Source organism: Methylocaldum szegediense (genome assembly GCF_949769195.1).
GTDB lineage: Bacteria > Pseudomonadota > Gammaproteobacteria > Methylococcales > Methylococcaceae > Methylocaldum > Methylocaldum szegediense.
The window spans coordinates 230686-288356 of sequence record NZ_OX458333.1; the positions used below are offsets into that span (position 1 = coordinate 230686).

The 57671-nt window shown below is 58.9% G+C and carries 48 protein-coding genes and 2 pseudogenes (2 of these 50 only partly in view); 19 read left to right on the top strand and 31 right to left on the bottom strand.

Going from position 1 to position 57671, the window contains the following annotated elements:
* The 5 genes from QEN43_RS01015 to QEN43_RS01030 form a co-directional block, all read left to right on the top strand.
* Window positions 1-22: the 3' end of a trypsin-like peptidase domain-containing protein gene (locus tag QEN43_RS01015; protein ID WP_051331712.1), read on the top strand. 1103 nt of this gene lie to the left of the window's left edge; the window shows 22 of its 1125 coding nt (coding positions 1104-1125); its start codon lies beyond the left edge, outside the window; its stop codon occupies window positions 20-22.
* 75 nt (window positions 23-97) lie between these two features.
* Window positions 98-193 (top strand): hypothetical protein, encoded by a 96-nt coding sequence (locus QEN43_RS21905; protein ID WP_449814793.1) that lies wholly within the window; start codon window positions 98-100, stop codon window positions 191-193.
* Between the two features lie 41 nt (window positions 194-234).
* Window positions 235-696 carry a hypothetical protein gene (locus tag QEN43_RS01020; RefSeq protein WP_026610453.1) on the top strand — a complete coding sequence of 154 codons (462 nt, stop codon included), beginning with the start codon at window positions 235-237 and terminating at the stop codon, window positions 694-696.
* Between the two features lie 8 nt (window positions 697-704).
* Window positions 705-1946 (top strand): efflux RND transporter periplasmic adaptor subunit, encoded by a 1242-nt coding sequence (locus QEN43_RS01025; RefSeq protein WP_317963621.1) that lies wholly within the window; start codon window positions 705-707, stop codon window positions 1944-1946.
* Window positions 1947-5018: an efflux RND transporter permease subunit gene (locus QEN43_RS01030; protein ID WP_026610454.1), complete on the top strand. Its 3072-nt coding sequence runs from the start codon at window positions 1947-1949 to the stop codon at window positions 5016-5018.
* Window positions 5019-5049: 31 nt separating this feature from the next.
* Here the strand turns inward: QEN43_RS01030 and QEN43_RS01035 are convergent, their stop codons facing one another.
* The 8 genes from QEN43_RS01035 to QEN43_RS01070 all read right to left on the bottom strand — a co-directional run bounded on the left by QEN43_RS01035 (window position 5050) and on the right by QEN43_RS01070 (window position 13025).
* Window positions 5050-6612 carry an arylsulfatase gene (locus QEN43_RS01035; RefSeq protein WP_026610455.1) on the bottom strand — a complete coding sequence of 521 codons (1563 nt, stop codon included), beginning with the start codon at window positions 6610-6612 and terminating at the stop codon, window positions 5050-5052.
* Between the two features lie 135 nt (window positions 6613-6747).
* Complete coding sequence (locus QEN43_RS01040) at window positions 6748-7242, bottom strand: AIM24 family protein (RefSeq protein WP_051331714.1); 495 nt, start codon at window positions 7240-7242, stop codon at window positions 6748-6750.
* Between the two features lie 391 nt (window positions 7243-7633).
* Window positions 7634-8275, bottom strand: a complete 642-nt coding sequence (locus QEN43_RS21910; protein ID WP_202901141.1) for a formylglycine-generating enzyme family protein — start codon at window positions 8273-8275, stop codon at window positions 7634-7636.
* 399 nt (window positions 8276-8674) lie between these two features.
* Window positions 8675-9943, bottom strand: coding sequence for a sulfatase-like hydrolase/transferase (locus tag QEN43_RS21615; RefSeq protein ID WP_396662175.1), 1269 nt, complete (start codon window positions 9941-9943; stop codon window positions 8675-8677).
* Window positions 9919-10566 carry a sulfatase-like hydrolase/transferase gene (locus QEN43_RS21620; protein WP_202901142.1) on the bottom strand — a complete coding sequence of 216 codons (648 nt, stop codon included), beginning with the start codon at window positions 10564-10566 and terminating at the stop codon, window positions 9919-9921. Before QEN43_RS21620 ends, QEN43_RS21615 begins: the two co-directional genes overlap by 25 nt.
* A gap of 532 nt (window positions 10567-11098) precedes the next feature.
* Window positions 11099-12121: an HAD family hydrolase gene (locus QEN43_RS01060; RefSeq protein WP_036268880.1), complete on the bottom strand. Its 1023-nt coding sequence runs from the start codon at window positions 12119-12121 to the stop codon at window positions 11099-11101.
* Window positions 12122-12196: 75 nt separating this feature from the next.
* Entirely contained in the window at window positions 12197-12436 is a 240-nt protein-coding gene (locus QEN43_RS01065) for a hypothetical protein (RefSeq protein WP_156912768.1), read from the bottom strand.
* Window positions 12396-13025, bottom strand: coding sequence for a hypothetical protein (locus tag QEN43_RS01070; RefSeq protein ID WP_317963622.1), 630 nt, complete (start codon window positions 13023-13025; stop codon window positions 12396-12398). The genes QEN43_RS01065 and QEN43_RS01070 overlap by 41 nt, the downstream gene beginning before the upstream one ends.
* Before the next feature lie 354 nt (window positions 13026-13379).
* Here QEN43_RS01070 and QEN43_RS01075 point away from each other — a divergent pair.
* Window positions 13380-14238 (top strand): annotated as a pseudogene (locus tag QEN43_RS01075) (transposase).
* A gap of 16 nt (window positions 14239-14254) precedes the next feature.
* On the opposite strand, the gene QEN43_RS01080 reads toward QEN43_RS01075, so the two are convergent.
* The 4 genes from QEN43_RS01080 to QEN43_RS01095 form a co-directional block, all read right to left on the bottom strand.
* Window positions 14255-15412 (bottom strand): tetratricopeptide repeat protein, encoded by a 1158-nt coding sequence (locus QEN43_RS01080; RefSeq protein ID WP_026610458.1) that lies wholly within the window; start codon window positions 15410-15412, stop codon window positions 14255-14257.
* Between the two features lie 119 nt (window positions 15413-15531).
* A complete protein-coding gene (istB, locus tag QEN43_RS01085) occupies window positions 15532-16314 on the bottom strand; it encodes an IS21-like element helper ATPase IstB (protein WP_026609733.1) in 783 nt (260 codons plus the stop codon).
* Window positions 16311-17333, bottom strand: a complete 1023-nt coding sequence (gene istA / locus QEN43_RS01090) for an IS21 family transposase (RefSeq protein WP_026609734.1) — start codon at window positions 17331-17333, stop codon at window positions 16311-16313. The genes istB and istA overlap by 4 nt, the downstream gene beginning before the upstream one ends.
* Window positions 17334-17636: 303 nt before the next feature.
* Entirely contained in the window at window positions 17637-19697 is a 2061-nt protein-coding gene (locus QEN43_RS01095; RefSeq protein WP_317964089.1) for an ATP-dependent DNA helicase, read from the bottom strand.
* Between QEN43_RS01095 and QEN43_RS01100 the strand changes: the two are divergent.
* Window positions 19638-20893: pseudogene (locus tag QEN43_RS01100) on the top strand (IS256 family transposase). The gene QEN43_RS01095 and the pseudogene QEN43_RS01100 sit on opposite strands and share 60 nt — an antisense overlap.
* Here the strand turns inward: QEN43_RS01100 and QEN43_RS21625 are convergent.
* Window positions 20863-21108 carry an AAA family ATPase gene (locus QEN43_RS21625; RefSeq protein WP_396662830.1) on the bottom strand — a complete coding sequence of 82 codons (246 nt, stop codon included), beginning with the start codon at window positions 21106-21108 and terminating at the stop codon, window positions 20863-20865. The pseudogene QEN43_RS01100 and the gene QEN43_RS21625 overlap by 31 nt on opposite strands.
* Window positions 21109-21329: 221 nt before the next feature.
* Here QEN43_RS21625 and QEN43_RS01105 point away from each other — a divergent pair, with 221 nt between their 5' ends.
* Both QEN43_RS01105 and QEN43_RS01110 read left to right on the top strand, forming a co-directional pair.
* A complete protein-coding gene (locus tag QEN43_RS01105; RefSeq protein ID WP_084162068.1) occupies window positions 21330-21812 on the top strand; it encodes a hypothetical protein in 483 nt (160 codons plus the stop codon).
* Between the two features lie 7 nt (window positions 21813-21819).
* Window positions 21820-22128 carry a hypothetical protein gene (locus tag QEN43_RS01110; protein ID WP_084162069.1) on the top strand — a complete coding sequence of 103 codons (309 nt, stop codon included), beginning with the start codon at window positions 21820-21822 and terminating at the stop codon, window positions 22126-22128.
* A 225-nt stretch (window positions 22129-22353) separates the two neighbouring features.
* Here the strand turns inward: QEN43_RS01110 and QEN43_RS01115 are convergent, their stop codons facing one another.
* Window positions 22354-23100: a phosphatase PAP2 family protein gene (locus QEN43_RS01115; RefSeq protein ID WP_036268883.1), complete on the bottom strand. Its 747-nt coding sequence runs from the start codon at window positions 23098-23100 to the stop codon at window positions 22354-22356.
* A gap of 281 nt (window positions 23101-23381) precedes the next feature.
* On the opposite strand from QEN43_RS01115, the gene QEN43_RS01120 reads away from it, so the two are divergent.
* Window positions 23382-24443 carry an AI-2E family transporter gene (locus tag QEN43_RS01120; RefSeq protein WP_051331719.1) on the top strand — a complete coding sequence of 354 codons (1062 nt, stop codon included), beginning with the start codon at window positions 23382-23384 and terminating at the stop codon, window positions 24441-24443.
* A gap of 112 nt (window positions 24444-24555) precedes the next feature.
* Here the strand turns inward: QEN43_RS01120 and QEN43_RS01125 are convergent, their stop codons facing one another.
* On the bottom strand, window positions 24556-25467 hold the full coding sequence (locus QEN43_RS01125; RefSeq protein WP_317963623.1) for a PfkB family carbohydrate kinase: 912 nt from the start codon (window positions 25465-25467) through the stop codon (window positions 24556-24558).
* A 434-nt stretch (window positions 25468-25901) separates the two neighbouring features.
* Here QEN43_RS01125 and QEN43_RS01130 point away from each other — a divergent pair, with 434 nt between their 5' ends.
* The gene (locus QEN43_RS01130; protein ID WP_317963624.1) at window positions 25902-26495 is read left to right on the top strand and encodes a copper resistance protein NlpE; all 594 of its coding nucleotides are present in this window, start codon (window positions 25902-25904) and stop codon (window positions 26493-26495) included.
* Between the two features lie 63 nt (window positions 26496-26558).
* On the opposite strand, the gene QEN43_RS01135 is transcribed toward QEN43_RS01130, so the two are convergent.
* The 4 genes from QEN43_RS01135 to QEN43_RS01150 are packed head-to-tail and all read right to left on the bottom strand — an operon-like array spanning window position 26559 to window position 31864.
* Window positions 26559-27311 (bottom strand): alpha/beta fold hydrolase, encoded by a 753-nt coding sequence (locus QEN43_RS01135; protein ID WP_317963625.1) that lies wholly within the window; start codon window positions 27309-27311, stop codon window positions 26559-26561.
* Window positions 27298-28563: a glycosyltransferase gene (locus QEN43_RS01140; protein ID WP_026610465.1), complete on the bottom strand. Its 1266-nt coding sequence runs from the start codon at window positions 28561-28563 to the stop codon at window positions 27298-27300. Before QEN43_RS01140 ends, QEN43_RS01135 begins: the two co-directional genes overlap by 14 nt.
* 5 nt (window positions 28564-28568) lie before the next feature.
* Complete coding sequence (locus QEN43_RS01145) at window positions 28569-29405, bottom strand: HAD-IIB family hydrolase (RefSeq protein ID WP_026610466.1); 837 nt, start codon at window positions 29403-29405, stop codon at window positions 28569-28571.
* Window positions 29402-31864 (bottom strand): sugar phosphate nucleotidyltransferase, encoded by a 2463-nt coding sequence (locus tag QEN43_RS01150; protein WP_084162071.1) that lies wholly within the window; start codon window positions 31862-31864, stop codon window positions 29402-29404. The genes QEN43_RS01145 and QEN43_RS01150 overlap by 4 nt, the downstream gene beginning before the upstream one ends.
* A 225-nt stretch (window positions 31865-32089) precedes the next feature.
* On the opposite strand from QEN43_RS01150, the gene QEN43_RS01155 reads away from it, so the two are divergent.
* The 5 genes from QEN43_RS01155 (at window position 32090) to QEN43_RS01175 (ending at window position 40472) form a co-directional block, all read left to right on the top strand.
* Window positions 32090-34507 (top strand): sucrose synthase, encoded by a 2418-nt coding sequence (locus QEN43_RS01155; protein WP_317963626.1) that lies wholly within the window; start codon window positions 32090-32092, stop codon window positions 34505-34507.
* 14 nt (window positions 34508-34521) lie between these two features.
* Window positions 34522-35043 carry a MarR family winged helix-turn-helix transcriptional regulator gene (locus tag QEN43_RS01160; protein WP_202901143.1) on the top strand — a complete coding sequence of 174 codons (522 nt, stop codon included), beginning with the start codon at window positions 34522-34524 and terminating at the stop codon, window positions 35041-35043.
* 564 nt (window positions 35044-35607) lie between these two features.
* Window positions 35608-38130 carry a mechanosensitive ion channel domain-containing protein gene (locus tag QEN43_RS01165; RefSeq protein WP_051331721.1) on the top strand — a complete coding sequence of 841 codons (2523 nt, stop codon included), beginning with the start codon at window positions 35608-35610 and terminating at the stop codon, window positions 38128-38130.
* Window positions 38131-38384: 254 nt separating this feature from the next.
* Window positions 38385-38741, top strand: a complete 357-nt coding sequence (locus QEN43_RS01170) for a TRL domain-containing protein (RefSeq protein WP_026610468.1) — start codon at window positions 38385-38387, stop codon at window positions 38739-38741.
* A 933-nt stretch (window positions 38742-39674) separates the two neighbouring features.
* Window positions 39675-40472 (top strand): HNH endonuclease, encoded by a 798-nt coding sequence (locus tag QEN43_RS01175; RefSeq protein ID WP_026610469.1) that lies wholly within the window; start codon window positions 39675-39677, stop codon window positions 40470-40472.
* A 938-nt stretch (window positions 40473-41410) separates the two neighbouring features.
* On the opposite strand, the gene QEN43_RS01180 is transcribed toward QEN43_RS01175, so the two are convergent.
* From QEN43_RS01180 to QEN43_RS01200, 5 genes are all read right to left on the bottom strand, one after another.
* Window positions 41411-41962: a hypothetical protein gene (locus QEN43_RS01180; protein ID WP_026610470.1), complete on the bottom strand. Its 552-nt coding sequence runs from the start codon at window positions 41960-41962 to the stop codon at window positions 41411-41413.
* 93 nt (window positions 41963-42055) lie between these two features.
* The gene (locus QEN43_RS01185) at window positions 42056-43207 is read right to left on the bottom strand and encodes a patatin-like phospholipase family protein (RefSeq protein ID WP_162144305.1); all 1152 of its coding nucleotides are present in this window, start codon (window positions 43205-43207) and stop codon (window positions 42056-42058) included.
* Between the two features lie 179 nt (window positions 43208-43386).
* Complete coding sequence (locus QEN43_RS01190; protein WP_036268885.1) at window positions 43387-43560, bottom strand: YqaE/Pmp3 family membrane protein; 174 nt, start codon at window positions 43558-43560, stop codon at window positions 43387-43389.
* A gap of 222 nt (window positions 43561-43782) precedes the next feature.
* On the bottom strand, window positions 43783-44520 hold the full coding sequence (locus tag QEN43_RS01195) for a hypothetical protein (RefSeq protein ID WP_026610471.1): 738 nt from the start codon (window positions 44518-44520) through the stop codon (window positions 43783-43785).
* 84 nt (window positions 44521-44604) lie between these two features.
* Window positions 44605-45177, bottom strand: a complete 573-nt coding sequence (locus QEN43_RS01200) for a MarR family winged helix-turn-helix transcriptional regulator (protein WP_317963627.1) — start codon at window positions 45175-45177, stop codon at window positions 44605-44607.
* Window positions 45178-45672: 495 nt separating this feature from the next.
* Between QEN43_RS01200 and QEN43_RS01205 the strand changes: the two genes are divergently transcribed.
* On the top strand, window positions 45673-47037 hold the full coding sequence (locus tag QEN43_RS01205; protein ID WP_051332097.1) for a KamA family radical SAM protein: 1365 nt from the start codon (window positions 45673-45675) through the stop codon (window positions 47035-47037).
* Window positions 47038-47601: 564 nt separating this feature from the next.
* Here QEN43_RS01205 and QEN43_RS01210 read toward each other — a convergent pair.
* Complete coding sequence (locus QEN43_RS01210; RefSeq protein ID WP_026610474.1) at window positions 47602-47901, bottom strand: hypothetical protein; 300 nt, start codon at window positions 47899-47901, stop codon at window positions 47602-47604.
* Between the two features lie 945 nt (window positions 47902-48846).
* Here QEN43_RS01210 and QEN43_RS01215 point away from each other — a divergent pair.
* Window positions 48847-49812 carry an IS481 family transposase gene (locus tag QEN43_RS01215; protein ID WP_317963628.1) on the top strand — a complete coding sequence of 322 codons (966 nt, stop codon included), beginning with the start codon at window positions 48847-48849 and terminating at the stop codon, window positions 49810-49812.
* Here the strand turns inward: QEN43_RS01215 and QEN43_RS01220 are convergent.
* The 5 genes from QEN43_RS01220 to QEN43_RS01240 form a co-directional block, all read right to left on the bottom strand.
* Window positions 49785-50429: an FAD-binding oxidoreductase gene (locus QEN43_RS01220; RefSeq protein WP_051331724.1), complete on the bottom strand. Its 645-nt coding sequence runs from the start codon at window positions 50427-50429 to the stop codon at window positions 49785-49787. The genes QEN43_RS01215 and QEN43_RS01220 overlap by 28 nt on opposite strands.
* A 302-nt stretch (window positions 50430-50731) precedes the next feature.
* Window positions 50732-51544 (bottom strand): substrate-binding domain-containing protein, encoded by an 813-nt coding sequence (locus tag QEN43_RS01225; protein WP_036268894.1) that lies wholly within the window; start codon window positions 51542-51544, stop codon window positions 50732-50734.
* Window positions 51541-53331, bottom strand: a complete 1791-nt coding sequence (locus tag QEN43_RS01230) for a methanol/ethanol family PQQ-dependent dehydrogenase (RefSeq protein WP_084162438.1) — start codon at window positions 53329-53331, stop codon at window positions 51541-51543. Before QEN43_RS01230 ends, QEN43_RS01225 begins: the two co-directional genes overlap by 4 nt.
* A 146-nt stretch (window positions 53332-53477) precedes the next feature.
* Window positions 53478-53822 carry a c-type cytochrome gene (locus QEN43_RS01235; RefSeq protein ID WP_026610476.1) on the bottom strand — a complete coding sequence of 115 codons (345 nt, stop codon included), beginning with the start codon at window positions 53820-53822 and terminating at the stop codon, window positions 53478-53480.
* Between the two features lie 8 nt (window positions 53823-53830).
* A complete protein-coding gene (locus QEN43_RS01240; protein WP_317963629.1) occupies window positions 53831-54355 on the bottom strand; it encodes a c-type cytochrome in 525 nt (174 codons plus the stop codon).
* Window positions 54356-55150: 795 nt separating this feature from the next.
* Between QEN43_RS01240 and QEN43_RS01245 the strand changes: the two genes are divergently transcribed.
* Window positions 55151-56755: an FAD-binding oxidoreductase gene (locus tag QEN43_RS01245; RefSeq protein WP_051331726.1), complete on the top strand. Its 1605-nt coding sequence runs from the start codon at window positions 55151-55153 to the stop codon at window positions 56753-56755.
* A gap of 560 nt (window positions 56756-57315) precedes the next feature.
* On the opposite strand, the gene hpnR is transcribed toward QEN43_RS01245, so the two are convergent.
* Window positions 57316-57671 carry the final stretch of a hopanoid C-3 methylase HpnR gene (gene hpnR / locus QEN43_RS01250; protein ID WP_317963630.1) on the bottom strand. The gene runs 1198 nt beyond the window's last position, so 356 of the gene's 1554 nt are visible here — the last part of the coding sequence; its start codon lies off the right edge, out of view; it ends in the stop codon at window positions 57316-57318.

Sequence of the window (57671 nt, forward strand, 5' to 3'; positions counted from 1 at the left end):
CCGTATCGACCAGGCAGGCTAGTAGCCGTGCCGAAGCATCGGATCGACTGTCTTAATGCTATAGACGACATCTGATTTCAACCGCGGAGATGGGGACATGGGCAGTATCTTGCGATTCCTGGACGGTGCGATCGCCATCATTTTCTTAATTGGCTTGTTGGTAGAGATCGGGCTCTTCATGCTCTTTTTCTGACGGAAACCCGTGCAGAGTTCTGGCGCCTCGGATTCGGGGTTGTGGTGGGTCTGTCGCGCGGCGTGCCAGGCTTGACCATGATGGTCGAAGAGATGGTCCTTCCTGCGGCGCCTGATACTGGCGCCCAGCCGCCGTTGACAGAGGAACCCAGCGTTTTGCTTATGATTCCGGCCGTTTCAGTATCGTTCAGTGCCGAGTGGGTCGCCGATGGCTGTTGGGCGCCGTTCTACACGGGCGATGGTTTTATCGGAGTTCAACCGAGTGTTGCCGGCTCGGCCGAAATGCGCTCGTTGCAAGGCCCGATGGGTGTCCGCTGGACTGGCCTCGAAACCGCCTTGGTCGGACCACGTGCCGGAGTGCCGGCGCTCGGCGAGGAAGATCACAGTCATATTCGCGAACCGAGTCAACAAGCTTTGGATGCGGAGGAGCGTCGGGGAAGCCGCTGGTTTGGAATTTGCCAAGACTTCAAGTCGCTGCCGGTGACTTGTTGGCCGCGCCGTTGATCCGGCGCATGGCTCAGCGTTTGGCGCATGAAAAGGAAAGCGTGTTTGGAGGCGTGTTCCGGTGGCGGATCTTGGCCGGTTTCGCCGTTCTTGCCGTTTTGGCCTTGGTCGGTTACTGGATCTGGTCTCGGATGGCTGGGGAACGGGGTTCCGAGGAACCGCCCGAGATGCCTCCCGTCACGGTGACGGCCGCGCGCGCCGAGGTGGAGGTCTGGCGGACCGAGCTGGACGCCATCGGCCACCTCGGCGCCGTGCAGGGCGTGCAAGTGACCACCGAAGTGGCGGGCATGGTTGAAGCCATCGGCTTCGAATCGGGCGCCGAGGTGGAGCAGGGTTCAACCCTGGTGCAACTCAATACCGATATCGACCGGGCACGGTTGGCGCGCCTGGAAGCGGAGGCCGAACAGGCGCGCCGCGATCTGGCACGAATCCGCGAACTGGCGCAGCGGCGCTTCGTATCGGAGTCCGAGCGGGAGCAGGCAGCCACCCGGGTGGAGACGTTGGAAGCGCAGGTCCGCGAGCAGCGGGTGCTGATCGGCAAGAAGCGAATCGAGGCGCCTTTCTCCGGGGTACTCGGGCTCCGCTACGTCAATCTCGGGCAATATCTAGAACCAGGGCAGGCCGTGGTCGATTTGCAGTCGATCGCCCCCATCTATGCGGATTTCACCTTGCCTGCGCGTCACTACGGCGTAGTCGGACCGGGTCTGCCGATCCGGGTACAGGTTGATGCCTATCCCGATCGGCCGTTCGAGGGCGAAATCAGCGCGGTGAGTCCTGGGGTTGAACAGGAAACCCATAATTTCAATGTACGCGCGACCCTCCCCAACTCGGACCGCCTGCTCCGGCCGGGTATGTTTGCCGATGTCATCGTGACGCTTCCCGACCGGCGCCGGGTGGTGACGGTTCCCGCCACGGCAGTCAGCTACAGCCCGTATGGCGATGTCGTATTTTTGATCCGCGAGGAAGAAGATGGCGCTACACCGCCCGGCGACCATGCGGGCAGGCGTGAAAATCGCGTCGATCCGGCAACTTCTTCCGCCTCGGCTTCGGGTCAGCGTATCTATCGGGTTCAAAGAGTCTTCGTCACCGCCGGCGAACGGCGGGGCATTCGGGTGGAAATTCGAAAGGGCATCGAGCCCGGCGACAGGGTGGTTACCTCGGGCCAGCTCAAGCTCAGCGACGGAGCGCGGGTGCTTATTTCCGACGAGGACGTACTGCCGGAAGTGGACCCCATACCCAAGGGGCCTTAGATGGGCGGTTTTACCGATCTCTTTATCAAGCGGCCGGTTCTGGCCTCGGTGGTCAGCTTGGTGATTCTGATTCTGGGGTTGCGGGCGATTCAGTCCCTCAATGTCCGCGAGTATCCCGAGACCTACTCCACGGTCATCACCATCTCGACCCCGTATTTCGGCGCCGACGCAGAACTCGTCAGGGGATTCATCACCACGCCCCTGGAACAGGCCATCGCCACCGCCGAGGGCATCGACTATCTCGAATCCACCAGCGTCCAGGGGACCAGCACCATCCGTGCGCGGCTCCTGCTCAATTACGATCCCAACGCCGCGGTCGCCCAGATCATCACCAAAATCAACCAGGTGCGGAACCGATTGCCGCCGGGGAGCGAGGACCCAATCGTCACCGTCACTCCGGGCGAGCCGACCGCCGCCATGTACATCGCCTTTTACAGCGAGGTGCTGGAACGCAACCAGGTGACCGATTATCTCAATCGCGCCGTTCGGCCCCGGCTGGAAACCCTGATTGGCGTGCAGGAGGCGCCGGTTCTGGGTGGGCAGACGGTCGCCATGCGCATCTGGCTGGACCCGAAGCGCATGGCGGCGTTCCGGGTCACGTCGACCGACGTCCGCGCGGCGCTCGAAGCCAACAACTTCATCGCGGCGGTAGGATCGACCAAGGGACCGATGCTCTCCATCTCGCTGGACGCCGCGACCAACCTGCATTCGGTGGAGGAGTTCGAGCGGCTGGTGGTACGTGAGGACAACGGCGCGCTGATCCGGTTGCGGGATGTGGCGGACGTGTCCCTGGGCGCGGAATCCTACAACACCTCGGTGTATTTCGACGGCGTTCCGGGGGTGTTCATCGCCGTGGAGGCGGCGCCCACGGCCAATACGCTAGATGTCGCGGCGAGCGTGCGCGAAGTCTTTCCCGACATCCAGCGGCAACTGCCCGCGGGCATCCGGGGTGTCATCGTCTACGACAGCACCGACTTCATCCGCGACTCGATGCGCGAGGTGCTGGTTTCGCTGGCCGAGGCGCTGACCATCGTGACCGGCGTCATCTATCTATTCCTGGGGTCGGCCCGCGCCGCGCTGGTGCCCGCCGTGGCCATGCCGCTATCGCTGGTGGGCTCGCTGTTCCTAATCCTGGTCATGGGATTCACCATCAATCTCCTGACCCTCTTGGCGCTGATCCTTGCCATCGGCATGGTCGTGGACGACGGCATCGTCATCGTGGAGAACGTCCACCGCCACATGGAGGAGGGCAAGAGCCGGTTCGAGGCGGCCCTCGAAAGCGGACGCGAACTGGCAGCGCCCATCGTCGCCATGAACATCGTGGTGGTGGCGGTGTACGCGCCCATAGGCTTCATGACTGGACTTACCGGGAATCTCTTCACCGAGTTCGCCTTTACCGTGGTGGGGGCGACGCTGATCTCGGGCGTCGTCGGCCTGACCTTGTCGTTCATGCTGTGCTCCAAGCTGCTCAGGCGGGAAACCGAAAAACACGGGCTCAGCCGGCGGCTGGAGGCAGGTTTCGGATGGGTAGCCGAGCACTACGGTCGCCTCCTCCACACCGCCTTGGATCAGCGCTGGCAGGTGCTGCTGTTCGGCGGCGTGGTGCTGATCGCCTGCTTTTTTCTCTATACCGCTGCCGAGGACGAGCTGGCGCCGACCGAAGACCAAGGCTTTCTCATCGTGCAGGCCACGGCCGATCCCAACGTCTCCATCGACTACCTGGAACGCTGGACGAAGCGGGTCGGCGAGATCATCGAGGGTTTCAACGCCACTGACCATTCGTTCGTTATCAACGGCGTGATGCCGGGCGGAGGGGGCGTGGGCAGCGCTTATCAGGCTTTCGCCGGCATGTCCATGCGAGATTGGGAAAAGCGGGAGCAAACGCAATTCGACGTTATGCCCGAATTGCAGAATCGGGTGAATGGCATCGCCGGCCTGCAGAGCGCGGTGTTTCCTCCGCCTGCGCTGCCGGGCGCCGGCGGCGGCACCCCGGTGCAATGGGTCATCGGCACCACCGAAGAAACCGAGGCACTTTACGATGTGGTACAGCGGGTGCTGGAAAGGGCACGGCAAAGCGGCAAATTCGACTACATCGAAACCGATCTCCACTACGACCGGCTCCAGGTACAGGTGGAAATCGACCGTGCCAAGGCGGCCGATCTCGGTATCGACATGCAGCAATTGGGCGGCGACCTTTCCACGCTGCTGAGCGAAGGCTATGTCAATTATTTCAGCGTTCGGGACCGCAGCTACCGGGTCATTCCGCAGGTGGAGCGGGTTTATCGGCTGCACCCCAAACAGCTCGAAAACTATTATCTCCGCGCCCGGAATGGCAGCCTGATTCCCGCCTCGACCGTCATCCGTCTGACACAAACGGTGGAGCCGCGGGAACTGGCCCGGTTCAACCAGCTCAACGCGGCCACCTTATCCGGAGTTCCGGCGCCTGGGGTGACGCTCGGCGAAGCGGTGGATTTTCTGAGGACGACCGTGGCGGAAACCTTGCCCGCTGGATACGTCACCGACTGGAAAGGGCAGTCGCGGCAGTACGTGCAGGAGAGCACGGAGCTGGTCACGGCGTTTTTCCTGGCGGTGATCCTCATTTATCTGGTGTTGGCCGCACAATTCGAGAGCTTCCGCGATCCCGCCATCATGCTGGTCAGCGTGCCCATGTCGCTGGCCGGGGCTCTTTTGTTCATGGCGCTGGGAGTGGTCACCGTCAACATCTACACCCAGGTAGGCCTTCTGACCCTGATCGGCTCCATCATTCGCCACGGCATTCTGCTGGTGGAATTCGCCAACGAGGTCCAGAAGCGCGAAGGGCTAGATCGGCGCCGGGCGATGGAGACCGCGGCGGCGATACGCCTCCGCCCCATTCTGATGACCACAATCGCGACTCTGGTCGGCATGATTCCGCTCTGGTTCGCTTCCGGGCCCGGCGCCGAAAGCCGCTTCGCTATCGGCTTCGTGTTGGGCGCCGGGATGGCGATCGGCACGCTCTTCACTCTGTTCGTGGTGCCGGCCTTTTATAGCGTCATCGCCAGTGAGCGCGTTGGCTTACGAGCAGAAGGTTAGAGCGGTTCTCAGGTCTACCCTCCGCGGACGCTTAGCGCCCGGCGCCGCTGGCAACCTCGTTCATCTTCGCTAGGGCCTGGTCGATGGTGAAGCTGGCCGCCTTCTGGCGCGGCGGGAAGTCCTTGAACGTCGCTGCGAACTCGGCCGCAATCTTTTGCGCTGCAAAGACGATGTAGTCGTGGTCGAGGAACCAGTCGTAGTAAGTGTTCGAGGTGATGTCGGCGCGCTCGAACGGATCGGTCCTGAGGTTGTAGAGCTTGGGAAGCCGCAGCGGTACGAACGGCTCGGCCCAGATGCGCAGGGTCCCTTCGACGCGCTGCTCCATGAAGACCACCTTCCAGTTGTCGTAGCGCAAAGCGACCAGATCGCCGTCGTCGTTGAAATAGATGAACCCCTGCCGGGGACTCTTCTTTTCCTGCCCGGTCAGGTAGGGCAGCAGGTTGTAGCCGTCGATATGGACCCTGAAGGTCTTACCCGCTGCCTGGTAGCCCTGCTTGCACTTTTCCACGATATCGGGCTCGCCCGCCGCCGCGAGAAACGTCGGCAGCCAATCATGGTGGTGGACGATTTCGTTGGAAACGACGCCCGCCGGGATCTTGCCGGGCCAGCGTAGCAGCAGCGGGATGCGGAAGGCGCCCTCCCAGTTGGAGTTCTTCTCGTTGCGGAAGGGCGTCATAGCGCCGTCCGGCCAGGTATTCATGTGCGGACCGTTGTCGGTCGAGTACATGACGATGGTGTTGTCCGCGATGCCCAGTTCGTCCAGGAGGTTCAGCATCTCGCCCACCAGCTTGTCATGGTCGATCATGGTATCGTGGTAAGGGGATTGCCAGCGGCCAGCCTGTCCGATGCTCTCGGGCTTGGGATGGGTGCGGAGATGCATATGGGTCGTGTTGAGCCAGCAGAACCAGGGTTTGCCGGCCCTATGCTGGCGCTTGATCCAATCCTTGGCAGCGGCGCAGAACTCGCCGTCGCAGGTCTCCATGCGCTTTTTAGTTAACGGGCCGGTGTCCTCGATCTTCTGCTTGCCAACCTTGCCGAAGCGAGGGTCCACCGTCTCATCCTCCCGGTCGGTCGCCCAGCAGTGCAGAACCCCACGGGGGCCGAATCGCTCACGGAAATGCGGGAAGTCTTTCGGGTTCGGAAAATCGGGCAATTCCGGTTCCTCTTCGGCATTCAGGTGATAGAGGTTGCCGAAAAACTCGTCGAAGCCATGAACGGTGGGCAGATACTCGTTGCGGTCGCCGAGGTGGTTTTTGCCGAACTGGCCCGTGGCATAGCCTTGATTCTTAAGCAGTTCGGCGATGGTCGGGTCTTCCGCCTGGAGACCCACGGTGGCGCCCGGAACCCCGACCTTGGAGAGGCCGGTACGGAAGACGCTCTGCCCGGTGATGAAGGAGGCGCGCCCCGCCGTGCAGCTCTGCTCGCCATAGGCGTCGGTGAAGCGCATGCCTTCGTTCGCGATCCGGTCGATGTTGGGCGTGCGGTAGCCCATCAGTCCGTCGCTGTAGCAGCTGAGATTGGTGATGCCGATGTCATCCCCCCAGATGACCAGAATGTTCGGTCTGTCCTTTGCGGGTGTGCCTTGATTTGCCATTTGTACCTCCTTTAATGGCAGACGATTGTCATGGGACGCGCACGGCGCCGGATCATTCAGCCCGGGCAACCCCAACCTTGGCCGCGCGGCCTCGGATTGCACCGGTTATACCGGTTCAAGCGCAGCGCCGAGCCATTAGACCTTGAGCAGGGCTTTCAGCCACCTGTCTCCTTTCAGCCGGAACCGAGCCTGATCTTCGGCCGGATGGACAACGACGAACCCTTCGCCTTGAAAGAACATCTGAAAGGGTTCGTGCTCTCCATGCCGGAACACCGAGCGCCAACTCAGATCCATTTTCAACTCCGGTACCAGCTCGCCCGACCAGGCCAGGGTGGCGTGCGGATCGGTGCTTACCGGATTTGCTGGAGTCACCGGCAGCGTCAGCGGACTGCCGTGGACGCCGAACGCCATGGCACCGGTTCCGGAGAACATTATCCCGAATAGACCCCCCGCGGCGACGCCGATTCCCTTGCCAACCAGAAATATCTCGTGTTCGAGGGTCTCCTCGAAAGCCAGAATTTCTTCCGCCGAAACACACAGGGCTTCGCCCGCAAGATGAAGGACCCGAAGATGCCACCCATGGTGCGCGCAGTAGAGCCGCCCTCGACCAACCGCGCGCACCAAGGGCACCAGCTTCGCGCTGGATCATGTCTTTCAGGTTCCGGGCTTGGAGCGTGGGCAGCCGTTCGAAGCGAAGATCGCCGCGGTAAGCGATGGCGGCGCCCGGCTTGAGCCAGACACCGCCGTCCACTTCGATCCTGAGTATGCGCTTCGATTCCTGTTAAAATGTCCCCGTGGTCACTTCTTCCTCGCCGCTCTCGCGCAGGAGCTCGGCCAGCGAGTAGACCGGCAATGGGCGCCGTGAGGGAATGCGGTCATGCGTGTACTCCTGCGTGTCCGGACCGGGCGAACGGTTCGATGGGCTCGAAGAGTTCGAAACTGCGAGTTCCTTCGAGAGGGAACCGCTTCGGCATAGCTCACAACTCCTTGTCCTCCTTCATCTTGCTGCATTTCGCCCGGTTCACGGCGTGGGCCCGGCGCCGCGGATGACGCAACGGAATCCGACGTGGCTCGTTGAAGTATCGACTGGTTGCGGATGGCGTGCGGCGGGCCGATAGCGACGGCAATAGTTTGGCGCACAGAGGTGAGAGCCGCCCTTCAGCACCTTGCGCGGAATGCGAACATCCGGTTGGCAAGCATCGTAGCTCGCTTCCTCGCTGCCGCCACGGGGATCATGCACGGCACAGCAGGGGCGCGACGCGTCGAACTCGTGCCCGGGCGAATACCAGTCAGCGGTCCATTCCCAGACGTTGCCGATCATGTCGTGCAGACCATAGCCGTTGGGCGGAAACGCCGTGACCGGCGAGGTGCGCTCGTAACCGTCGGTCTTCAGGTTCTCATGCGGAAACGCGCCCTGCCAGGTGTTCGCCATCTGACGGTTGCCCGGCGTGAATTCAAGGTGATGTAGCCGGTGGCGTTCACGAACTCTCGGAACTTGCGGTTTGTGACCGGTGTGCGGTCGATCCAAAACCCGTCCACCGTCACGCGGTGTCCCGGTGCCTCCTCCGGGTAGTGCCGGTCCGAACCCATGAGGAAGGTGCCGCCGGGTATCCAGACCATGCCCGGCCGGTGCTGCGGCCGGAACATCAGGGAAACCACTCATGTCTTGTACCTCCTAAAGTGTGTCGACGAACGGCTTGTCCAACGAGTTGGCCTTGACCGCCGACGCTCGCCCCAGCCAATGCAGTGACTGCCTGTCGCGCGCTTCTACTGGCGGGCGAGGTACATCCGCATCTTCGCCTCCATGTCCTCGATCGGCTCGCCCGAGATGTCCACCAGGACTTTCTTCACCGTGCCGGTGAACGCGAACGGAGGCTGGTAGTCGGTCATGACCGGCGAGCCCGCGTCGACGCCGACGGAAAAGCCCGCCGCCAGCCCCAGCGACAGCGGAATGGTCACCGGCAGATCGCCGCTGCCGACCGGCTTGCCATCGACAAACAGCTTGACGTTCGCCAGGACACCCTTGCCCGTGGGGATGTCGGGCTCCCCCGTCGGCGCGAACTCAAAGCTGAAGATTTGGTCGCCTTCGGGAATTACGGTGTCCGACCGCACCTTGAAGCGCTGGTCGGCGAGGTAGTTGTAGCCGTAGGTGAGCTTGCCGTTCTGAACATAGAACGCGAAGCCGCCGTCGTTGCCGCCCATGGAAAACAGCACGCCCTCCGCGCCGCCCTTGGGCACGTTCGCGTGTACCGACACGGAATGCGGCACATTGACCAGGTGTGGCGCAGCGTTGGTCGGCACCATTTGTGTGCCCCGGGTAATACACGTACTTTTCGCGATCGACGGCGATCTGCGGCCGCTCATCCGCTAACCGCGCGACACCGCGGCTGTCGATCGGCAGCACGTTGTACTTTCCGGCCTCGACGTACCACATGCCGATCATGGCGATCAGCCGATCGCGCTCTTTCTCGGCTAGGTTGTCGGTCTCGGCGAAATCCTCCCTGACGTTGTAGAGCTCCCACCCCTTGACATCGAGCTCGATGAGCTTGGCGTAATCGACGGGGGCACCGAAGGACAGGCCGGACTCGGTAAACGAGGTGCCCGGCCACGGGCACGCCGCCCGCCAGCCGTCATGGTAGAGCGAGCGGTGGCAGAACATTTTGAAATATTGAGTGACGTGCAAGGCGGGCGCCTTGGCATCATCGAAGGACGACTTGAGGCTGAATCCCTGGATCGGCGACTGGGTGACGCCGCGAATGTGCGTGGGCGGCTCGATATCCAGTGCATCCAACACCGTCGGCACCAGGTCGATCACGTGACAATACTGCTCGCGGATCTCGCCCTTGGCCTTGATGCCCTTGGGCCAGCAGACGATGAACGGATCCGAGGCGCCGCCGCGGTAGGTCTTGCGCTTCCAGCGGCGGAACGGTGTGTTGCCGACGCGGGTCCAGCCCCAGGGATAGTGGTTGAAGTATTTCGGTCCGCCGATGTCGTCGATCGCCGCCAGATTCTTCTGGAGGTCGTCGGGCACGTTGTTGAAGAACTTGCCTTCGTTGACCGAGCCGTTCGGCCCGCCCTCGGCGCTGGCGCCGTTATCCGAGATTACCATGATCAGGGTGTTCTCGTATTCGCCCAGATCCTTGAGAAACGCGATCAGCTCGCCGATATAGTGGTCGGTGTGCTCCAGGAAACCGGCGAAGACCTCCATCATGCGCGCATACAGGCGCCGCTCGTCGCCCGAGAGCGTGTTCCAGTCCTGCACGTCGGGATCGTGCGGCGACAGCTTCGTGTTCGCGGGCACGAGACCTAGTGCCTTCTGCTTTTCGAACACCTGCTGGCGGTACGCGTCCCAGCCGGCGTCGAACTTGCCCTTGTACTTGTCGGCCCAGAATTATCGCGCACGAGTTCGGGATAGTACTGGTGCGTGTCGCCGCCGAGAAAGCCGTAGTAGCGCTCGAAGCCGCGACCCAAAGGCCAGCGGTCGAAGGGGCCGGCCGCCGACGTGGCTTCCGCAGGCGTCAGATGCCATTTGCCGATGGCGTAGGTGTTGTACCCATGCTGCAGCAGGATTTCCGACAGCATCCCGTTCTCAAACGGAATGTAGCCATTGCCGCCGGGATAGCCTGTCGAACCTTCGGTGATGCAGGCCATTCCATTGGAATGATGATTGCGCCCGGTCAGTATGCACGAGCGCGACGGCGAACACAGCGCGGTGGTGTGCATGTTGTTATAGCGCAGTCCGTCGGCGGCCAGCGCATCCAGGTGGGGCGTGTTGATCGGACTGCCGTAGCAACCGAGCTGGCCGAAGCCGGTGTCGTCCAGCACGATGAACAACACGTTCGGCGCGCCTTCTCGCGCCCGGTCGGGTGCGGGCCATGCCGGCTGGGAGACGTCGAAGGTGCGGCCTATCACGTCGGAAAAGGCCTGGCCGGATTTGTATTCCTTGAGTGCCATTAGGCTCTCCTTGTGAATTGCGGTTGGTCGTGATTGATCTCTTCCCGATCAATAGACCTGTTCGAAATCGCCGGGCCTTCGGTCCAGAGGACTTCTTACCGATCCCATTCCGGCTTTGGCCATCCCTGTACCCCTTAATTCTTTGTTTTGCATCCCTCTTGAGTGCCACGGCTAAGCCCGGCATCCGCCTCTACCGGACTTTGGTGCTGTAAGGCAAGCCGTACCCAACTCGATACGCCCGAACACGGCTTTTTGACCTCGGTTCAGGCCTTGAATGCGTGCGCATCGAACGCTTGTTCAAAAGCGCATTCAACCTTTCAACGGGGAATCAACTTTGTAGTGTGGGTTAGGCTGCGAGGCCGTAACTCACCGAGCGGCCTTCAATCGGTGGGTTAGGTGGAGCCTGTCCTGAGTCCGTCGAAGGGCCTGTCCTGAGCGGAACCGAGGGGCTAATCCACCATCGATGGGTTTCGCTTCGCTCTACCCATCCTACGATTAATGTCCACTCGAATGCCGAATGGAATTACTCGGATCACTCGGAAAATGGAAACACCCGCTTCCAGTCCCGCTTCATGTCTACCACTACCCAGCCGCGACTCTTTGCTTCGTCGAGCGCTTGGTCAAGCCGGCCGACGGACGACTCGCGGTCATAGGCCCATTCGCGCTCGGCGTCGGTGTGGTGGACTAGCGCCATGAGACGCGGCCCGTCACCGTCCGCCGTCCATTGCAGCATCTGAAGGTCGCCGTCCGAATTGCCGAAAGCGGCGATGGGCCTTCGTCCGATGAACTTGTGGATGCCCACCGGTTTGCCCGCCCGGTCGTCGATGAAATCCACCTCCGGCAGCCGCTCCAGCACCGGTTTGCCGTCGCGCAGTTCGAACTTGGTCTTGATACTGCTCCCCACCACCAGTTCAGGCGGAATACCGTAGACCTTTTCCACCCAAGGCCGCATGAAATCGACCCCGCCGCCGGAGACGATGTAGGTCTTGAAACCGTTGGCGCGGAGGTGGGCCAGCAGCTCCCGCATGGGCTGGTAGACCAGCTCGGTGTAAGGCCGCCGGAATCTGGGATGCCGGGCCGTCGCCAGCCAGTCCTTGACGATGGCCTCGAACTCGGTAGTGGTCATGCCGGCATGGGTGGCCATGACCAATTCCACCAGTCCCTTGTCGCCGCCCGCCGCGAGTGCCGTCAGATCGTTTTCCAGCACGGCCTTGAACGGCTGCCGCTCCTTCCATTCGGGATGTTGTGGGGCCAGCACCTTCACCCGGTCGAGCGCGAACAGTCCCTGGAAATACAGCGGTTGCTCGGCCCACAGGGTGCCGTCGTTGTCGAACACGGCGATGCGTTTGGCGGGCGGAACGTAATCGCTGCTCTTCCTGTCGGCCACCTTCTTTATGAACGCCAGGATGGCTTGCTTCGTTTGGCCGCTGTTCCAAGAAGGCAGCGGGTCGGCGGCCTTCCTCTCGGCAAGGGCGGCTCCATTCATCAACAGGATCAAACTCAGGAAAAAAACCAACGGTCGAAGCCTGAGCGAGATGGAAGGAATGATGCGCATCGGTGAGGTCTCCAATGTGTTTTCAGCCCATCCGTGTTGGACACAAGTGCATGCCCAAACTACACATCTCGATGTCTACCAATAACCCGTCAGTCCGAGGAACGAACCGCTCAGGGTCACATCGGTGTCAATGATGCGCCTGCTCGAATCCAGGCGTAGGGCTCTGTACCCGGCTTCCAGCGAGGCGGGCATGCCGAACAGGGTGGTGCGGTAGCCAACCAGTCCCAGAATGGACCTGGCGAAGTCGATGTCGTCCACACCAAAGCCGCCACGGTTACCGTCCACCAGGACGAACCATTCCGGGCTGAATTCCACCGTGAACCGCACCAATGACCGGACTGGTGAGGCTCTTACTGGCCGAGGCGCTGCCGATGCCCCTGAACTCGACCTGATTGTCCAGCCAGAGGGTGCGTCCGCCGGCATAGAGCTCGAGCGCGTTGGAGCGTGGTTTCTCGCCCCAGCGGGCGATGCGTTCCGACGCGGCCGAGCCGAACACGCGGTACATGGCACTATACTCCAGGACACCCAACTGGCTTGACAAGCCTCTGCTGATGCCGCGCGCGAACCGGGGCTCGAAATCCAGATCCACGTAATTGCCGTCCAGATAGAACCCCAGCCGCTCGTAATGCGCTTCGAGCCGTCCCATAAAGGCCCGCGGGAAGTTCCTGAGTTCTTCAGAGATGTCGATGAAGGTGGCTTCGACCGACTTGCTGAACTGCCCCGGGGAAAATCGGCCGTCCACGCCGGGCAGCCAAGCGTAGAGTGTGAGGTTGACCGCCCAGGGATTTCGGCTAGCATCGCTGTCCGCCGCCGCCGCCGCGTTGTCGAAGCCAGGGGCCGCTGCCAAGGCTGCTACAAGCAGGAGGGGTTTGAAAGACGAGAAAAAGCCCGGGTTGACGGTCATGCAGGATCTCCCTATCCGGTTGTGTCGAGTAGTTCGACGGTTAAATCAGTTCCCTCGGAGAGCAATACACAAAAAACAGCACGATCAGTCGAATCCGAGGGAACCGAAATCAGGGTGTGTCCACTGCCCCTTAGGGTTATATCGCATCAGTCCGAATATCCTTGTCGACAGTGCAGTCAAGGTATATCCAATTGCGCTGGATATTGGTTTCGCTCTTGTGCCCTAACCGCTTTAAGTTGACAATCGAACGGAGTTCGTGTGAGGTCATGGTTTTACCTTATGTACCGGAGATCACGCCATGCCCCGTTATGTGGGTTCGCCTGACCGAAGCCGAACCGCCAACGCTTAGAAGAATTGTTGTCCAAAGGCCGCCATGCGTCGACCACGGCCACCCGAGCCCGCATTCTCTTGAAAGCGGACGAAAGCGAAGCGGGGCCGGGCTGGAAGGATGGAGCGATCATACAGACTTTGGACACGAGTCTGTCAACCGTGCACCGGTGTGGCAAGAGTTTGTGGAATCCGGCTTGGAGGCGGCCTTGTACCGCCGCAAGCCCACCCGACCGGCGTCCCGCAAGCTGGATGGTGCCCAGGAAGCCCGACTGATCGCGCTGGCCTGTGGTCCTGCGCCGGAGGGTCGCACACGGTGAACACTGAAACTGTTGGCGCAACGCATGGTGGAACTGGACGTGGTGCCGCCCCTGAGTGCCGAGTGCGTACGAACCACGCTCGAAAAAACGAACTCAAGCCTTGGCTAAGGAAGCAATGGGTCATTCCGCCCGAGGCCAACGTGGAATTCGTCTGCGCGATGGAGGGACCCCCTGGAAGTCTATGCCCGCCCCTACGATCCTTTGCGGCCCCAGGTCTGCCTGGACGAGTGCAGATCGTCTTGGTCATGGACAACCTCAATACGCACAAACTGGCCTCGCTCTACCAAGCCTTTCCACCGGACGAGCCGCGTCGGCTGATCGCGCGCCTGGAAATCCATCACACGCCCAAACACGGCAGTTGGCTGAACATGGCGGAAATCGAATTGAGCGCCCTGGCGAGCCAATGCCTCGACCGCTGCATCGCCGACCTGGATACCCGGACCCGGGAGGTCGCGGCCTGGCAGAACTCACGCAACGCAGCGAGCGACACGGTGAACTGGCGCTTTACAACCGGCGATGCGCGGATCAAGCTCCAACGACTCTATCCGTCAATTCAGCGCGGTTAGGGTACTCGTTATACAGTTAACTTGACACCCCCATTGTCAATGCCTGCCATCCAGTTGTCCCTTTCTTATCCTTGCTCATCTTTGCCCGACATACGACCCGGGTTCCCGGCACGATGGCGGCTTGCCTGATCAAATTCGGGTGGACAAAGATCCGGTATTTGTCGTCGGTAACGATAAATCCGAACAATTGTCCTTGGCGCTGGGTTAGCTCACCAGAAAACTGCTGACAGAAGCCGGGAATCCCATTCGCCGTGGACTTCCGCCATCTAACGGCGCGCTGCCCATCGTCCTCCAACGCCACCTCAACTAGATCTCCTACTTTCATCTCCGAGATCCCTTTAAACCGCGTGTATTGCAGGATAATGCCTTCGTCCACGGAAAACGCCACGTGCGCTAAAGACCTCTGGACATTCTGGTTGTCTATTACTCCTAACCTGTAGGAAAGTCTTCTCAACTGATCGCCAAAAGCGATGGCGTCGGCAGCGTCACTTACGTCGGGCTCACTTGGCAAATCAGTTCGACTCGCCCGCGAGCGAAACCAACTGGCTCTAGCCATCTGCAAAAGCGGTTGAGGGATCGAGAAATTGTTCTGAGAGCGATACTCCAACGCCTTGCGCACCTGAATGGTTGCTTCCTCAAATCGTTTTTCCGCGGCAAGTAAACGCGCCAACGCAATCCGAGTCCTTGCTAATTCCTGCGGACGTTTAGCCGTTTGAACAGCGCGGAAGTAGCAGGTTATCGCTTTGTCCACGTCGTCGGGCCCGAATGTTCTACCCAAGAAATCCCGCACCCATGATGCCCGTTCGTGCCGCCGAACCACCGGTATAAACCAGTCACGGGCCTCAGCCCTTCTCCCCTTATCGAGTAGCAGCTTACTCTTGTAGTAGCGAAGCCACGGGTCGTCCGGAGCGAGTTTCAGACCGACATGCAATTGATTCTCTGCCCAAGCCAGTAGGTCAATCGGTAGAGCATCCGCACGATGAGATACTTCCCGATCAATAGCATGGAAGAGCCGCATCTCCAAACTAGGTAGAAGCCTTCCATCATCGGCTCGATAAGGCTGTTTGTCTTCTGGCCGACAATATTCCGGCCCCCACCAACGCGCAAACGCGAGAAAACCTGGCCAAACTCGACTAACCTTGAGCACCTGAGCTAGCAACAGTGAGTGCAGCATGCCAGGTCTTTCATTAGCTTCCAGGCGCCGATACTCGGCAAGCTGTCAACGCCGACTGAAAAGTGACCCCTTTTGAGGGTTTATCGCCGAAGTAAAATTGACCCCTTGAGGCCCAAAAGTTATTCGACGGCCGCTGTCTGCGGCGGGGTTGTTCCTGCCTTGCGCTTGTCCTTCAATCGGTAACTGTCGCCGGTGATTTGCACGATGTGGGCGTGATGCAGGAGCCGATCCAGCATCGCGGCCGTCAGGGTCTGATCATCGGCAAAGGTGCCCGCCCACTGGGTGAACGGCAGGTTGCTGGTGAGAATCAGGCTGCCGCGCTCGTAGCGCTTGGCGACGACGTTGAAGAAGAGATTCGCTTCGTCACGTCCGAGCGGCAGATAGCCGATCTCATCGATGACCAACAGCCTGGGCGCCATCACGACCCGGTTGAAGTACTCCTTGAGACGCTCCTGGCGGTGTGCGGCGGTGAGTTGCAACATCAGATCGGCGGCGGTGACGAAGCGTGTCTTGAGGCCGGCCATCACCGCGCGGTAGGCCAAGGCGATCGCCAGATGGGTTTTACCAACCCCGCTGGGGCCGAGCAGGACGATGTTCTCGGTGCGCTCGATAAAGCTCAAACCCGCCAGTTCCTGGAGCTGGGCCCGGGGCGCTCCCAAGGAGAAAGCAAAGTCGTACTGCTCCAAAGTCTTCACGACCGGCAAGGTGGCCATCTTGAGCAAGGTCTGCCGGGTGCGTTCGGCGCGGGCCTTGGCCTCGGCGATGAGCAGTTTCTCGAGGAAGTCGGCAAAGCTCTCCTCGCGATCGGCGGCCTGCTGGGCCAGGTGGGGCCAGTCCGACCCGATCCGCTCGAGCTTCAGGCTTTGGCTGAGTTCGGTAATCCGGGCGTGCTGCAGATTCATGCCGTCACCTCCAGCAACTGGTCGTACACCGACAGGGGATGTTGCAGGCTGTCATGGGGCAAGACGCGGCCAACGTGCCGCTGGGGTGCCGGCAAGCCTTGGGGTGCCTGAACCGGCAACGGCCGCAGGGCGAGGCGCTCTTCGGCCAATCGCACCGCGGGCTGTACGCCGGTGGTGCCGTGCACCCGTTGATGCGCCACCTGATCGAGCCAGGGGCCGATCTGGGCATTGGCGGTCTCGACATCGAGTGTCAAGCCGGCGCTCTTGAGCGTGGCCGCCAGTGGCGTGATGAAGCTGGCTTTCAGGTATCCGTTGAAGCGCTCCACCTTGCCCTTGGTTTGGGCCCGGTACGGCCGGCAGACCTTGGGCCGGAAGCCATACGCCCCGGCCAGCGCGTACAGGGCCGGGTGCCAGCGGTGCCGGCCTTCACCGTAGGCGTCCCGTTCGGTGATGATGGCGCCGGCATTGTCGAACAGCACCTCTTCGGGCACCCCGCCGAAGTAGTGGAGGGCCTCGCGCAGCCCCGTCAACCAGGCCGCGCTGTCCTCGCGGTCGGAAAAGCGCACGAACGTGGCGCGACTGAACCCCAGCGTGGCCACGAAGGCTTTGAGCGGATCGCGCCCCCGCCGGATCGTCGTGAAATCGGCCTGCATCTGGCGGCCCGGTGGGGTTTCAAAGCGGACCACCGGTTCTTCCGGTCGCCGTTTGAAGGGGGCGAGATACGCCTTGAGCTGGCTGATGCCGCCTGCATAGCCCCGTTCACGAAGCTCTCGCAGCAGCACCGTGGCCGGAATCCAATGCGGACGTGCCGCCTCGATGCGTTGCTGCAGATAGGCTTTGAAGGGATCCAACTTGCAGGGGCGGGGCGCCCGCAGCCGGTACCGGGGCAACGCGCTTTCGCTGCGCAGGTACTTGCGTACCGTGTTGCGCGAGACGCCCAGCTCCCGCGCGATGGCTTTGATGCCATGGCCCTGTCGGGCCAATACTTTGATCTCCACTGACTGCTCCTGAGTCAACATTTCCGCGGCTCAAAAAAGCCGCCATTTTCCCCCAAGGGGTCAAATTTACTTCGGTGTCAGGGGTCATTTTTACATCGGCGGTGACAGCAAGCCATTCCTCCAACCGGACGACAACCTTGCCCGGCGAGAGCTTACCTTGTTCAAACAGTTGTATCTCCTGTTTTAGCAGGTCATAAATCACCCACCCATATGCTCGTTGCAAAAACAGGTCGTTACCATTCGCTTTGAATCCTTCCCGAGCCCTTGCTAAGGCTTCTGAAAGTCGCCCCGCCTTACGGAATTAGGAGACTTCCGTTGACCAATTCACCTGATGACCGTCCCCAAAATTTCGCGTAGCCGTCCGAAAAGACCACCGCTCGCCCCCACGCCACCCACCTCCTCGGCACGAGTCCATTTCGGAGTGCTGTCGTATAGGAAGTCGATGCTCCGATGTTTACCCTCGAACTCGAATACCATGCGCAAGCGATATTGCATCGGCGTTGCCGATAGCAGGCGGATATCCGTACCTCGGAGGGAGTCTTTGATGTAGTCACAAAACGGCCGCAAAAATGGATCCGTTAATTCAACGTCTTTCGCGGGCTCTGATCGCAATATGGCCTCCATGATTTGCAATGCCTCTGAAACGACATTTGAATCTGCCCCGTCACAGGGCCCAGCATCGCAACGCGATACTTTCCACATTTTGTTGTACACATACTCGACGACTGCGATCTTCCCTGCCCGACTCAAAAAATAGCGCTCGCGGAAGTTCAAGTGATCAAGACGATCCACGGAGATGCCAACAGTCTCCCACGCTTCGCGTAAGCGCACATGATAAGCAAACAACTTCTCTTGCCCGTCACTGAAAGACAGGCGACTCCAATCTTCATCGACGATACAGTCCTCCTGGTTGCTCCGTGATGTTGTCGTCGCTAGATCGTTGCCCCAGACGATGGACGATTTATCGTCAAAACGTGGCGCGTTCACCGTAACCAGACATTGTTTGGCGCGAGTCACCGCTGTATAGGCCCACCGGAAAAAACCCTCATTCCGCTGCCCTCGCCTGTGGTCAAAGACAACTACCGCAGTATCCCACTCACCACCCTGTGCCTTGTGACAGGTCAAGGCATAACCGTATTTCACTTGCAGTGCGTTGAAGTACTCGTCATGCAGGATCGCGAGCTTGAATTCAGACGTTTTCGGCTTGAGACTAGGGTTACGCTGGCGAAAATCGACGAGCAAAGCCCGTTGCTCCAAGGGTGATAACTCTCGCTTGGGTGAATTCAGGAGATTTTCGAGAATTTTGCAGTTAAAGATAATCTCGTGACCCATCTCGCGGTAGGCGAAGGAAACTCCACGGAACACCAGATCAACAGGTTCCCCAACTCCCTTGATTCTCACAGACCTGTGTTCCGGCTGCTCGGCCACATGCACGACGCTTACGAGATCGCCATTGTATAGACCAGTCATCAAGGAATTCTTGTTGACTAACAATACGTCCCCAGCCTGCGGTCCTATGCTTTCGTTTCCCCAAAGGCGGCCACGTACTGCCCGGTTCAGATCCAATGCTTGGGCATTGGAGTACGTGATCAAAACGCAGTCGGATTTCGCTCTAATCGCTTGTTCGGAAAGCTTAACTGCTTCAGTTACCGAAACAGCGCGGATTTCCTCGTCGTTAGGCGATAGATCAAAAGTGTTGAAGGTCTCGGAAAATATGGCGTTACGCAGCGTCGTTGCCCGACCCAAAATGGCGCTACCTTTCCGCTGACGCATCACTTCGTTTAGCTCGTATTCTTCACATTCAAGTCCGAACGTTCGCCGAAGGTAGCTTGCGGAAAGTGCCGGCGAGAAAGTCTCACCCACTGGCGGCAACTGAGCGGGATCCCCCACGAATAAAATCTTCGCACCATGTCTTGCACCCCACTTGGGACATGCAAGCCCCGCATACTCAATTAAGTCTGCAAGAAGGCGTCCCGATCCGAACCGAAAGATGTCACCACTCGATTGCTTGTCGCCGATCATCGACGATTCGTCGACGATGAACAGCATCTTCTGAGGACCAGTTTCCTTCAGGGGAAATATCAGGCGTAACCCCGGTTCATTTGCTGATTCATCTGCCTCGATTATGTCAATGTCAGCTAAGCGATAGATACGTTTGTGGATCGTGTTGGACTCGGCTTTGGTTTTCGTCCCTAAAATGCGAGCAGCCCTTCCTGTCGGAGCGAGCGAGTTATGCTCGAAAGTTGTGGATGAGGGATTGAGGTAGGCGGCGTATTCTGGAGGGTCTTCAAGGTCATCCCTTCCTACAAGAGGAGCGAATACGCCATGAGTGACGATAAGATCATTCCGTTGAAGAATCCAGGGGCACCAGCTCCCGTGGCGGATGCCTTAACGGAGTTGTTACGGGAAGGCGCCCAGCGGATGCTGGCGGCGGCGATCGAAGCGGAGGTTGCCGCCTTTCTGGAGCGATTCAAGGACGAGAAAACGGCGGATGGGCGCCAAGCGGGTGGTGCGGAACGGTCATCTACCGACGCGGTCCATCCAGACCGGTGTGGGTCCTATCGAGGTCAAGGTGCCGCGGGTGCGAGATCGGTCGAAGGCGATCCGGTTGACCTCGGCGATTTTGCCGCCGTACCTTCGGCGCCCCCAGAGCCTTGAGGCGTTGTTGCCGTGGTTGTACTTGAAAGGGATCTCGACCGGGGATGTTCAGGAGGCGCTGACGGTGCTGTTAGGGCGGGAGGCGCCCGGATTGTCGGCGAGTACGATCAGCCGCTTGAAAAGAGGCGTGGAAGGACGAGCATCAGCGTTGGTCGCGGCGGGATTTGTCGAACCGGCGTTATGTGTATCTCTGGGTAGATGGCATTCATTTCGGGGTACGGCTGGAGGATGCGGCGCAGTGCATTCTGGTGGTGATAGGGGCTACGGCGGACGGCAAGAAGGAGTTGCTGGCGTTGGCTGATGGCTATCGGGAGAGCGAACCGTCCTGGCGCGAGGTGCTGTTGGATCTCAAAGCCCGGGGTCTCACCCTTGATCCGCACCTGGCCATCGGCGATGGCGCCTTAGGCTTCTGGAAAGCCTTACCGCAGGTGTACGGGACCACCCGTGGCCAACGCTGTTGGGTCCATAAGACGGCGAATGTGCTCAATAAGCTGCCCAAGAGCCAACAGCCCAAAGCCAAAGCGGCGCTGCACGAGATCTGGATGGCCGCCACCCGGCAGGAAGCGGAGAACGCGTTCGATCATTTCGTCGAGGTGTATCGGCCCAAGTAGCCCAAGGCGGTGGCCTGCCTGGAAAAGGATCGGGAGACGCTGTTGGCGTTCTACGATTTTCCGGCGGAGCATTGGATTCACCTGAGGACCACTAATCCAATTGAATCCACCTTTGCCACGGTGAGGCTCAGAACCGCTAAAACGCGAGGCTGCGTGTCACGGGGAAGTATTCTCGCGATGGTGTTCATGCTGGTGAAAAGCGCCGAGCGACACTGGCGGAGATTGAATGGAGTTCCGCGGCTGGCTCAGGTCATTGAGGGAGTCGTGTTCAAGGACGGCGTTCAGGAAGACGCCGAGAAAGTCGCCGCCTGATCAACTCCCCATACACAAAATTTGACCATTACTCGAGCGAGCAATGTAAACGGATACTGTTGCTGATCGAGGTCTTGAATCAGTCGCGCAATTAAAGTGGTTTTCCCTGTGCCTGCGCTTCCTTTGAGAATAAAGCAATGAGCGTGGCTGGAAAGAAAGTTGTGAATACTTCTAACGACAGCTAATTGATCTTTGTTCAGTAATGGCTGACTCATGCAAGAAAGCGTAGTCAACCTTTTTTCTATTGCCAAACACCAGTCCTTGGCGAATCGGTGGTGCTTTAGCCAGTCTGTTCACGGCGATTCCAAAACAAATTCCGCCAATGATCTTGTGTCCCCGTTGAAACCAAGTTTGCTTCCGATTCCGGTCCACCGTCGTGCGCAGGAGAGGTTGTACGACTCATCGCTACACACTGCAAGGATTGGATGCCGACCCGATGGCCCGCTATTTTCGAACCCATGCGGCAGGACTGGCTGAAACGGTTGCGCTGATCGCCCCGGATGGCAAGACCTTGTGTGGCCGTCTCGATCGTTTCGAGGACCGCAAGGCGGCCCAACTCCTGAGCGCCTTCGCTATCGAGGAACAAATCGTGCTGGAACACGTTCTGATCGAAGACGGCAGCAAGGACCACGAAATCCAGGCAGCTCAGCGACGACTCATCGAAACGTTAGGATTGGTGGGGCGGTTATATACCCTCGATTCCCTCCGTCTGCAAAAAAAACGGTTGAAGCTGTCATTGCCACCGGGAGACATCTCTTGGTGCAACTCAAGGGCAATCAGCCCAAACTACGAGTCGCTGTGCGAGAGGTCTGTCGCACGCAGCCCTCAGTTGAGCAGGCCTATCCGGTTTATCTGGACTGGCGTAATCGGATTGAGCAGCGTGCCGCCCGACTCTGGCCCTTGCCGGCGGGCACTGTAACGGGACCTTGGCCCATCACTTCAAAGCCGTGGTCGAAGTCCGTTGCCGCGTTGAATGCTTTAACCCCGGCCGTCGGTGTTTCGAGTCGCGCCAACCTCTCGCCTATTACCTCGTCACCTGTGAAGCTTCGGTGGAAACCGCGGCTATCCGAGGCCATTGGGACATCGAAAACTGTTTGCACCATGTGCTCGATGCCTCGCTGGGCGAGGATCCCGGCGGCATTCGCAAAAACCCCGGCATCTTCGCCCAACTTCGCCACTACGCCTTAAATCTCTTGCGACACAATGGCAAAACCAATATTCGCGCCGCGATCTGACAATGCCATGAACCGCGAACATGTCTTGAGCTATCACGGCATCAAGCATTGAACAGCCCTGGGGATGAGGGGCTGGCGCTTTTCAGGTTTTATCCAATTGCCGGATGTAGGATCAATGTCTAATTCGAATGCCGAATGAAACGATTCCTTCGATAGATTCAGGCCGAAGCCTAACAAAATCGGGAGTTTTGTACTTCAATGTCAAGGGTTCGTCAGATCGGAGGCTTATGCTTCGGTCTCCGTTTCCTCCACGATCTGCCTTCTTTGCAACCAACGGGCCACGAGCCACCAGAGCAAGGCCCAGGCGGCGCCGACCATCCAGCCGGCGGCGACGTCGGAAGGCCAATGGACGCCCAGGTAGACTCGGCTGAAGCCGACCAGAAAGCAGAGCACGGCCGCCATCGTCAGCACGAACAACTTAGTGCGCCAGTCGGGAAGCATCCGGGCCAATAAAGCGCCGAGGGTCAGATAGGTTGCCGTGGCCAGCATCGCATGACCGCTGGGAAAGCTCGCGGTGTAGACATAGGCGCCGTGAGGCACGAGATCGGGGCGGGGACGGTCGAAGCCGATCTTCAGCATGGTATTGATCAGCAAGCCGCCGAAGACGGCGACAGCGAATAGGATCAAAGCCCGGTGTTTTCGCTGCAAGGCGAGATAGCCCGTGATTCCCAGCGTTATGAATAGGATTACGGCGACGCCGCCCAGGGCGGTGAAATCCCTGAACATTTCCTCGACCCACTTCGGGCCGATAGGATCGGCCGGGTCTGCTGGATTCCGCAAGGCCAGCAGGATCGCGGTGTCTATGGCGTGAGTCTGACCTTCGACGACCTCGTCGGCAATTTCGAGGAAGCCCCAGACGGCAACCCCGGCCAGAAATATCAGCATCAGGGTTCGAAACTCGCGGGCAACGGCGGACCCCGCGACGCCTAATAGTGGCCTAAGCGCAAGGACGAATCGATGAGGTACGGACATGGCGAACGCTGAAATCTCCGATTTTTCTGGTTTTGGACAAGTCCCGAGACTGGCCGGCGCGGCCGGTTGGGATTTTTTCGGCTCTTTGCGTGGTCCTTTTTGAATAGGTCCCCGGGAAACGCCTTTTATTCGACCGAACCGGCGGGACACCGGCCGGATACCCTCGGCGGTTCGGTCCGGGACCCGCTGTTGTTGCAGGCATTGCAGATGTCTGCGGCCGTGGTAGAAAGTGGCGCGGTCGAATTCTACGCAGGACCGGAACGGCCGCAAGGGATGCAACTATGAATCAGGAAACCAGCGAGACACCGGGCTCTAGCGGACTGCTGACCAAGCGGACGCTCATCGTCGCGGTTGCGGGTATGGCCGTCATCGGGCTGCTTCTCGCCGCCTGGCAAGTGTCGCAGATTCTGTTGCTGGTTTTCGCAAGTATCCTTCTGGCGCTGTTTCTCCGCACTCTGGCCGCGTTCATCACCCGTTATACGCCTCTGTCCATGAACTGGGCACTGACGGTAGTGATCCTGGTGCTGCTGAGCCTGTTCGTGCTGATCCTGGCGCTGTACGGACCCACGATCGCCGATGGTTTTTACCAATTGTTTCAGCAACTGCCGGCCGCGCTGGATCGAATGCGCAGTACGCTCGAGCAGTATCCATGGGGACCAGCGTTGATCGACAGGCTATCGAGGGCAGGCGGCCTTCTCACCGATTCGGAGCAACTATCCAAAATCGCCGGGATTTTTTCGACCGCATTCGGCGCCTTGGGGAGTTTTTTCATCGTGATCGTGCTGGGACTTTATTTCGCTTTCGATCCCAAGACCTATATTGATGGCACGGTTCACCTTTTCCCCAAAGAGCGCCGGGGACAGGTCTGGGAAGCCTTCAACCGAATGGGGAACGCTCTACGGTGGTGGCTGATCGGCCGGATTGCCGCCATGCTTGCGGTAGGGGTCATGACCGGTGTCGGATTGCTGATATTGGGGGTACCTTTCGCTTTCATCCTCGGTCTCGTGGCCGCTGCCTTGGACTTCGTGCCTAATATCGGGCCGCTCATCGCGGCCGTGCCGGCGATAATGGTGGCGCTTACCAAAGGCGGTACGACAGTGCTCTATGTCGCCATACTCTATTTCGTGGTTCAAACCTTAGAAGGCTATCTGATCACGCCCTTCATTCAACAGAAGGTCATTTCTCTTCCCCCGGCCCTGCTGCTGACCGCGCAACTCATCATGGGCGCAAGTTTCGGCATTCTGGGACTCCTGCTCGCGCCGCCGTTGGTGGTGGTCGTCATGGTGCTGGTGCAGATGCTGTATATGAGGGATGTGCTGGGGGAATCGGTCGATATGGTCTGAAAACGGCCGCGGGGGAGATTACGGCAAGGTGATGTAAGGTCCACGTCAGTGGCACGGTTCCGCCTCGCCGACCTCAAGGCCGGCGAAGCAGTGCTCGGTTCGCCGTGCTGGCTTATATCCGCCAGTTCTCTCGCAGCCTTCGATAAAAGGACAGGTCTCGTTTGACCGCGCCTCTTACGCCGCAGATGAATCCCGCCAATTGCTGGGCCCGTTCGAGGGCGTCCTTCAGCGGCCAACGCCAAATCAGACCGGTCAGCAGCGCCGCGCTGAATGCGTCTCCTGCCCCGACGGTGTCCACGACTTCTATCGATGCGTCGGGCCGCACTCGAGCCGTGTTTCCATCGGCGCAGACGGCGAACGCTCCCGCCTCGCCTTGTGTTACGACGACGTACTCGGTGCCGCAATGGGCCCGCAAAGCTTCGGCCTGCGCTTCCTGAGGTTTGGCCGACAGGCCGTAAAGATCGGCTATGGAATCCAGTTCCTGTGCGTTCAGCTTAATCCAGTTCGCCCGTTCTAACAGCACGCGTAAATCCTCCGCGTTCCACCAAGGCGCACGGAGATTGACGTCGAGAAAGATCGGGGGACAATAGCGCTTGACCAGATAATCCAGCGCTTGACGTGACACCGGATTTCTCACGGCCAGAGTACCGTGATATAGGATGGTGCCGCCCGTGGGAAACTCAGGGACATCGTGCGCTTCGATGTAATCGTAAGCTTGCTCGGGTTCGATGCGGAAAACGGGCTCGCCGTTCTCGATTTGCACCCGCACGGCTCCCGTCGGCCTTTCGCGATCGATCTGGACGCCCCTGTCGTCGAGATCCCAGTCGTGAAGTGCCTTGCGGACCATCCTTCCGCCCTCATCCTCGCCGATGCGGCTAATCAGCAAGGGCTGTATGCCCAAGCCCCGGAGGTGGCAGGCGACGTTCAGGGGAGCCCCGCCCAGCACGGCGGAGCCGTCGGGAAAATGATCGAAGAGTAGTTCGCCGAAGAGGACCGGCCTCGTTGATGCTGTGAATTCGGTCATATCTACTTTGACTTGAAAATAAAATTGAGCTCAATGTCTCGTTCCGGGCGCATGGGCTACCGGTCGAAGTGCTTGAATTCGTAGTTTTACTTATGGGCGTACGATAAATCGGGTTGATACGTTCGTGCAAACATTTTGAAATCAAAAAAATGGGGAGACGGACAACACGAGCTGTGTCGACGAATGTACTTAGAGCATTTCATCGATATACGAATTGCTGAATCGTCCCGTATGGTGGGTTCGAGTATGCCGGCTTATGACGGAACTACGAAAGGGCAGGGGAGGAGTCGTGTGTGGCGACAGAGGTACCCTTTTTAGAAATGGCATGAGCGGTTCGTTCCAGAAGCTGACGGCAACGCCCGAGCGCCTGACACGCGACGGGTTCGAGCATGACCCTGAAACCAATTCGCTCGCAAAGCAGCGTACAATGGCGCGTGCCGGCGCGCCTCATTGGCTGCCCGGGTTTAGGTTTGGATGAGAGCTTCGTTATGAACGTATCGAACAGAAAAGCGATTAAAAAGGCGTTGGTTATCGTTTTCGGCGTATTGCTATCCTGGTTCAGTGCTGCCTGGGCGGAAAGCGATAAGGAAATCCAAGAAAAGGCTCTCAGAGCGCGCGAACAAAATAAGCACGGTGCCATGGATCATTCGGGCCACGCCAGTCCCGACGCGACAGCGGGCGCGTTTCGGGGCGTCTTTTATGGCTACCTGCCGTGTTCAGAAGAAAAGTGCGCCGGTCTGAAAATGACGCTGTCTTTAAATGCCAAGAACAAATATCTTTTGGTCACCCAACCGGCCAAGCCGCAAAACAGAGAGTCTTTCGAAAAAGGAAAATACGAATGGGACGATAGCAAAGGTATCCTCGTGTTGACGCCCAACAACGATGCCCCTCAGCGTCGGCTCGCGATTAAGGATGAAGCCACCTTGCTGTATCTGAGCAGCGACGGTACGCCGATGCCGGGGGATCAGGACCGGTATCTGCTGCAAAGAAGCGACAAGGCGGGCAATCGGGAAATGCACATCCACTGAGGAAAAAGCTGTTTCGAAAATTTGAACGGCAGGTTTCATCGTCGTGAGGGCTATCTCCTTGCCTCAGTAGGAAACGCTGGCCAAGAACCGCGTGATATGCGGGAGAACGAGGTCGCTGCGGACGAAGCTTTCGATATGTGTGAGACCCGGCAGCGCGGCCAGGGTAGCGCGGGCAAGATGTCTTGCGCAGGTCTCTACGGCGGGATACCTCGAATCTTTTTCGCCCACGAGAAGCAGGCAGGGCATGGTCATGGACGGGAGGACATCATCCAGCGCCGGCCGCTCCTGAGCGGCTGCCGCGAGTGCCCGCAGGTCGTTGGCGAGTACCAGGGGTTTCAGTTCCGGTTCGATACGCTGTTCCAAGATGGATTCGAGGGCGGAGAGGAAAGCTTCGGGGTCTCTGCCGTCGACGCGCCGAAAGACATCCCAGCTTTGGTCGGCATAGGGGTGTGCCCCGATGAGGAGCAGGGCGTTGATCCGTTCGGGCGCGTACTTCGCCATGCCGAAACCGATCCATCCGCCCATGGAAAAACCGAGGAAATTCGCTTTCGGAATCTGTAAAGCATCGAGAACGGCGACCACGTCCGCCACGCGTTTCGGTAGGTCATAGGCAGCGGGATCGTGGGGTTTGGCGCTGGCGCCGTGGCCGCGGGCATCGACCAGAATGCAGCGGTTATCGCGGCAGAGCGCCGGAATGTAGCCGAAGCGCCGCCAGGCGTCAGAACTGCTAGTGAAACCGTGATGCAGTATCAGCGGCGGCCCGTCACCGTCGACCAGGTAATGGATGCGAACGCCTTCGCTGTTAACGTAGGGCAAAGGCGTCACCCTGTATCGAGTGATAAACCTCCGCGATGGCGGAAGCCACCGACGACCAGGCATAGCGGGTCCGGGCTCTCTCCGCGGCAGCGGCGCGCATGCGGTGGCGGTCGTTCTCCGGTGCCAAAAGCGCGTCGAGAATGCGGGCGGCGAACGCGGGCGGGTCCATAGGATCGGCCAGATAGCCGTTCACTCCGGGCGTGACAATGTCTATGGGGCCGCCGTGGGGCGTGGCGACGACCGGAGTCCCGGACGCGAAAGCCTCGACCAGCACCAGCCCGAACGGTTCGTACGGGGAAGGGCAGAGGAACAGATCGGCGGCCGCGTAATAGTCGAGCAATTCCTGATCAGTCAGCCGATGAAACCAGCGGATGGCATCCGTAACCTGAAGTTCGCTCGCCCGCTGGAGCAGTGCGTCGCGGTAGGCTTTTTCATCCGGCGAGGGTTGTTCAGGGCCGAGCGGAATCAGGAAGGTCACGGTCTTGCCCGCTTCGCGCAAAGCTTTGACAACCGGCGGTATGGCCTCGAGCAATTCGAGAAAGCCTTTGCGGGGATCGAGCCGCCCGACAGTAAACAGCAGATAATCGGAGGTGAAGCCGAGCTGGCGCTGAAGATCGGTCTTGTCCAGGCGAAGATGGAATGCCTCAGTGTCTACGCCCCCCGGAACGATCCGGATTTTCTCGGCATTCGTACCATAGCGCCCGGTCAGCGCTTCGCGCTCGGTCCGGCTGAGCGCAATAACGGCATCGGCCGCGTCCAGAATTTTCTTCTCGGCGCGTATGCGAAGCTCGTAGCGGAATTTGGAACCGTCCGGAGTGGGATCCGATATGCGGTCCCGCTTCAGGAGCCCCAGCGAGTGGCTGGTGAATAGCAAGGGCTTGCCGACGGCCAGGCTGGCGATGAGCGCGCTCGCTCCGCCGTCCCAGTAGTGCCCGTGGATGACATCGGCATGCTGAAGCCAGGCGGATTGATCGGATAGGACGCGTTCCGCGAATTCCGCGAGGTAAGGTCCCATGTCCTCTTTTCGCAGAAAGCCCTCCGGCCCCATGGGGTAGCGGCAGACCGTGGCGCCGTCGCAAATCGCCTGGTGCTCTGATTTTCCGCCCCACAACCGCGTATAGACCCGTACCTCGTGTCCAAGCCGGGCGAGCTGTTCCGCGACCCGCGCCTCGTAAACGCATTGGCCGCCCGAGTCCGGTTCGCCAGGCGACGCCAGGGGATCGCTGTGGGGGCAGAAGAAGGCGATTCGCATGGGTTTTACCGCCGGATGTCTCGCTTGGGTTTCGCTTCAGCCTGAGCGGGCGGCCACAAGCCGTAGTGGCGAAGTCCCTCGATGATGCCGTCGCCGTAGAATGCGTCGGCGACAAACAATCGGGCATTCTCGCGACGCTTCCGTTCTTCTTCAGCCTGAGTTCGGACGTGCTCGGGGGTGTTTCCCACCAGTACGCCACACACGCCGGAGAGCAGGGCGTCGAGGTCGTTTCCCGAATCTCCCGCGAAGAACACGCGGTCGCCGTTTAGCCCGTAGCGTTTGGCGATATACCACAAGGCGTGGGCTTTCCCAGCGTTGGCGGGAATGATGTCGAGCAGGGCGCGTCCCGTGGGTTCCTCGACGCTGGCGACCAGTTGTAAATCGCTTCTGACCGCTCGGATCCGATACGTGATCTCCGTCCACAATTCCCGGCTGATGGGTTCCGGGTAATAGAGGCTGAATTTGTGTGGTCCCTGCTTTTGCGGTTCCTGCGGAACGAGGCGCGAGAGCTTATAAAGCGCGCGGCGCAAGGCTTCACGGTCGAGCGGCGGACCGAGGCGGCTTTGCCATTCGCGATCGACGGCGCCGGTCCGGTCGTAAACCTCCGTGCCGACATTGCAGATCCACCAGGTGGGCTGCGACAGTCGGAATGCCGCTTGACCCTGTTTGGCCAGAGCCCGATATCGTCCGCTGACGACACACACCGGGCAGTCGGCTTCGAGCAGGTCCTGAAGCAACGCCTGAGTGCGTTCCAAACAGCCGGGTTCCGGCGGTTTGCCGGTATTGGGTAGTAGCGTGCCGTCCAGATCAGACGCGAACAAGAACGGAAAGTCCGCTGTCATGGAATCAGGCTCCGTACGCGCTGAGCGACTTCTTGTTCCAGTTGTGCAAGCCGTGCCGTGTTGGCTGCTTCCATGCTGATTTCCAGTTCCGGCGCGTCCGCACTGGGGAGGACGTAAACCCAGTCGCCGTTCAGATCGAGGCGCACGCCTTCGGGAGCGGCGTTCAGGCGCGCTTCCGGACGCTGGCTCAGCTCGCGCATCACCCGCCCGATATGATCCCAGGGGCACTGCAGAACGAAACGCCGACAATGACTGATCGGAATCTGGCGCTCGAAATCGTGCAAGGTCAGATGTTCCCTGCCGAGGAATTCGAGCAGCCGGAGTGATGCCGCGACCGCGGCGTAACCCAGATAGAAATGAACGAAATGCAGCCACACGCCCTCGGTCTGCATGGATTTCTTGACAGTGTTCAGTTGAGCCGCCGGCTCTTTGTGCGTGATAACCACGCGTCGTACTCGGGCGTCCGCCAGTTCCGCCAGGAATTTCGGATGATCGGGCGGGAGGAAGACCGGCTCCTCGGGCGGCGCGCCGATGATGAAGGCGGCGGTTAGAAGTTCCTGCGTCCGTTCGGCGCGGTGTATCGTTCCTAATTCGTCGACCAGGGTTAGTCGTTCCCCACCGCGCTCGATGATCAAGGCGATCTTTCGATTGAGGCGGGCGATTTCCGCGATGCGTTCGTAAGGGATGGCCGGAACGTCGGAATTTTCTTTGTAGTCGCTTTCGAGATGGTGCAGGGCGTTGCTGCCGAGCAGGTCGCTGAGTATCCGCGCTAAATTGCTTTCCCGGCAGTAATGGAGCACGCGGTCGATCCAGGGCTGAGTGGCGGTTCTACTCAAATGCTGCCGGAGATGATCCGCATACCGCTCGTCGACGCGGCCGGGATAGCTTAGATTGCCGACGTTTTCGACGGACACCTTGGGAAATTCGGCCCGATGGAACATGGCTTCGATCTTGCGGCGCGCGCTGCGCAGCAGGGGCATACCATCGGCGTCGAAAAGCTCGATCACGGCGACGCTCGGGTGTTCGTCCGAGATGCGGATGTGAACGCCGCCGCTTAGATGGCGGCCAAAGCCGGTGATGAAGCACGTTTCCGGCAGGCTGACTTCTTCCAGATCGTCGATATTGACACCGACCGCTAATAGGCCTGAGATGAACGCCCGTTTGATCAGCCGGGAGAACGGGTGCCCGTCGCGCCCGACTGCGACCCGAGCGCCGCGCTGAATCCAACTGCCGAATGCCTTGCCCAAAGCCGCCGCGTATTCCGGCGTGATGTGGAGGTTGGCCAATCCGCTGACACCGCGCGATCCGAAGATCGAAGGGCGCAACAGCGATTCCCAAACCAGGTTTTCACGTATCGTCGTATTGCTATTCACCTCCTTGTCCGGCCAGATCGAAACGCCGGGCATGACCACGACCTGACGCCCGAGGTGGCTGCGTGCGCCGATAATCGCATCGTCGCCGATTTCGCAACGCGCCTCGATGACGGAACTGCCGCCTACGATGCAGTTGCGCAGATCAGCCGATTCGCCGATGAACGAGTTTTTCATGATAATGCTGCGGTTCACCGTGGCCCTGGCGTCGATTTCGACATCGGGCGCGATGACGGAATACGAGCCGATTTTGACGCCGGACCGAATGCGCACGTTTTCGCCTATCCAGCAGGGTGAGCCGAGTTCTGCGTCCTTGGCGACGCGAGCTCCGTCACCGAGCCATATTCGTTCGCCGATCAGGTTTCCGCCCAGCGGAAGGCGGACTTTCCCGTCGAGAAGATCCCAGTGCGACTGTTTCAGCTGTTCCAAGGTGCCGATATCGCTCCAGTAGCCCTCTGCGACATAGGCGAACAGCGGAATTTCCTGTTCCAGAAGTTTTGGAAAAAGATCGCCTGCGAAATCGTATGGGATGTCGTCAGGTATGGCTTTCAAGATTTCCGGTTCTATCAGATAGATGCCGGTGTTGACGGTATCGCTGCAGAGTTCGCTGAGCCCGGGTTTTTCCACGAAACGGACGACACGGTCGTGGTCGTCGGTCACGACGACCCCGAATTCGCCGGGGTCGGATACCCGTTTGAGGCATAGGCTAACTTTGGCGCCCTTGGCCTTGTGAAAGGCCCAGAAGGCTTCGAGATCGAAATCCGTGAGCGCGTCTCCGGCTATGACGAGAAATGTCTCGTCGAGGAAATCCGCGCCGAGTTTGACCGACCCGGCCGTTCCCAGCGGTTTGTGCTCCAGGGTATAGCGCAGGCTCACACCAAAATCGCTGCCATCCCCGAAATGGTCGCGGATCGCACGCGGTCGGTAATGCAGCGTCGCCAGTAGGTCGTCGAAGCCGTAATGAGAGAGGTGGCGTACGATGTGTTCCATGATGGGCTTACCCAGTACCGTCACCATCGGCTTGGGTATGTTCTCGGTAATGGGCCTTAGCCGTACCCCCTGACCACCGGCAAGAATAACTGCTTTCATGAGTTGATCTCCTGCTCCGAGTCGGCTTCTTTGTGATACTCCATAATTTGATTTCAAAATGTTTCATGGGATTTGTCAATCGCACCAGCCCCGAATGGCGAGCCGACAACGGGTTTCATATCTTCCTGATTGATAGAATGAACCGGCCTCGGGAATTGACAGGGTAGGCCGCCTGAATAATTATTTGATGTCAAAATAAATGACACCGAAAAACGGAGATCCTGAATGAGCGAAAGAGCGCGCAGCGACGATTTGATCGAGCAATTGCGAGGTTTCCTGGATGCTTGTCCGTCCGTGGGTCACCGAGTGCTCCATCAAATTAAGAAGTTGGAACGCAGCTTTCTGCAGCGTTCGGAACTCTGCGACGCTTTCGCCGATGTTTGCGCCGCGGAGGATGTTCCGGACGGACTCAGGCAATCGCCTTTGGGGAAAGTCATCCGCTTGACCCAGGAAGCCGCGGTCAATGATGCTTGGGTCTATCTCGCGGTCCGGGTTCGTATCGCGTCCTGGCGCTATGTGCGTATCGCGCTTGAAGGAATGGCGGTCGAGGAAGTGACGGTGCGGGATTTCCTGCGCTTCAAGGAATGCCTAGCGTTGGGCCAGCACGACTTCGACGAATGGCTGCTGGAGATCGACCTGGGGCCGTTTTCCCGCGAGTTTCCCAAGCTGCTGGAAGCGCGATCGATAGGTCGGGGCGTGGAGTTTCTGAATAAACATCTATCGCTACAATTGTTCGACGAATTGGGTGAGGGCGGGGAACGAATTCTGAATTTCCTAAGGATTCATTCGTTTCGAGGCCAAACCCTGATGCTCAACGAACAGATCAAGAGCGTCAGCGATTTGCGCCGGGCGTTACGTCGGGCCGACGAGGTGCTCGCCGGCCATGAGCCTACCGCTACATGGGAGGATGTGGCGGCGCCTTTGCGTGCCCTGGGATTCGAGGTTGGCTGGGGACGCGAGGTCGCCAGAATACGGGATACCATGAGCCTACTCCGGGATCTTCTCGAAGCGCCCGATCCTAGGGGATTGGAAACGTTTCTGGCGCGTCTGCCCATGGTGTTTTCTCTAGCCATCATTTCTCCGCACGGTTATTTCGGTCAGGCGAACGTGCTAGGCCGACCCGACACCGGCGGACAAGTGGTCTACATCCTCGATCAGGTACGCGCCCTGGAAACCGAGATGCGATCCCGCCTGTTCGAGCAAGGACTCGATATCGAGCCGCAAATCGTGGTGTTAACCCGGTTGATTCCGCAAGCGGAAGGCACCACCTGCGACCAGCGCCTGGAACCGATCTCCGGTACGCGCAACGCGCGCATACTGAGGGTGCCGTTCCGCAACGCGTCCGGCGAAATCGTGACTCATTGGATCTCCCGGTTCGAAGTGTGGCCCTACCTGGAGCGCTATACGCTAGATTCGGAGCGGGAACTGCTGGCGGAGCTGGGCGGGCGTCCGGACCTGATCGTGGGCAATTATTCGGACGGCAACCTGGTCGCGACCCTTCTTTCGCAACGCCTCGGCGTGACCCAGTGCAATATCGCCCACGCTCTGGAAAAGACCAAGTATCGCCACGCCGACTTGTTCTGGCAGGAAAACGAAGCCCAGTACCATTTCTCCTGTCAGTTCACGGCGGACCTGATCGCCATGAACGCCGCCGATTTCATCATCACCAGCACCTATCAGGAAATCGCGGGCACCCGCGAAAGCGTGGGACAGTACGAGAGCCATACCGCGTTCACCATGCCCAAGCTGTTCCGGGTCGTGAACGGCATTGACGTCTACGACCCCAAGTTCAACATCGTTTCGCCGGGCGCAGATGCCGCGGCCTATTTCCCTTATACGGCGGTGGAGCGCCGCCTGCCTCACTTGCATACCGAAATCGAGCAATTGGTCTTTGGCGTCGACGAGCGAGTTGACGCTCGCGGCGTTTTGACCGAGCGCGACAAGCCGCTGTTGTTTACCATGGCGCGGCTGGACCGTATCAAGAATATTGTCGGACTGGTGGAATGGTTCAGCGCTTGCGAAGCGCTGCGGAAGGAAGCCAATCTCTTGGTCATTTCGGGCCACGTGGATCCGGAACGTTCGTCTGATACTGAAGAACTCGAACAGATCCGGTGCATGCACGCCTTGTTCAACCGCTACGATTTGGATCGGCAGGTGCGCTGGCTGGGCCTCAGGTTGCCCAAGGATTTGGCCGGCGAATTTTATCGCTATGTGGCGGACGGCCGGGGAGCGTTCGTCCAGCCGGCCTTGTTCGAAGCGTTTGGGCTGACCGTGATCGAAGCGATGGCTTCGGGGCTTCCCTGTTTCGCCACTTGCTTTGGAGGTCCGTCGGAAATCATCGAGGACGGCGTCTCGGGCTTTCACATCGACCCGAATCATGGAGATGCGGCGGCCGAACGCATCGCTCGCTTTTTCGAGAGAACTCGTCAAGACCCGGAGTACTGGAACCGGATTTCGGAAGGGGCCCTTAAGCGGGTCGCTGAGCGCTATACCTGGCAGCACTATGCCGAGCGCATGATGACCCTATCTCGGGTTTACGGGTTCTGGCGCCATGTGACCGATTTGGAGCGACGGGAGACCCAGCGTTATCTTCAGGCCTTATACAGCCTACAATTCCGCCGCCTGGCCCAGGCTATGGCCTGATGTCGATTCGGAGCATGAACGAACGTATGGAAATCAATGAACAAGTTTTGATTCAGCTGCGGCGGATCGTCCGTGCGCTCGATCTTCAATCCAAGCAGTTGCAGAAGGTCGGACTCACTGGATCGCAATTGATGGTGCTGCGCGCCTTGTCGAAGCAGGGACCCTTGACGGCCAACCAACTCAGCCAGGCGGTCAATCTGAGTCAGGGAACCATCACCACGGTGCTGGACCATCTCGAACACAAAACCCTGATCCGGCGCGAACGCAGCCCACAAGACAAGCGGCGCCTGACTATCACCCTCACAGAGCCCGGCCGCGATGCTCTGCGGCAAGCGCCTTCGCTGTTGCACGTCAACTTCTTGGATGCTTTCCGGCAGTTGAGCGATTGGGAGCAGACCCTGATTCTCTCCAGCCTACAGCGGGTCGCCGGCATGATGGATTGTTCCCAGGCCAAGCCCAAACCAGTGCTTGACCCTGAATGTATCGAAACGGGCTTACGGTACCTGACCGACGATACCGAAGATGCGGGCTGTTGAAGAGCCGGTCTTCGGGAGGGATCTCAGGCGCTGCGGTCAGCTTGAGGAGACTCTGAGTTAGCCTTTTTGGCCAACGAAATGCACACGCGGGGATCGCTCGTGGTTCCGCACGGGGGTGCGTTGTGATTGGCTTGGGGGAGGACTGTTGGCTCAATCCGTTGCACAGATCGCTTCTTTGGACGCGAAACTTGGAGCCCATCCCGGTAGGCTGTTTGCCAGGAGTCCTTCGGCTCCTCTTAGGACAGGCTCGTCGAACAGTTTATCGAACGCGTTGGGATAGGCTCCGATCAGACTCAAGCCAGCATTGGATACCAGCTGGAGATCGCTAGGCCTTCATTCCCAGCCATTCTCCCAGAGGGAGAAAGGAGTTTAGCCCCGCGCCCACCGGAAAGGGGTGGGTGAGGGTATGCGGCGGCGGAAAGGGCATTGCGGCCATTTCAGAAATGCAACCGCGGTTTATTGGCTCGGAGTTTCCTTGATTCGCCTGATGTCGCCTGTATTCCGCCGTGGACTACGAAAGTTGAGTTGATCCGAACCAAGAACACACCGAATAGGGGGGTATGGATGGTTCTTCCGAAAAGAACCCTGCATCGAATCGTGATCGAATTCTCTCTGGGGCTGCTCGTATTTTGGCTGGCGCAATCGGCCGTCGCGCAAGATGCGGCTCCGCAGGCCCAAATTGGGTCCGAGGCGGCAAGGCCGAAGTCTTCGGCGGAAGACTCTTTGAGCCGCACAGATCTCATCAAAGCCGCCCAGAAAGATGTCGCGTCCGCGATGCAGGCGGCCGAAAAGGCCCTGGCGGAGGATTCCAAGGCTTCGGGTTCGGATAAGGCGGTTGTTTTGCGCCAACTGGTGGCGACGCTGAAGCAGTTCGATTCCATTTACGAGCGGCAACTCTCGGCACAGCAGGAAATCGAGGCGCTTTCCATTGAGGAGCGGAAGTATCAGGAGGCCGCGAAAACGTTGGAGACCAGCGATACCCCGGTTTCTGTGAGCGAACTGGATACGGTGGCGAGCGAATTGGAGACGCAGAAGGCGCGTCTACCCAGCCTGAGAACCGCCGTCAATCAGGCGAGTACCCAAGTCGAACAGGCGCGGCAAGACCTGGCCGAAAAACGGGAAGCACTCCCTGTCGAAAATAGCGACGAAGAGAGCGTTTTACGAGATGTGAACTCCGACTCCGTGCGGGCGCAAATGGCCCGGTGGGAACTCAAGCGGGCCGAGGAAACCTTGCGGCTTCGGGAGTTGGTCCTAGAGCGAGAAAAACGGAAGCTGGCGGTCGCCGAAGCAGCTGTGGAGCTGCTTAATCGGCGTCTCACTCTTATGGCTGACCGAGTGACATTCAGCCGTGAGGAATTTGACGACCGGCTGCAGCAGATCGAGAAGGAAGAGCTCGAACTGAAGCGCGAACTGAAAAAAATGGATGCTCAGCAGATCGCCAACGAAAGCCGGTTGCGCGACGCCAGACAGCGGCTCGCGAACGCACCGTTGAACCGACTCGGGGAACTGTCGGAAGAAGTCGAGGCGAGGCGTTTAGCCAAAGAATCGCTGGAAGCGAAGATGTCCGGCTTGAACAGGCGTCTCGAGTTACTCGAGATGCGGAAAACGGCTTGGCAGCGACGGCACGCTGTCATCAACGGAATAGGAAAACCGGCGGAATGGGTGTCCTGGAAGGCGGAAGCAGCCGATGCCATAGCCGCGCTGGAACAAGAGCAGCGTGCCGTGATTCTCCTGCTCCAAGACTGGAAAAAGCAAGCGATCACGATCGAGAACAAGATTTCCAATTTGGATCGCGAAAGCGGAAGTTCAGTGCGCTGGCTGGAGCAGCAACTCCAGTCCGTGCAATCGCTCCTCGATCACCTGCGGGATCAGGACGCATACATCGAGAAAACCCAAGCCCTGCTGAAAAAAGTGGTCGAGTCGGTCAACGGCCGAACGGAGCATCAGAGCTGGCACGAGTTGCTCGAGCTGGTTCTGGATACGCAGTTCAACGGCAACCGGGTACGTGATTGGGGAATGGCGCTGATGGCGGTATGGGGACTTTTCAGCGTGCTCGTACTCGTTCGGAATTTTCTGATCGGCGCGCTGCAACGGTACCTAGAACGGCGTCGCAACGCGCTGGTCGGAGAATTCTTCGCTGGCGTCAGGCAGACCCGCACTCTGGTCCTGCTCATGATCTCGGTGTACGTGTCGACGCTGCTGCTGGATCTGGACCCCATGGTCAACAGCTTTATCCGCAGACTGACGATCGTGGCAGTGCTCTTCCAGGTTTCTACCTGGGTGAGCTATTTCCTTAGAGTCTGGGTTTTCGATTATTTAGGCCGAAAAACCAAGCGTGACCAGACGAGTCTGGGCGTGCTTTCGATTTTCAACTCACTGAGCCAGTTGACGGTTTGGTCATTGGCACTGCTTCTGGCCCTACAGAGTTTCGGCGTCGACGTCACGGCGCTCGCGGCCGGTCTCGGTATCGGCGGCGTCGCGGTCGCTCTGGCGCTGCAACGCATACTCGGCGATCTCTTGTCCTCGTTGTCCATCGCTTTCGACAAGCCCTTCGTGACCGGCGATTTCATCATCTTCGACGACCTTCTCGGGACGGTGGAGCACATCGGGATCAAAACGACGCGTATCCGGAGCCTTCATGGGGAGCAAATCATCTGCGGGAACAGCGACCTGCTCAATACTCGGATCCGCAACTTCAAACGCATGAAGGAACGGCGCGTCGCATTTGAAATCCGAATCGTTTACCACACCCCTTACGAAAAACTCGTCAAGGTTCCGACGCTCTTACGCAATGCCGTCGAGGCCCAAGCCAACGTGCGTTTCGATCGCGCCCACTTTAAGGCTTACGGTGAGTTCGCGCTGGAGTTCGAAGTCGTTTACTACGTTCTGAGCGCCGATTACAACGACTATATGAATGCACAGCAGGCGATCAATTTGAGGATTTATGAATCGTTCGAAAAAGAGGGGATACAATTCGCGCTTCCCGTCCGGTCGTTGTACCTGCAAGGCATGCCCCGAGGCGGCGAGACAGAGCTGTCTGGCCTTGAAACCGGCGGCGAAAAAACACTGGCCCAGCTGCGGGCGTGATGATGGTGCGACTGCTCGGTGCGTGAAACGGATCCGAGCGGGCGGGGTGGCGGTTCGATCTTGAAGCTGTGGAATGGATGTACCGAAATCGATACCGCCGTTACGGACTTGTGCGTATCGATGGAGGCCGGGCGGCGCGGTAACCTGCTCTGATTCGATAGCTTCGGCACTGAGGCCCTGCGACACCTAACATAGTTTGCCGCGAGTGAAGGGCCCCCGACCGAAGGCGCCACAAATCGGCGAAGGAGGGAGCTATGAAATCGATATGGAACGTTGGCCGAGTCACCGCAGCGCTAGCCACCATTCTACTTTTATCCGGATGCGTGTCCGGCCCCAACATGCCCTGGTTACCGGCAGGCGCAATTACGACCGATATGATCGTTCCCGGTCAGGTGGTCCCCAGCGGCACTGGAGGCCCCACGGGACCGGGCTTGCGCCAAGGTACGGCGAGCTGTAAGGCGGTGCTGTTCATCGCCGGTTGGGGAGATTGCAGCATCCAGGCGGCCGCGGCTGCGGGCGGCATCACGCACATCAGGACAATCGACTGGCGATACGAGAACTATCTTGCCCCGATCTTTTACCGTTACACGCTGATCGTTACCGGGGACTGATCGCCGCATTCCAAGCCCGGTAAGACCGACCGCGACGCGAGCCGCAGAACTTGAAGCATTAGCGTCGCCAGGCCGGTATCCGCCTACGCCTTTCGAATCCCGCCGCAGTCGGGCTTCGAGCACGCGCGAAGCCTAATGCCCGCGCGCGTAACATCGCCAGGCTTGTCTCGTTGCGTCACGGATGTTTTTGCGTCCGAGCTGTCGGCACTATCAGGTGCACCGGACTCGCCCTTACCCCTTCCTGCATGGAGATTCCTACGGTATCACGGCCCGGTGGCTATGCTTGTTATGGATGCTGCTGCATTTCTGGTAGTTGTGAGCCGGTAATTCTTTACCTTGAGCCCGATGACGTTGAGGCTCTGCAGGCCCCTGTCGACTATCCGGCGGAAGTGTTGCAGGCAGTGGCCGCGTGTCGCTTTGCCTATATCGAATATACGTTAGTTCGAGATCGCCTCAAAGCCTTGGTGGCTGGAAAGCGCGAGCAAACGATATTTGGAGATAGAAGATACTAGAAGGCAAAGGATGGCGGATTATCAGGATTTGGAGTATAGACTGGTTTAATGACCGAGAAAGGGAGAAGGCGAGGGTTTTGCGTCAGCTAGAAGAAATGAAGGCAGCGGCAGGCGATTGCTCATCAGCACAACTTGATTTAAAGTTTTTTAGAAACCGAGTGAACTGGGTATATAGATAGAATCTGTAGCCTGATAAATTCCAGGTTTAGGTAGGTTTATCTTGGTAATTAAAGTCGCCCCTGTCTTCCTAGCATACTTATGGGATTTTAACAAATAGTCTTTATATTAAATAGCAGTGGATTGGCTGTCAAAACTGTCCAAGCTTAGAGTCGACAGAGCGTCAAAAACGCCCGCACCTCATAAGCCACTATTACTTCTTGCCATTATTGATCAGATCGAAGAAGGCATAATTCGATCTCCGGTGGTTCATCTGACTCCCGAGTTGGCATTTCGATTTCTCGCTTACTGGCAAGTGGTTGCTCACCGTGGACGCAAGGTGGGACAGGTCGAGCTTCCGTTCTTTTATCTTAAAAGCGATGGTATTCTGTCCCATGTTGCGCATCCCGGGCTTGAATCGGCTCTGGAGGTTATTCGTCCGCGTTCCGTCACGGCGCTGAACCGCGTAATTTCCCATGCGGAATTGGTCGGAGACCTTTATCAATTTTTGACCATTCCAGAAAACCGCGGCGATGCCCGGCGAGTATTGATAAACGGCAATTGGTTTTTTCCCGAGGAAAAGTTTGCACTCGCGGAAGCGCTTGGAATCGATTTTGGCGCTTTGTCGAAAACGAGCGATTTGGAAAATAAACGAGATTCAGCCGTCACCGGCCGTGATGTGAAATTCAGGTTGCAAATCGTTCCCCTATATGGATATACCTGCGCCCTTTGCAAGCTCAAGGTATTGCTACCCAATGAAACCACAATCGTCGAAGCCGCACATATACATGCTTACTCCAGGAGCCGGAATGACGATGTCAGCAATGGCATAGCGTTATGCAGAAATCATCACTGGGCATTCGACCAGGGATTATGGACGCTTAGTCCTGACTATCGGGTAATCGTGGCGGTTGGACAGTTCGACGAGATGGGGCCGGAACATGCTGGGCTTATTCACTTCGATGGCAAAACTATCGATTTTTCTTGGCTGCAACCGGCCTTTCGTCCGAGCATAAAAGTACTGGAATGGCATTACCACCGGTGTTTCCTCGGCCGAACTTGAGAATAGCAAGGCTCCCGCCAATTTTTCGGAAATGCTGAAGTTCGGTCATCAACTCGATCCCCACCCGACGATCCATCGGAGTGTACCTGCAAGATTGAGCGGCGAGTTTGTCAAGACTTGCTGCGAAACGGCTAAAACGGCATGTCAATGCACTTCGAGAAAGGCCTGCGTGGTTTTCGCCGTATCCGGAGAGCATCGCGGCACCAAAAAGTCTTCCGTGACGAGAGGCATGCCTAATTCGCGGGCCAGAGTGACAAAGTCACAGTCATAGACCCTGCACCAGCTGGAAGCGGCCAACTTCCAGACGCTCTGCGAATCGCACGAGTGCTCGTGATCGGCAAGAAAAGATTCGGCTATCACTTCGGTGATTTGCTCGAGCGTACTCCCAGGTGACTGGCAATGGGACAAAGCCCGCCTCAATTAGAGGTTCCGGCAGACAACACTGATCGATCTTGAGTTTTCCCAGAGCTGATTTGATGCTGATTTCCCATATCGAAGCCGCACTTGTCTAAACCGCATCTGCACGATCGATCTCGGCACGCGCCTTATTGGATAAGGCAGCATCTCGTAGGGAAGGTTCGCCATGATCCAGCGAGCGACTTCTGCCATGTCCTCATCCCGCACCAAGAAATCCACTGCCGCACCGAGTCGGGGGTAGATCGGCTTGTCTTTCCGGTTCACTTCGTGGGCGGCGTGCTGGTCGAGCTCTGGGAGCGACGCGGGCGGGAATTTGTTTGGCGAGCTTCGGCGAGCAGAAGCCGTAGCTGAGCTCGATCATCCCGAAGCAGTCGATCCCCAGGTCGAGAACGTGGACGGCGACGGCTGCGAAGCCCGCCCCTAAAGGCAAGCCTCAGCAATGAGGCGAGTAAATTGACTCGCAACCAATAGCTTTGGCGATCATGAAGACGCCGAGCGCCGTGAACGGCTTCGCGGCGTGTTTAAGGAGCGGGATGGAAAATCTCTTCGGGATCGCTTAGGGCGTTACCGACGATCAGGCTGGTGTACCAGGTTGGACGGTATCGCCGTGTGTCGGCCAGATATCGGAGCGATACGCGGGTATCGGCGTTTTCCCTCGAAAACACCGCGACTCTTCCGGTTCTGGCCTGCTCCTCGGTCAACGTCCATTCGCTGCCCAGGCAAGTACCGACGGCCTTCTTGCCTTCCTCGAAACTCTGCCGGGCAGCGGCTTCGCCGGTTTTGTTCCAAAGGCAGTAATAATGTTCGTTGCCGCTCCATCTCCATACCTCGCAGGCCGTATCGGGAAAAATGCTTTCCGCGTCCCAACGGTCGCCGAGGCGGTGGATGCTCTTCGGGCCTTTGATGTTTTCGAAACGGTTGTCGGCCGAGGCGATGACCGCTTTCAGCCGGGAACAGGCGTCGACCTCGCTTGTCGCTTCCCGCCGGCCGGGTTGGCTCGCGCATGAGGCGGCCATCACGGCAAGCACCGGCAGAATCGTGCGTAAGCCTAGCGCACCGAGTCGTACGTCCATGTCGTTTTCCTCTCGTCAAAATCCATACATTCGGAGCTCGATGTGGCGCTATTCCGATTCCGCCGCGGCTTACTAGCGCTTTGCTTGTTCCGCTCAGGGCGGCTGGGTACGCCAACTCGACGGATTCGCGCCCATGCACTCCCCGAGGTCGGCCAGGGCATCCATTGTTTCCTTTACGAACACGCCGGGTTTCGGCGGCGTCCAATTCCCGGGAACCGCGATGACCCGGATTTCGACGTCGGCGCCTCTTTTCAGCTTCGCAACCTCGGCCAGTGCGTAAAGATGGCGTAGCGCGTTGACGGTGGCCGATTGAGTCGCCAGGTTGGTGCTACGGAGCATGATGGCGGTCCAGGTCGGCCGGGTGATTTGCGGCAAGAATCGGAACTGGTTGTTGAGAATGACCCAGAAACGCTGCTTGGGGATCGGCAGGTCCGGGTAAGTCTTTTGCCAAACCGCCGAAAAACTTTCTTCGTCGGGTGTTCTTGCGCCATACAGGATATTTCCGGTCACGCCGCCATCGACATACAGCCGGCCGTCGATCTCGCGTGGCGGGAACACGCCGGGAACCGCGGCCGAAGCGAGGAGTATTTTGTGTACCCGATCCACGTCGCCGGTTCGAAGGGCATCTCTTGCTTCCTTGACGATGTCCCAGACGCGCATCTCCCCATCGTCGAGATTGGTGGTGTTGACCAGCAGCACACGGTTGCGCTTGCCTTCCTGGACGACGCGGGTCAAGAAATCCGAATTGACCGTTTCGGTGATATCGTGCTCCAACCCCGGAATGCGGGTGAACGATGCGTAGCGCGGGAGAAAGAACAGTAGCCCTCGAAGTTTCATGATGTCCGGAACCGGTTCTCGGTACATCCTCAAAACCTCATCGATAGCCCAGTCGGTTCCGACGAACGCGAACGGGGCGATCAAGGCGCCGGTACTGACACCGGTCACGACGTCGAATTCGGGACGTGCCATCGGGCCTTTCGGAACCCGTCCCCAGCCCTTGAGAAAGCCCGCGCCGAAGGCTCCCCAATCGCCGCCGCCGGAGATCACGAGGGCGTCGAGCACCGGCGGTTCGGATGTGACGCCCATTGCATATTCGTCGTACTCCTGCTTGACTCGCGTGACTAGCCGCGGCGTAAATTCCTTGATTTCCGCTTTGACCAGACGGTCGCTGGCTTCTCGGGCGCTGAGCAGTTCCTGCTGCGAAAGCGACGGACGAAAAGCCGGCCCGCAGCCCGCAACCAGCACGGCCAAAACGAATAGGAAGCATTTGAGCAGGTCCTGGACGCGGACCGGCGCAAGCAGATCAGACCGCGTTGTGATGGCGGTAAATACTAAGCCAGCGCGGCATCGTCGGCGACCGGCCGGCTTCCTTCCGTCAGGGCGAGAGTTTTTTTTGGGCCGAATAGACCCCACAGCCACGCTCGTCAACGGGTAAGAATGATGTACAGGGCGTGGATGATTCCCGGGATGAAGCCCAGCATCGTCAACAGAATGTTCAGCCAGAAAGCGCCGGCGAGTCCGACTTCCATGAAGACGCCCAGCGGCGGGAGAAGGAAGGCGAAGATGATTTTGAAAACATCCGTGAAAGTGACCGTCATAGTAAGACCTCACGCTGAATGTTCGGCCGGATTAATGAAGCAACCGGGCCTAGCCTTTGCGGACGGGTTCGCATACGGAAGCTCTGACCAAGTCGCTCGACGAGCCTGTCCTGAGCCTGTCGAAGGGCCTGTCCCGAAGCTAATGAAAAGGCACGGCCGGCATCCATTTGTTCAGAGCTTTCTTAATTTGACCGCAACCGGTGCGAAAGATCGCCGTTCACGTCATTGAATAGGAATTCGGATCGGCTGCATCGCTCGTCCCGAAGTATCGGTCAGGCTGACTACGAGCGTTCCGGCCGGCATTGGCTCGAATTTTTGAAAATAAAGCCAGCCCTCCAACCATCCGGCGGGATACAACACGCCCTCCGGTAGGGCTCGCCGCATCATTTCGAGATTCGGCAGCTTGGTATACTGCCAGTACTCTGAAAGGCGCTGGTTGTAAGTACGGTCGTAGGGAAAAGGGCCGTCGTGAACCGGGATGTCAGGGTAGAGCGACCTAAGGTACGGCGCCACACGGAAATTCCGAAATTGGAATAGCGGATCCCGGATCGGCGGATACGCTTGGACCGTCATCCTGGGCAGCTTGCCAGGAGCCACCGGGCCGGTGTCCTTAGACTCGATCGGAAAAACCGGCAAGGCGGAGAACTCGCTCCAAGTGGGCGCGGCATACACCTTGAAGTCGCTATAGCGGATAAGGACGGGGTCGCTACCGCGATTTTCGATCTCCAAGCGTAGGGGGGTGGCTGTGAACTCGATGGTTATGCCGCCGGGCCACGATTCCGGTCGGGCATCGATCCGGATAGGAGCCATGTCCGAGGCGATCTTTTCCTGCTCGGCACTTAACGGTACGGGTTCCGTAGGGGACCAGTAGTCGCCCGAATCGCGGCAGGCCATTAGCAACAGAGGGATCGCGGGCCATGCAATCGCGATGAACGCCGGACGTCGACTCCGAAGTTCCATGTCCAAGACCCTCTCGATTTTTCGGGCCACGCAAAATTTAGGCCGGATCGCGGCGGCAAAGTTCGAGCATGGCGCGGGGCCGGCTCATACAAGCTCGGTTTGCCGCGGCTTGGGCGGGGGCAGTTGCGATTCCGGTTCGTCGCCGCTGATATTCAAGGGCTGTAGGGCGGCCTGCTCGTCGTTGATATGCATGGCGTCGACCAGGGTGTTCAGTCCATCGTTCAGGGCGGTCAGAACGGAGACTGGCAACTCGGTCAACGCTCGCAGCAACAGGCCTTGTCTGGGTTCGGGCGCTCGCTTCACTAGGGTTTGCCCCGCTTCCGTTAAATAAAGGCGCACGACCCGTTGATCGCCATCGGCGCGTTCCCGTCGGACCAAGCCTTTCTTGGTCAGCTTGACCAGCAAATTGCTGGCCGTCGACTGATGTACCGCCATCGCCCGTGCCAGTTCGGATACGTTCATTCCGGGCTGATTCGACAATTCCGACATTGCCCAGAGCTGGGCGTGACTGACCCCGCAGCACGATTCCACCCACTGCGAATGCTGTTGTACGGCTCGGAAAATCAGACGAAAGCGTTTGAGTGCCTCATGAGGTGATGGTCCTGGTTCGGCGTTTTCGGGGGAGTCTTCGTTGCACTTGTGTTCGATTGTGTTCATTCGGTCATTATCCAAGTTCCATCAAAGTGTTATGAACGCTCGCCGTAACACGGTTCACGGGAAAACGCCGGTTTTGGGTTGCGGGGTCATCGGAGAGCGGACGGCATTCGGAGCGCCAAGCTTAGACCGCTTCTCCCGATGTTCGTTTGCATAAATCATTTTTGTGCAAATATACTTACCGGCCGGTGAGGAGCCTCGATGATGTGCCGGCGCAATGTGAAAGTTTTTTGCCCTCTTTCTCATGAAGACGCCTGGACGCCGGGTTTCTCACCCGCTTCCCATGCAAGTCGTCTTTCATAAAGTGGCTCAAAACAGGGGGACAACCGTAGGGCCAGGGGGACGACCGTAGCGCGGCCCGGACATCGTTTCGTCCGATCGAAACTCGTCCGTTGGCGGCTTTGCGGCAATAGCCTTGGCGAGATGGAAGCACTCGATTCAGGTGCACGTCTCAATGCCTACTCTTTCAACTATAACGAAATTCTCGGCGGAAGTATCATGAGTACCTCTCCCAAGAAAATCTTCACGAGAATCGATTCTACGCGCTATACCGCGTACAACCTCGGAAATTTTCGTGAAATCCCGCAGATCGCACGGCTCAGCGAGGAGCAATTGTTCGAAATTGAGGTCGTGGGGCGAGTGCTCCCCTTCAAGACGAATAACTTCGTGGTCGACAAACTGATCGACTGGGACAAAGTCCCCGACGATCCGATGTTCGTGTTGACTTTTCCGCAACGCGAGATGCTTTTGCCGCACCACTACGAGGAAATGGCGCGTCTGGTGAAAGCCGGCGAGAGTTCGTCAGTCATCCGCGAAGCGGCGGATCGTATCCGACTGGAGCTGAATCCCCACCCGGCGGGCCAGTTGGATCTCAACGTCCCCTACTTAGACGGAAAGCCTCTGCACGGCATGCAGCACAAGTACCGTGAAACGGTGCTGTTTTTCCCAAGCCCAGGGCAAACCTGTCACGCTTACTGCACCTTCTGTTTTCGCTGGCCGCAATTCGTCGGACTGTCTGGCTTGAAGTTCGCGAGCCGCGAAGCGGAGCAGCTGGTCGCTTATCTGAAGGCGCACCCGGAAGTGACCGATGTGCTTTTCACGGGTGGCGATCCGCTGCTCATGTCGGCCCGGCGGTTGGCGGATTACCTGGAGCCGCTGATCGCGGCTGAGCTGCCCAATCTCCGGCATATCCGGATCGGCACCAAGGCGCTCTCTTATTGGCCTTACCGCTTCCTCACCGACGCCGATTCCGACCACATAGTCTCGTTGCTTCGGAAAGTGGCCGCGAGCGGCAAACATCTGGCGATCATGGCGCATTTCAATCATCCGCGCGAACTGGAACCTCAGGAGGTCCAGCAGGCGATCCAGCGGCTGCGCTCGACAGGCGCGGTGATTCGTACTCAATCGCCGGTACTCCGTCACATCAACGACGATCCGGCGCTCTGGGCGCGGATGTGGAATATGCAGGTCGATCTCGGCTGCGTTCCCTATTACATGTTCTTGGCACGGGATACCGGCGCTCAGCACTATTTCGCCGTTCCCCTGGTACGCGCCTGGGAGATTTTTCGGGAAGCCTACCAGCGAGTGAGCGGTCTCGGACGCACGGTACGGGGTCCCAGCATGTCGACCTGCCCCGGAAAGGTTCAGGTTCTCGGTGTAGCAGAAACGAAAGGGGAAAAGGTCATCACGATGAGGTTTCTCCAAGGGAGAAATCCCGACTGGATTCACCGGCCTTTTTTCGCGGAATACGATGACAAGGCAACGTGGCTAGACGAGCTCAAACCCGCGTTCGGACAGCCGAGGTTCTTCTTTGAGGAAGAACTGGACCGGATCTATCGGGAAAGCGCTTTTGCGTCGTCATAGGGTTATTTCGAGTCGCAAAATAGCCCGCGGATCCTGGAGGCGAAAACTTACGAGGAGGCCGCCGCAGCGTCCAATCAGCGTGAGGGCGTGTTTTTGTGGCCGGAGAACGGTTGGCCCCGCACGCTGCCACCGCTCTCGCTAATACCGCGCTGGGCTTGGGCTATGGCCTGATTCTGATGGGCTTCTACGCCCTGCGCCCGCCGGTAGGCGCGGTACAAGACCTCTCTGGGCACTGGCCGACTTTGCGATGTTTTTTGCCACGCAAACAGTCAGTTTTGATTCTTCCGAAGGCACCTCTTGCGACTGCAAGGGTGCTTCCTGCCCTCCAAGAAGACCGTTCGCGATTGGAAGGGTTGTTCGGGCGCTCCCCGAATGACCGTTTGCGATTGGAAGGGTTATTCGGGCGCTCCCCGAATGACCGTTTGCGATTGGAGGCGCATCATTCAGCGCATCCTACGACTCGACTAGCAAAGCTTCTTGTATTTTGGCGCGGAGCGCGGCGGCGATTCATCGGCCGCCGAAGTACCATGCCATGTTTCCGTCGGCTTTCGTGTCCGGAATAGGCTAGCAATTTTGCCGAGATTGCCGCTTCAACGCACGTAGCAGGATTGTGATGGGCAGCGCGAATATTGCGGCAACGACGACGAAAACAAGACCGGCAATCTCTCCGCCATCGGCCGTGGCGCTGGCGGTCCTATCAACGCTGTGCTCGGAGCCGAAAACGGAGACGAACATGAGCACCAGCCCGAAAATGCCCAAAGCTAGAACCAGCAGAATCCCGAGCCACTCTAGGGGCCCCGACGGACGCCACGAGAACAAGGCGCAAGCGCTCAATGCGGCGAAGGGAAGACCCCACAGAAACATGCAAATCCGGAGGTACAAAGGACCCGCACCAAGTCTCGAACGTAGGCGAAAAGCGCTTTCACGGCGTCCTGACTCCGTCATTCGGCTCGGCGAATAGATCCTTATCATTCAGTTCAGCATCTCGAACCACTCGCCAAAGGCGATAGGCAAGTCGGCCCATGCGAGTAGTTAGGTCCTTTGTGCAAAAGCTCGTGCTCCGACAGCCAAGACTCATAATTCCTCTTGATGATGTAGCCACGGAAGCGGGATGTGTCCGGAAGGGAGGTTGAGTACACGACAGCCCATAGCGGGACCAGCCGGTGCCGCATTTCGTTGGTCGGGCTCGGGGTCACGCCGTCATCGGATTCGATCAACGGCAAGTACGGGTTAATGGGTATCCCGGGTTTCTTCAGGATTACCTCGGAGGGTCCTTCTTCGTTTTTCCTGGGTTATCTTGCTGTTCTTTAATGCACGTTTCACTGGCTGCGACGCCGCTGGTAGGGCGTTGTTCGGTCGAGTTCCGTCGCTTTGCGACTTTCACACCGGCGATCTTTGTATCAGCCGGCAACTCTTTGATTTACTCGTACAGTTGCCTCAATACGCAATAACAATGGGTGTGCCAGTTCGTTAGTTCGAAGCTTTCCGCGATGAACACACCGAAGGATCGTCACTCCCTCGAACGCATCTGTTGATGAAATCGGCACCGCATTCGCCGCTAGTGAGCCTAAGGCTAGCGATCCCAAGGTCCCAATTCTTCCTTGTTAACCCGGCCCGTAAATAGCGGCCGGGCTAATCCGGGGCAGGGATGCCCCGGCGTGGCAACAAGCCGCGTGGGCCCAGGCTGGACGCGTATCGGCCTGGGTGTCGCGTCTCGTGTGATTATTTACCGAGAAGGAGTTATGCTCTGTTCGAAGCCCGGAGCCTTCTCCAGGAGATATTCGGTTCGTCCAAGTGAGGTTTCTCTCCATGCAGATTCGTCTTCATAAGAACGCCCGTACCACCCCGGCCGTTCGGCAGGCCATTCAAGCGTCCACGTTGAGCGAGCGCGCCTTGGCCCAAAAGCATGGCATTAGCCGAACGACCGTCCGCAAGTGGAAACACCGCTCCTCGGTCGAAGATGCCTCACACCGGCCCCACACCCTCAGAACCACGCTCACGCCCGCCCAGGAAGCCATCGTGGTCTACCTCCGCCAAGCTCTGCTCCTCCCCTTGGATGATCTCCTGGCCGTGACCCGGGAATTTCTCAATCCCGCCGTGTCCCGTTCCGGGCTAGACCGCTGCCTGCGCCGCCACGGGGTGGCGTCCCTCAAGACCCTGCTTCCGCCTACAGAGAAGGCGAAGGTCAAACCCTTCAAGGCCTATGAGCCCGGCTTCCTTCACCTGGATGTTAAGTACTTGCCCGCCATCGACGGCGAACCCCGCCGATACCTGTTCGTCGCCATCGACCGCGCCACCCGCTGGGTCTATGTCGCCCTCAAGCCCAACCGCACCGCCTTAAGCGCAAAGGACTTCCTCAAAGCGGTGATTCAGGCCGCGCCTTTCCGCATCCAGAAATGCCTGACCGACAACGGCTCGGAGTTTACCGACCGTTTCCTGACCCGAACTCGGCAGCCCTCGGGGACGCATGAGTTTGACCGCCTCTGTACTGAACAAGGCATCGAACATCGCCTGATTCCGCCGGGCCGGCCCCAAACGAATGGCCTGGTGGAACGCTTCAATGGCCGCATCGAGGAGGTGTTGCAAACCCATCACTTCGATTCAACCGCCGATCTGGACACCACCCTGCACCGCTATGTCGAGCTGTACAATCATCACATTCCCCAAAAGGCCTTACGCCATCTCACCCCGATCCAGGCTCTCAAAAACTGGCAACTGTCCCATCCTCATCTTTTTCGAAAGAAGGTTTACGATCTTGCGGGACTTGACATGTAGACCACTTCGGATTTTTCCACCACGCGGTCGTCTACTAATTGCAGGGTCACATCCACGATGATGCCCAACAATCCCCAACCACCGATTGCCGCACGGAAAAGATCGGGATGTTCCTCCCGGCTGACATTGAGGATTTCTCCGTCGGCGGTGAGTATGCGGAAAGATAAGACGTGGCTAATAATCGCGGGATAATCGATGGATTTACCGTGGACATTGGCAGCCAAGGACCCGCCTATCGAAAAGACATCGAATTCTTGCTTGGTGGAAACACCGAGTCGTTTCGGTTCCAATACTTTGGTTACCTGTTCCCAAGTGGCGCCGCACTGAACTCGCAGTGTTTTCTTGTTTTCGTCCAACTCGATAATCTGGTTCAAAGCCATCATGTCCACCATGATGCCGTTTTCGAGAAACGTCTGGCCCACTGCGTTATGGCCAACTCCGCGAACGGATATTTTCAGATTATTTTTTCGAGCGTGTTCAACGATAGTGCGCAGGTCTTCCTCGGATTTGGGTTGGGCAATGGATTCGACTTTGGCGCGCTTTATTCGTCCCCAATCGGTCACGACTTTGCCGGGTTGGAAAAGATCTGTTTTGGTCGGAGTGGGCATGGTTTCCATGATTAACCTTCTTTTTGTTTGTTAAAGGTATAAGAAGCACAGCGGCTGGGTTTCCGCAAAGCTTCAACCCAGCTCCAGGACTGATTATGAATCAGCACCTGTTCGGTAAAATGGCCCCCTTCCATTTACCAACCATGGAGTATCCGAAGTTGAGTGCCTGACGGTATCGGATAGCCGGATGAATGCGTAAGGCCGGAAATTAGCGATTAGTTTACGTAGCTTTTTCCGGATTTGAAATGATACGCGTGGCAGGAGTGGCCTTATGGTTTTTCGGAGCGGTTTTCCGGCTTAATATGCGTCGCTTACCGCGGCTCGATGAGCGGCACCCCGTATTTCTTAAGCAGTGCGGTGATTTGACTGCGCTTCCGGGCCAGCACTTCGTCGAGCGCGGCCCGCAACGGCTTGTCGTCTTTTCGCACGCCCATCGCGATGGAGAATTCGAAAGGTTGAGCTTGGGGTTCGTCGGGCGTCGGCAGCGGGACGACAGCCAGCTTGGTCGGCTGGCGCTTGGCGAAGTAACCGGCCAAAGGTCCCCAGGCGATGGCGACATCGATATCGCCTCGGGCGACCGCCTCGATCAGGCGTGCCGGCGGATTGGGCTCCCGGTAGTCGCCGTAAATGCTGTAGCCGACGACATTCTGAATGATGCCACGCCGGGCCAGAGCTTCGGCGGGAGGCGGATTGCTGTAGTCGTCGCCGATGAAATGCAGACCGATCTTGAGCGTCCGAAGCTCCGAGGCGTCCAGTGAGCGCAGGGTGTAGCCGGCGTCTTTGCGATAGACCAGGGCGTAGCTCGAGCGGTAGTAGGGGCGGGTCGTCAGTACCCTCTCGAACCCGCTAGGTACGCCCATGACTACGTCGCAGCGGCCCGCGTTCAAGGTATTCCGGAAGAAGCCGCGGCGCTGTGCCCACCAGGTGTATTCCAGCTTGCGGCCAAGCTCCCGGGCGATGATCTCCGCCAGGCGATTTTCGAAGCCTTCGCCGCGCTGGTTGGAGAAGGGCAGGTTGTTGGGATCGGCGCAAACGCGCAGTGCTTTTTTTCCCTCGGTGGCATAGGCGCTCGCGGCAACGGCCAGCGATATTGCTAGAACGATGACGCGCAGTCGTCCGATCATGGCGACTCTTCCGGCAGCGCGAAAACGTATAAGGTGCCGCCTTCGCCAGTGACCTCAGGTAAATCCTTCGTCGCGCCGACAAAGCCCAAGGCGCCATAGGGAACTCTGGTGTCCAGCTGTCCGGCGACTACTGCGCCAGCCCAGCCGCCGACGCCGGCCAGCACCGCCACGTATTGCTTGTCGTCGGGTCCCCGGTAGGTCACGGGCTGGCCGATCACACCGGAGCCGGTCCGGAATTTCCACAATTCCTGGCCGGTCTTGGCGTCTACGGCCTTGAACCAGCGGTCCATGGTTCCGTAGAACACCACGTCGCCCGCTGTGGCAAGGGCCCCGCTCCAGGCGGGAAAGTCTTCCTTGATTTCCCAGACCTTCTGGTTTCGAACCGGATCCCAGGCGGTAAAGAAGCCGCGGTTGCCGCCGGGACCCGGTTTCATCGCGACTTCGGCTCCGATGTAGGGCGTGCCGGCGATATAGCCCACTTCCATAGTTTTCATGTCGAAGCAGAGATTGTTGTGGGGCACATAAAGATGGCCGGTGCGAGGGGAATAGGCCATGGGTTGCCAATCCTTGCCGCCAGGCGGGGCAGGGCAGATGTCTTTCACAAACTTGCCGAGCTGCGGGCTCTTGGCCTCGTTCAGTTCCGGCTGGCCGGTCTTCAGATCGACGCGCTTGACCGTGTTGGTATAGACGAACGGTTCCGCGGAAATGATTTCGCCGGTCAAACGGTCCAGTACGTACATGTAGCCGTTGCGGTCAGCATGGACCAACACCTTGCGATCCTGACCGTCGATATTCAGGTCGAGCAGCACGTTCTCGTTGACGCCGTCGTAGTCGTAGAGATCGTGCGGATTCCATTGATAGGCCCAGCGCGCCATGCCGGTATCGGGATCGCGAGCGAACACCGAGGAGGTCCATTTGTTTTCGCCGGGGCGCTGTACCGCGTTCCAGGGGCCGGCATTGGAGGTGCCGTAATAGATCAGGTCGGCTTCCGGGTCGTAGGAGATCCAGCCCCAGACCGTTCCGCCCCCGATTTGCCACGCCTTCTCGGAGGGCCAGGTGGTCGCCCCGAGGTTTTGGCCGCTTACGTAAGGCGGCTTGAAATCCGGTCCGATCAGGACGTCCTCGTCCGGCCCGGTGCTGTAGGCGCGCCACAGAATCCTGCCGCTGCGGGTATCGAGCGCGGTGATCCAGCCGCGTACGCCCATCTCGCCGCCGCTGTTGCCGACTAGAACCTTGTTCTTCACCACGATAGGGGCCATGGTCATGGTTTCGCCCCTGGCGATTTCACCCAGCTTGGTTTTCCACACTTCCTTGCCGGTGGTGGCATCGACCGCCACAGTATGATTGTCCAGCGTGTTGAAGAAGATTTTTCCCTCGGCGTAGGCCGCGCCGCGGTTCACGACGTCGCAGCAAGCCACCCCTTGCGCGGCGCGGCTGGGATTCGGTCGGTAAACCCACTTGATTGCGCCGGCTTGCTTCAGGTCCAACGCGTAGAGGATATTGGGCCAGGGCGTGACGACGTACATTGTGTCCTTGATGACCAACGGCGCCGCCTCATGGCCGTTGAGCACGCCGGTCGAAAAGGTCCAGGCAACCCGGAGCCGCTTGACGTTGTCGGTATTGATCTGATCCAGTCCGCTGAAGCGGGTATTGGCGTAATTCTTGGCGGCCATGACCCACTGGCTGTCATCCCGCGACAGGCGGACGATCTCGTCTGAAGCCGGAGCGTCCGCCAGCTTTCCCGAACAGGCAACGAAAACCAGCCAAAGTATCTTGGATCGGATCATCCGGTCTCTCCTCCAGCTGTAGGTCAACCATCCTTTGCCGGAAAACCGGCGCTGTGTCGGGAGAGGATTGCCAACCGACTTGGGTGCGTCATCGAAGGCGACAATCCTTTGTCGACGTATGGGTTTGCTTTCGTACGTCCGCCGCGTCAACGCAGCGTTTGGAGATACGCGAGCACCGCCTGCAATTCGGGGCCGGTTAGGTCCATGGTCGGCATGAAGCAGCCCGGCTTGTGGGTTTGCGCGTCCGCGATCCAGCCCCCGAGGTTGCCCACGGTATTCGGGAGCACGCCCGCGCCGATGTAACGTCGGCTCATCAGGTGGGTCAGGTCGGGACCCAAGACGCCATCGGCATCGGTTCCCCGAACCGCATGACAAACGCCACAGCGCTCGATGAACACCCTGTAACCCGCACGTTCGAGCTGCGCTGCGGGAGGTGCGGCAATGGACTGGGCCGCCAAGCACATTGCGAACGGGACGAGGTACTTGAGCATCGATGGCTTCATCGTTGGGTACCGCGTCTTCTGCCTGACTCTGAGCGCACTGGCTTTTTCTCCAAGCCGGCGTCCGGTGCAGACGCTCCGCCGAGTGTTCGGACAAAGGTCACTAGCTGCCAGATGGACTGAGGTGGCAAGGCCCGGCTCCAGGCTGGCATGCCGTTGGGACGGCCTTGGGCGATGCTGAGATAGATCGCGGCCGGTTCTCCGCCATAGATCCAATCGTCATCACTTAAGGACGGCCCCATGCCGCCGCCTCCTAAAGGGGCGTGGCAACCGCTGCAATTCAGACTGTCGAACAGCTTTCGTCCCTGCACGATGGCACCCGCATCGTTCGCGTATGGGTTCTCGAGTGCCGGTTCTCGCCGCAGGACGATGGGATTGCCGGAAACGGGCACTTCCAGCAGTTGGGTAGCGCTAGGGCGATGCAGCGGTCTCGCCCCCCACTCCTGGCCGAATGCGGGAAATACCACCGACGATGCCGCTGCCGCGGCCGAGCTCAGTAATGCAAGGCGTTTAATGCTTCCCATCTAACGCGGCCGATAAACACTTAAGGCGGCTATGCCCCAAATTAGTTGAAAACGGTGACCCTGTCGCTAGCGGAGATTACGTATGATCGAGTGCGCCAGCAGGCTCAATCCGTGACGCTTTCTCGATTGGAAACGGTGAACGCCGATGATCTGAAGCCCGCCGAAGCGAGTTCGATGCAGGTGTATTTGGAGCCCAGGAGGTCGTCCCGGTTCAGGGGGATCTCCCCAGAGGGCGAAGGTCTAAACTCCCTTTTCTTCCTGGGAAAGGTCTAGGGACGAGGGCCTGGTCTTTTCAGGTCGTTTCCAACTGCCGGATTTAGGCCAATCAACCGTTGGGCCAACAGCCTGGTCTGCAAAGAATCGCCGACCTACGAAAGCTAATCCCAAAAACCACCGTTGAATTTTCAGAAATGACGGCTCATCAGCTGCCGCATTCCTTCATCGCACCCTCATCTCCAGAGGAGAGGCTAAACGCCCTTCTTCCTCTGGGAGAAGGGCAGGGGATGGGAGCGCAACGCCTTTCAGGTTGTGTCAACTTTCGGATTTAGGTTGACATTCCGCATTGCGGAGATAGTGGCCGTTCCACTATGCCATAACGAGGTGGCTCAGGCGGATATTCATTGTTTCCTAATATGGACGGGATTATGTCCTGGTCCTCCCGAGGGTTTAGAATCGAAGCCAGCCTCGAGTGGTTGGCTCGAGCGAGCCTCTCTCCGCACGGAAAGAGCGGCAAGGAATGCCGGCCGGCGGCGATTTACCGAACACAATTGCACGTTTATCAGACATGGAGGTCCGATGGTGCATTCAAATTTTAACGCTACGGCGGCTGAAGCTCTGGCCGTCGCCATTCGCAAACGGATCCGCGGCGAAGTCCGTTTTGATTTTCGCGGCTGGCCGCCCCGCGCGGTCAATGCCGCCTGCGACCGTCCGGTGCCGATCGGTGTGGTCGTTCCACGCGATGTTAATGACGTGGTTGAGACCGTCGCCGCCTGCCGCAGGCATGACACCCCCGTCATCCCGCGCAGCGGTAGAGGCGGTGTGGCAGAGCACCAGCACCGTTCCGCGGTGATCATCGATATGTCCAAGCATCTTGGTGGCCTCTTGGCCGTCGACGCGGAAAGACTGCGCGCCGTGGTCGAGCCCGGCTGCGCGCTCGAGTCGCTGTGCTGGCAGGTCGAGAAACACCGTCTTAGCTTCGGTCTCGCCCCGTCGATTCATGATCACCGCACGCTGGGTGCCGTGTTAGGCCGCGGCACCTGCTGTCCGGACTCGAGCATGGCCGGGGCTCGCGCCGCAGACCATATCCATAGGTTGGATATCCTCACCTACGACGGACTGCGGATGACAGTCGGGCCGACCTCCGAACTGGAACTGGAGACCATCATTCGCGAGGGCGGCCGGCGCGGGGAAATTTACGCAGGACTCAAGGCCTTGCGGGACAAATACGCGGATACGGTACGGGCGCGTTTTCCCAGAGTGCCCCGGCGGGTCTCCGGCTATGCGATCGATCAACTGCTGCCCGAGAATGGCTTCAACGTCGCTCGTGCGCTGATCGGCACCGAGGCGACATGCGTAATCGTCCTGCATGCCGAGTTGCACCTAGTGCCCAGCCCGCCCCACCGCACATTGTTGTTGCTGGGTTGTTCCGATATTTGCAAGGCTGCCGATCACAACGCCGAGCTTATGGGGGCCGCCCCTCTGCACTTCGAAGCGGTCGACGAACGGTTCGTTCAGTTCGCGAAAGCCGGCCGCATAGAGCTCGGAGCGTGGGATCTTCTGCCCGAGGGGCGAGGCTGGCTGATCGTGGAATTCGGGGGCGAGACACGTGAGGAATCGGACGGTAAAGCCAGGCAACTTATGGGCAAGCTGCGGGGCAAGCCGGGAATTCGGGCGATGAAGTTGCTGACCGGGCCTCGCGAGAAAGCCCTGCTGTGGAGTGTCAGGGCGGCGGGGCTGGCGGCCGATTGGACATTGGCATCGCGGACGACCCAAGCAGTTTGGGGGGACGCGGCCGTCCACCCCCACGATATCGGGCCCTTCTTGAGAGATTACCGGGGCTTGTTGGACAAATACGGTTATCGGTGTGCCATGTACGGCCATTTCGGCCAAGGCTGCATCCACAGCCGCGTCGACTTCTCCAGTCGGGAAGGCGGGCGATATTGGCACGCTTTCCTGGACGAAGCGACGGACCTCGTTTTACGTTACAACGGCTCCCTGTCCGCCCGTCGAAGCGGGGGCACGGCCCGAGTCGATCTTCTGCCCAGGCTGTACGGGGATACGCTGGTTCAGGCGTTCCGCGAGTTCAAAGCGATTTGGGACCCCCGAAACCGCATGAATCCCAGCTGGGTGGCCGACCGGTTTCCGTACGCCGAGCCGCCGAACCTGAAACGGGCCATGTGAGGAGCTCCCGTATGAGGTGCGAGTATGGATGAGCTCGGTAGGTGAGCGGAGGTAGTCTCAATCAGCCGTGTATCGGTGCGGCGTATGTCGGACCATCGTGTTCGGGGAATCGGCAAACCTTTAGATGTAGTGAGCAAAGCGAACCGCCCTTCAACCACACCTAAGGCAGGCATCCTTTCCGACTCGATTGGTGCGGTTCGCTTTGCTCACCGTACCCTACGCGACCGTCATTCCGGCAGGGATCGCCGGAATCTAGTTCATAGGGATTGTGAAGGTCGGTCGGTGTCGGGAATTCGTTTCCGACAAAGGTCTTGGGGCAGGTTATGGTATTTGTAAAAACCCGCCTTTTCGCGGTGTGCGGCGCGTTACGGCCCAGCGGCCTTACCCGCCCTCTCATAGCCCAGCCGTAGGGTGTGGTGAGCGAAGCGAACCGCACCACACCGAAACGGTGTCTTTGCCGGCGGATCGTCGCGGCCATCGGCGTACCTGCGTGGCACGTCACGCTGCCGCAATGCATTGAGGAAGCCGAAGACGGCTCGTTTGTCGATGCCGTACGGTCGTCAGGCCTCCTGCCACGTGCCCATCCTGCTCTCGTCGACGAAGCGTTCGGTCGCTTCGTCTAGCGCACGCGGTTTGCGTTCGCGAACCTCGTGTACGTAGAGGCTTTGCGGCTTGATCTTCTGATCGGTGCGCTCGGGCGGCAAGGACATCTCGTATTTCACGGGACGGCGGTGGTCCGCCAGCTGCAATTCCGGGTTGAAGACGCTGTTGAACTTCCACAGGCTCTTTAAGAAGTTGGTCTGACCGCGCATCAAGTGGCGGAAAACGATGCCGGCAGTGCCTTTGAGGGCTTCCCAGCCGAGGTGTTTCATGTTGAGCACCTGTTGGGTTTTCACCAACTCCTTGTAGAACTCGG

Bases quoted from the DNA above. Each gene is read 5' to 3' on its own strand.
- QEN43_RS21905 (WP_449814793.1), top strand. From the start codon at position 98: ATGGGCAGTATCTTGCGATTCCTGGACGGTGCGATCGCCATCATTTTC.
- QEN43_RS01025 (WP_317963621.1), top strand. From the start codon at position 705: ATGGCTCAGCGTTTGGCGCATGAAAAGGAAAGCGTGTTTGGAGGCGTG.
- QEN43_RS01030 (WP_026610454.1), top strand. From the start codon at position 1,947: ATGGGCGGTTTTACCGATCTCTTTATCAAGCGGCCGGTTCTGGCCTCG.
- QEN43_RS01035 (WP_026610455.1), bottom strand. From the start codon at position 6,612: ATGGCAAATCAAGGCACACCCGCAAAGGACAGACCGAACATTCTGGTC.
- QEN43_RS21910 (WP_202901141.1), bottom strand. From the start codon at position 8,275: ATGAGTGGTTTCCCTGATGTTCCGGCCGCAGCACCGGCCGGGCATGGT.
- QEN43_RS21620 (WP_202901142.1), bottom strand. From the start codon at position 10,566: ATGGCACTCAAGGAATACAAATCCGGCCAGGCCTTTTCCGACGTGATA.
- QEN43_RS01060 (WP_036268880.1), bottom strand. From the start codon at position 12,121: ATGCGCATCATTCCTTCCATCTCGCTCAGGCTTCGACCGTTGGTTTTT.
- QEN43_RS01070 (WP_317963622.1), bottom strand. From the start codon at position 13,025: ATGACCGTCAACCCGGGCTTTTTCTCGTCTTTCAAACCCCTCCTGCTT.
- QEN43_RS01080 (WP_026610458.1), bottom strand. From the start codon at position 15,412: ATGCTGCACTCACTGTTGCTAGCTCAGGTGCTCAAGGTTAGTCGAGTT.
- istB (WP_026609733.1), bottom strand. From the start codon at position 16,314: ATGAATCTGCAGCACGCCCGGATTACCGAACTCAGCCAAAGCCTGAAG.
- istA (WP_026609734.1), bottom strand. From the start codon at position 17,333: ATGTTGACTCAGGAGCAGTCAGTGGAGATCAAAGTATTGGCCCGACAG.
- QEN43_RS21625 (WP_396662830.1), bottom strand. From the start codon at position 21,108: ATGAGTCAGCCATTACTGAACAAAGATCAATTAGCTGTCGTTAGAAGT.
- QEN43_RS01105 (WP_084162068.1), top strand. From the start codon at position 21,330: ATGGCCCGCTATTTTCGAACCCATGCGGCAGGACTGGCTGAAACGGTT.
- QEN43_RS01115 (WP_036268883.1), bottom strand. From the start codon at position 23,100: ATGTCCGTACCTCATCGATTCGTCCTTGCGCTTAGGCCACTATTAGGC.
- QEN43_RS01120 (WP_051331719.1), top strand. From the start codon at position 23,382: ATGAATCAGGAAACCAGCGAGACACCGGGCTCTAGCGGACTGCTGACC.
- QEN43_RS01125 (WP_317963623.1), bottom strand. From the start codon at position 25,467: ATGACCGAATTCACAGCATCAACGAGGCCGGTCCTCTTCGGCGAACTA.
- QEN43_RS01140 (WP_026610465.1), bottom strand. From the start codon at position 28,563: ATGCGAATCGCCTTCTTCTGCCCCCACAGCGATCCCCTGGCGTCGCCT.
- QEN43_RS01145 (WP_026610466.1), bottom strand. From the start codon at position 29,405: ATGACAGCGGACTTTCCGTTCTTGTTCGCGTCTGATCTGGACGGCACG.
- QEN43_RS01150 (WP_084162071.1), bottom strand. From the start codon at position 31,864: ATGAAAGCAGTTATTCTTGCCGGTGGTCAGGGGGTACGGCTAAGGCCC.
- QEN43_RS01155 (WP_317963626.1), top strand. From the start codon at position 32,090: ATGAGCGAAAGAGCGCGCAGCGACGATTTGATCGAGCAATTGCGAGGT.
- QEN43_RS01160 (WP_202901143.1), top strand. From the start codon at position 34,522: ATGAACGAACGTATGGAAATCAATGAACAAGTTTTGATTCAGCTGCGG.
- QEN43_RS01165 (WP_051331721.1), top strand. From the start codon at position 35,608: ATGGTTCTTCCGAAAAGAACCCTGCATCGAATCGTGATCGAATTCTCT.
- QEN43_RS01170 (WP_026610468.1), top strand. From the start codon at position 38,385: ATGAAATCGATATGGAACGTTGGCCGAGTCACCGCAGCGCTAGCCACC.
- QEN43_RS01180 (WP_026610470.1), bottom strand. From the start codon at position 41,962: ATGGACGTACGACTCGGTGCGCTAGGCTTACGCACGATTCTGCCGGTG.
- QEN43_RS01190 (WP_036268885.1), bottom strand. From the start codon at position 43,560: ATGACGGTCACTTTCACGGATGTTTTCAAAATCATCTTCGCCTTCCTT.
- QEN43_RS01195 (WP_026610471.1), bottom strand. From the start codon at position 44,520: ATGGAACTTCGGAGTCGACGTCCGGCGTTCATCGCGATTGCATGGCCC.
- QEN43_RS01200 (WP_317963627.1), bottom strand. From the start codon at position 45,177: ATGAACACAATCGAACACAAGTGCAACGAAGACTCCCCCGAAAACGCC.
- QEN43_RS01205 (WP_051332097.1), top strand. From the start codon at position 45,673: ATGAGTACCTCTCCCAAGAAAATCTTCACGAGAATCGATTCTACGCGC.
- QEN43_RS01210 (WP_026610474.1), bottom strand. From the start codon at position 47,901: ATGTTTCTGTGGGGTCTTCCCTTCGCCGCATTGAGCGCTTGCGCCTTG.
- QEN43_RS01215 (WP_317963628.1), top strand. From the start codon at position 48,847: ATGCAGATTCGTCTTCATAAGAACGCCCGTACCACCCCGGCCGTTCGG.
- QEN43_RS01220 (WP_051331724.1), bottom strand. From the start codon at position 50,429: ATGGAAACCATGCCCACTCCGACCAAAACAGATCTTTTCCAACCCGGC.
- QEN43_RS01225 (WP_036268894.1), bottom strand. From the start codon at position 51,544: ATGATCGGACGACTGCGCGTCATCGTTCTAGCAATATCGCTGGCCGTT.
- QEN43_RS01230 (WP_084162438.1), bottom strand. From the start codon at position 53,331: ATGATCCGATCCAAGATACTTTGGCTGGTTTTCGTTGCCTGTTCGGGA.
- QEN43_RS01235 (WP_026610476.1), bottom strand. From the start codon at position 53,822: ATGCTCAAGTACCTCGTCCCGTTCGCAATGTGCTTGGCGGCCCAGTCC.
- QEN43_RS01240 (WP_317963629.1), bottom strand. From the start codon at position 54,355: ATGGGAAGCATTAAACGCCTTGCATTACTGAGCTCGGCCGCGGCAGCG.
- QEN43_RS01245 (WP_051331726.1), top strand. From the start codon at position 55,151: ATGGTGCATTCAAATTTTAACGCTACGGCGGCTGAAGCTCTGGCCGTC.